Below are 53879 nucleotides of genomic sequence, written 5' to 3'. Positions count from 1 at the left end.
AGCGCACGGCTTCGTGATCGAAGCCATAGCGGCAGGGCAGCACTTCCACGCCGGCATCGAGGGCCTGACGGAAAAGCTCCCCGTAGCGCGGGTCGGCGCTGTCGCCGGGGGCGAAGCGGCTCACATCGGCGCGGCTCAGGCAGGGCACCAGCACGGCGCGGGCCTCCGGCAGCACGCCCATCAGCTCCTCGAGGTGTTTCTGGCCTCGCTCGGTCACGGTGTCTGGGAAGAGCGCCAGATCGCCGTCGGTCCAGGTGGTGTTCTTCACCTCCACATAGATCGGGCGCGGGTCGGCAGCGCCTTCGGCGGGGGTGAGCAGCAAATCGATGCGGCTGCGGCGGTTGGCGCCGTAGGCCACCTCAGCGCGGATGCTGGCGATCGGCCCCAGCCAGGGCTCCAGGCAGCCGGCCGCGATCGTGGCGCGCACCAGCCGGTTGGGCAGGGCCGTGTTGATCCCCACCCACACCGGCTCGCCAGCCGTGCCGGGCACCTGCGCCTGCTCCCAGGTCCAGGCCAGCTTGCGGGTGGGCGAGGGGGCATGGCGCAGCCGCACGCGCCCGCCCACGTGCAGCACCCCGGTCATCGGGCCGGTGTTGGCGCAGTGGGCGGTGACCACGTCGCCGGAATCGAGCTCCACATCCGCGAGAAAACGCTTGTAGCGCTTGAGCAGCACGCCCTCCTGCAGGGGCTCCAGCGTCAACACTGGCTGGGCTTCGGGTGCGGCGGCAACCGGCATCACGACAAGGCTTCTTCTGCAGGCAAGAATCGCTCGAGTTGGGCCCAAAGCCGCACCGGATGAGCGAACCGCCCAGCCCCGCCCCTGCCGCCGCCCGCTCCCTGCGGCGCATTGCCCTGATCGTGGCGGTGGCCACGGCCCTGAGCAAGCTGGCGGGCCTGGTGCGGCAACAGGCGATTGCGGCAGCGTTCGGGGTGGGGGCCGCCTACGACGCCTACAACTATGCCTATGTGTTGCCGGGCTTTCTGCTGATCCTCCTGGGCGGCATCAATGGCCCCTTCCACAGCGCCATGGTGAGCGCCCTCTCGCGCCGGCCCCGGGAGGAGGGCGCCCACGTGCTCGCCGCCATCAACACCCTGGTGGGGGCAGCCCTGATTGTGGTGACGCTGCTGTTGTTCGTGGCGGCCGATCCGCTGATCGATCTGGTTGGCCCAGGCCTGGATGCGGAGCGCCACGCCATTGCGGTGCTGGAGCTGCGCTGGATGGCGCCGATGGCGCTCTTCGCCGGGCTGATCGGCCTGGGTTTCGGCGCCCTCAATGCGGCGGATGAGTTTTGGTTGCCCTCGGTGAGCCCGCTCCTCTCCAGCGTGGCGGTGATCGCCGGCCTGGGGATCCTCTGGTTGCACCTGGGTTCCGCGATTGCGCTGCCGCAATACGCCTTCCTTGGTGGCGCCGTGCTGGCGGGCACCACGCTGCTGGGCGCGGTGTTTCAGTGGCTGATCCAGCTGCCAGCCCTGGCGCGCCAGGGGCTGCACAAATTCCAGCTGGTGTGGGACTGGAAGCACCCCGGCGTGCAGGAGGTGTTGCGGGTGATGGGCCCGGCCACCCTCTCCTCGGGCATGTTGCAGATCAACGTGTTCACCGATCTGTTCTTTGCCTCCGGCATCGTGGGGGCGGCAGCGGGTTTGGGCTACGCCAACCTGCTGGTGCAGACGCCCCTGGGCCTGCTATCCAATGCCCTGCTCGTGCCGCTGCTGCCGGTGTTTGCGCGGCTCACGGCCCCGGCGGATCGCCCTGAACTGATCGGCCGCATCCGCCAAGGCCTGATGCTCTCCAATGCATCCATGCTTCCGCTGGGGGCGTTGATGGTGGCCCTGGCGGGGCCGATCGTGGCGCTGATCTACGAGCGAGGTGCGTTCAATGCCAGCGCCGCTGCCCTCGTGGGCGGGCTGCTGATGGCCTACGGCGTGGGCATGCCCGCTTATCTGGGCCGCGATGTGTTGGTGCGCGTGTTTTATGCCCTTGGCGATGGCACCACCCCCTTCCGCTTCTCGATGGCGGGCATCGGCCTCAACGCCCTCTTCGACTGGCTGCTGGTGGGTGGCCCCACCCCCTGGGGTTTGCAGCTGCCGGCCCTGAATTTCGGTGCCCCGGGTTTGGTGCTGGCCACCGTGGGCGTGAATTTGATCACCTGCCTGGGGCTGCTGCTGGCTCTGCAGCGCCGGCTGGGTGGCTTGCCTCTGGCCGCCTGGGCCCGCGACAGCCTGTTGCTGCTGGTGGCGGCGTTGCTGGCCGGCGGGCTCAGCTTCGGCCTCTCGGTGCTGATCGCCTGGCCCACCGATCTGATCGGCTTGGTGCTGCAGTGCGGCCTCTGTGCGGCGGCTGGGTTGCTGGTCTATGGGCTGATCGCGAGCTGGGCTGGTGTGCCGGAGGCCACTCAGATCAGCCGTCAGCTCACAGGGCAACTCACACGCCGGCTGCCCTTGAAGCGTTGAAACAAGTGCTGCCCGTGCCTCAGAGCTCCACCACGCGCTCTTCGCGCACGTGGATCGGCACTTCCAAGTGGCTGCGCCCCACCATGGCAGGACCATCTACGGAATAGATGCGGGCCTCGATGCCGAAGTCGCGGAAGGCGGTCTCCATCTCCTGCATCAGTGCCTTCTCCACCTGCGCCTCGGCGTCCACTACTTTCCCGATCAGGCGGCTGCCCAGCGGGCCAATGCGCTGGCGCACAACCTCTCGAGCGTTGGTGACCTCGATGACCAGCACAGGGCCGCAGCGGGATGCGCAACCCTAACCGCGATTGGCGAGCAGATCCTCGAGATCCTGCAGCTGGCCGGCCGGCACGAGCCGTGCCAGAGGCAGTTTGCTGCTGCCGCCCCCGATGGGTACCTGCACCGCTTCGAGGGCCTGGCGTGCGCACACGCCGGCGCCTTGTTCCAGCCGCGCGGCACATTCGATCGCCAGGGCTTCCGCAACGCCGGCATCGCCCAGGTAGAGATGCCATCCGCCGATCTGGATGTAGAGCCGATCGGCAATCTCCAGTTGCAGATCCCGGATCTCGCTGGCGGAAAGGGTCATCGCGGCCTGGTGCGGGGTGCCCTCAGGATGGCGTCTGCGGCCGCTGGGCGACCACGCTGATCAGCTGCACCACCAGCACAAGCGCCCAAGCCTCGGTGAGCCAGGCCAGGTGGTTGAAGGGGTGGCGCATGTTCTGCACGAACCACAGACCGCTGTTGAGCGCGGCAAACACCATGGTGTGCAGCACCAGATTCACGATCCGGTTGAAGTGCCGGTAGGTGGGGTCTTCGGGGTTGGCGGGTCCGTACCAGCGGATCGGCATCGGGGTTTGGAAGCGGGGGTTTGTTGACGGGTGGGCCCTCGGTATGGGCACAATGTCAGGGCAGGCGAAGGCGCTTGTAGCTCAGCGGATTAGAGCATCTGACTACGGATCAGAGGGTCGGGAGTTCGAATCTCTCCAGGCGCGCCTTTCAAGTTCAAACCGCTCCTCCGGGAGCGGTTTTTTTGTGCCCGCTTCGGTTGCTGGCCATGGTCGGCTGGTGGTGGGCGCTGAGTGCTGCGGTTTCTTACGATCAGGGCCACTCACACCCCTTGATCTGCCATGGCGGAGTCCACCGGAGCAGCCGTGAACCAGTCGCTGGCGGCCGGTGATCCCGCGATCGCAGCCCTGATCGGCAAGGAACTGCACCGGCAGCAGACGCACCTGGAGCTGATCGCTTCGGAGAACTTCGCCTCCCGCGCCGTGATGGAGGCCCAGGGCTCGGTGCTCACCAACAAGTACGCCGAGGGTCTGCCCTCCAAGCGCTACTACGGCGGCTGTGAGCACGTGGATGCGATCGAGGAGCTGGCGATTGAGCGCGCCAAGGAGCTCTTCGGTGCCGCTTGGGCCAACGTGCAGCCCCACAGTGGTGCGCAAGCGAATTTCGCCGTGTTCCTGGCGCTGCTCCAGCCCGGGGACACGATCCTGGGCATGGATCTGAGCCACGGCGGCCACCTCACCCACGGCTCGCCTGTGAACGTGAGCGGCAAGTGGTTCAAGGCGGTGCACTACGGGGTGGATGAGGCCACCCAGCAGCTCAATTTCGACACGATCCGCCAGCTGGCGCTCGAGCACAAGCCCAAGCTGATCGTGTGCGGCTACTCCGCCTACCCCCGCACCATCAACTTCGAGGCCTTCCGCTCCATCGCCGATGAAGTGGGCGCCTACCTGCTGGCCGACATGGCCCACATCGCCGGCCTGGTGGCTGCTGGCGTGCACCCCAGCCCCGTGCCCGTGTGCGATGTGGTGACCACCACCACCCACAAGACCCTGCGCGGCCCCCGCGGCGGCCTGATCCTCTGCCGCGACGCTGAGTTCGCCAAGCAGTTCGATAAGGCTGTGTTCCCCGGTAGCCAGGGCGGCCCGCTCGAGCACGTGATCGCCGCCAAGGCTGTCGCCTTCGGTGAAGCGCTGCAGCCCTCCTTCAAGGCCTACGCCCAGCAGGTGGTGGCCAACGCCCAGGCTCTCGCCGCCCGCATCCAGGAGCGCGGCATCGACGTGGTGAGCGGCGGCACCGATAACCACATCGTGCTGCTCGATCTGCGCGGCATCGGCATGACCGGCAAGGTGGCCGATCTGCTGGTGAGCGATGTGCACATCACCGCCAACAAGAACACCGTGCCTTTCGATCCCCAGTCGCCGTTCGTGACCAGCGGCCTGCGCCTGGGCACCGCCGCCTGCACCACCCGCGGCTTCGATGAGGCGGCCTTCCGCGAGGTGGCCGATGTGATCGCCGATCGCCTGCTCAACCCCGAGGATGCTGCGATCGAGCAGCGCTGCCGCGGGCGCGTGGCGGCCCTGTGTGAGCGTTTCCCGCTCTACGCCGAAACACGCGAGCTGCAGCCTGCCTGAACGGCGCTTAAGCTCCGCTCGGCAGGCCTTTTCCCGGCCCCCCATCTGACCGCGCACCGCCCTCGATGATCTCCAGCCGGCCGGATCTCGCCGCTGTTCTGGCGTTCGGCATGGCGGCGGTGTGCACCGCACTGCTGGTGCCCATCGTGCGCGCCGCTGGCTTGCGCTGGGGCCTGATTGATCCGCCCGATTCCCGCAAGCAGCACACCACCCCGATGGTGCGCTTGGGCGGGGTGGGCATTGTTGGCGGGTTTGTGATCGCCCTGGCCTTGATCTGGCTGATGGGTGGCTTCGTGGAGCTGCCGCCCCAGCGCGATAGCCAGATTTGGACCACCCTTGCCGGGGCGCTCTGCTTTTTTGTGATCGGCCTGGCCGACGACCTCTTTGCTTTGCCCCCGCTGCCCCGCCTCGGCGGTCAGGTGCTGGTGGCGATGGTGGTGTGGAGCCAAGGGGTGCAGATCGGCGCGATCGATCTGCCCTTTCATCTCTTTGGCGGGCCGCCAGGCGCCATCCCGCTGCCCGATGGGCTCAGCTTGCTGGCCACGGTGATCTGGCTGGTGGGCATCACCAATGCGATCAACTGGCTTGATGGCCTCGATGGCCTGGCCGCCGGTGTGAGTGGGATCGCCGCGGTGGGCCTGCTGTCGGTGAGCTACAGCCTCAATCAGCCTGCCCCAGGGCTGCTTGCCGCAGCGTTGGCCGGAAGCTGCCTGGGCTTTCTGCGCCACAACTTCAACCCCGCTCGCATCTTCATGGGCGATGGCGGTTCCTACTTCCTTGGTTTTGCCCTGGCGGCGATCAGCATCGTGGGGCCGGCCAAAGGGCTCACCAGCGTGAGCCTGCTGCTGCCGCTGTTGATCCTGTCGCTGCCGCTGGCGGATATGTCGGCCGTGATCATGGGGCGCCTCAGCCAGGGCCATTCCCCCTTCTATCCGGATCGGCGCCATCTGCATCACCGCCTGCTGCGCGCTGGTTTCAGCCACCGCCGCACCGTGGTGCTGATCTACGCCTTCACCCAATGGCTGGCCGCCCTGGCCTTGGTGTTGGCCAATGCAGAACTGCGCTTTCTCTGGCTGGGACTGGCCACCGCCGTGCTGATCGTGGTGGTGATCGCCGCCCGCCGCAGCCTCAACCGCGAGCTGGCCGGGGATGAGCGCTGAAATCCTCTGCATCGGCACCGAGCTACTCCTGGGCAACATCACCAACGGCAACGCCCGCTGGATGGCCGAGCAGCTCGCCGCCCTGGGCATTCCCCATCACCGCCAGCTCGTGGTGGGCGACAACCGCGAGCGCCTGATCAGTGAGCTGCAGGCCGCGGCGGGGCGTTGCCGCGTGTTGCTCACCACCGGCGGCCTCGGCCCCACCCCCGACGACCTCACCACCGAGGCGATAGCCGCCGCCTTCGGGGCGCCCCTGGTGGAGCATCCCCAGGTGTGGGCCGAGATTCAGGCCCGTCTGGCTGCCCGCGGCCGCCCCTGCGCCGCCAGCAACCGCCGCCAGGCCTTCCTGCCGGAGGGGGCCACGCTGCTGCCCAATCCCACCGGCACGGCTCCCGGCATGATCTGGAGCCCGCGCCCGGATTTCACGATCCTCACCTTCCCGGGGGTGCCCAGCGAGATGCGGGCGATGTGGCAGGCCACCGCTGCTCCCTGGCTGGCGGCCGCCGGGCTCGCCGACGGCGTCTTCGCCAGCCGGATGCTGCGCTTCTGGGGGGTGGGCGAATCGAACCTGGCCGAGCAGATGGCGGATCTGCTGGAGGGCTCCAACCCCACCGTGGCGCCCTATGCCGGTGCCGGTGAGGTGAAGCTGCGGATCACGGCGCGGGCTGCCTCCACCGCGGAAGCGGAGGCCTTGCTGGCGCCGCTGGAAGCGGAGATTCGCTCCCGGGCGGGGGCGGCCTGTTTCGGTGCGGACGACGCGAGCCTGGCTTTGGTGGTGCTTGAGCTGCTGCGTCAGCGAGGCCAGACCCTGGCGGTGGCCGAGAGTTGCACAGGCGGAGGCCTGGGGGCTGCTCTGGCGGCGGTGCCTGGCGCTTCGGATGTGTTTCTAGGGGGCGTGATCGCCTACGCCAACGCCGTGAAGGAGGGGCTTCTGGGGGTTGGACCGGGTCTGTTGGAGGCCCATGGCGCTGTGAGTGATCCGGTGGCCCAGGCCATGGCGGAAGGGGCTCGGCGCGCCACCGGGGCCGATTGGGCGCTGGCGATCACGGGCGTGGCTGGCCCAGGGGGCGGCAGCGATGCCAAACCCGTGGGCTTGGTGCATCTGGCGGTCGCTGGCCCGAATGGCTGCAGCAGCGAGGGAGTGCGCTTCGGCACGAGCCGCGGCCGGGCCTGGATTCAAACCCTCAGCGCCGGCGAAGCCCTCAACCGGTTGCGCCTGCGGTTGCTCGCGGGCTGAGCAGGCCGGTATCGCTCTCCGCCCTAGGCTCGCGGGCTGCGTTGGTGGATGCGCCGTGAGCTCCGGCACCCTTTACGACAAGGTTTGGGATCTGCATCAGGTGGCCCAGCTGCCCGGCGGCTCCACCCAGCTGTTCATTGGTCTGCACCTCATCCATGAGGTGACCAGCCCGCAGGCTTTCGCCGGCCTCAAGGATCTGGGCCTGAGCGTGCGCCACCCCGAGCGCACCGTGGCCACGGTGGATCACATCGTGCCCACCACCTCCCAAGCACGCCCCTTCGCCGACCCGTTGGCTGAGGAGATGCTCGCCACGCTCGAGGCCAACTGCGCCGAGCACGGCATCACCTTGCACGGCATCGGCAGCGGCCGCCAGGGGATCGTGCACGTGATCGCTCCCGAACTGGGCCTCACCCAGCCAGGCATGACCGTCGCCTGCGGCGACTCCCACACCTCCACTCACGGCGCCTTCGGCGCGATTGCCTTCGGCATCGGCACCAGCCAGGTGCGCGATGTGCTGGCCAGCCAGAGCCTGGCGATGGGCAAGCTCAAAGTTCGCCGTATCTGGGTGGACGGCCAGCTGCAGAACGGCGTGTACGCCAAGGATCTGGTGCTGCACGTGATCCGCACGCTCGGCGTGAAGGGCGGCGTGGGCTTTGCCTATGAATTCGCTGGCCCGGCCATTGAGGCGCTCTCGATGGAGGAACGCATGACCCTCTGCAACATGGCGATCGAGGGCGGCGCCCGCTGCGGCTACGTGAACCCCGATCAGGTCACGTTCGACTATCTGAAAGGCCGGCCCTTTGCCCCCAGCGGTGAGGCCTGGGAGCAGGCGGTGGCCTGGTGGAGCAGCCTGGCCAGCGGTGAAGAGGCCGTCTTCGACGACGAGGTGCGCTTCGACGCCGCGTCCATCGCCCCCACCATCACCTGGGGCATCACGCCAGGCCAGGGCATCGGTGTGGATGAAACCGTGCCCACCCTGGAGCAAACCGCGCCCGACGAGCGTCCCCTGGCGGAGGAGGCCTACCGCTACATGGATCTGCAGCCCGGCACCCCGATCGCCGGTACGCCGGTGGATGTGTGCTTCATCGGCAGCTGCACCAACGGGCGCCTGAGTGATCTGCAGGCGGCGGCGGCGGTGGCCAAAGGCCGTCAGGTGGCGCCTGGGATCAAGGCGTTTGTGGTGCCGGGCAGCGAGCAGGTGGCTGCAGCGGCTGAGGCCGAAGGCCTCGATCAGGTGTTCCGCGCGGCTGGTTTCGAGTGGCGTGAACCCGGCTGCTCGATGTGTCTGGCGATGAACCCCGACCGCCTCGAAGGCCGGCAGATCAGCGCCAGCTCCAGCAACCGCAACTTCAAGGGCCGCCAGGGTTCCGCCAGCGGCCGCACCCTGCTGATGAGTCCGGCGATGGTGGCCGCCGCTGCCATCAACGGCCGCGTGAGCGACGTTCGCACTCTCCTCAACGCCTGATCCGGATGACCAGTTCCACGCTCTTCCCCGCCGGTCCGATCGGCCGTGTCAGCGGCACCACCGTGGTGGTGCGCGGCGATGACATCGATACCGATCGGATCATCCCGGCCCGCTTCCTCAAGTGCGTCACCTTTGATGAGCTCGGTCCCGCCGCCTTCGCCGACGACCGCGCCGAATTAGCCGGCAGCGCCACTGGGCCCCACCCCTTCGATCGCCCGGAGCATCAGGGCGCCTCGATCCTGCTGGTGAACCGCAACTTCGGCTGCGGCTCCAGCCGTGAGCATGCCCCCCAGGCGCTGATGCGCTGGGGGATCCGCGCCGTGGTGGGCGAGAGCTTCGCCGAGATCTTCTACGGCAACTGCCTCGCCCTCGGCATCCCCTGCCTGGTGGCTGATCACGACACGATGCTGGCGATTCAGGCCGCTGCTGAAGCCGATCCAGCGGCTTCCTTCCAGGTGGATGTGGCGCAAGCCCGCTTGAGCAGCGGCAACCAGAGCTGGCCCCTGGAGTTGGCTGCGGGGCCGCAGCAGATGCTGGCGACTGGCCAGTGGGATGCCACCGGTCAGTTGCTGGCCAACGCCGATGCCCTGGCTGCGACGGCGGCGCGCCTCCCGTATCTGAGCGGCTTCAGCGCCGCTTGATCACGGCTGTGGCCGCTCGCGTGGCGGCCACTCGCGCAAGTGTCTATCAAGGAGAGAGGACCGTTCGTGGCCGATGCGACTCCCCTCCTCACTCCAGCCGGTTGTAGCGGCCCTGTTGCTGGCGCCAGCCGCCGCCGCTGCAGCCCAGCCCTTGGCAGTTGAGCCCTATCGGGCCCCAGCCCCGCAGGTCTCAGTTTCACCGCCGTGGTCGCAGTGCCGCGGCTGCGATCTACGTGGAGCTGATCTGAGTGGGCTGCTGCTCAATGGCATCGATCTGCGGGATGCCGATTTGCGGGGAGCCGATCTGCGCGGCAGCAATCTGGAGGGCGCTGATCTCAGCGGCGCCGATCTGCGCGGCGCCTTGCTGCAGGAGAGCTGGCTGAGCAATGCGGATCTCAGTGATGTGGATCTGCGTCAGGCGAACCTGCGCGATGCCGTCTTAATTCAGGCCCTCACCCCTGGGCTGCAACTGGAGGGCGCCGTGTTGATCGGGGCCGACTTCACCGGCAGTGATCTGATGATTGGTGGCGATGAGGCGGGGCCAGAGCCATTGCCGCTGTTGCCGGGGCGCTAGGCCTAGAACCCTCGGCGTTGAATCGCCTGGTCTTGCGACATCGAGGGTGGCATGTAGGGAACAAACGGTAGGCCAGTGCCTCTGAAATTGAAGTCGTTCAGCTTTATCCTTACGCCACCAAGTCCTTGATACGGGCTGTAGTAGATGGCCAACTCGTAAGCGCGTCGTTGCCAGCGAAGCTCTACATATGAGTCAACGATGTCGCCGTAGAATTCAGAGTTCCCATCCACATTGAAGCCAATTCCTCCGCTGAAAATAAGAGGGCCAGCGAGTTGTTGGGTCAGGCCAACGCCTAATGTGCTTAAGTCAACAATGCGGTCAAAGCTGAAGGGGCTGACCCCCTGGCGGAGAGTGCCACCGCCAGCAATTGTCAATTGTGTGTAGTCGAAAAAGTTTTTCTGTAAGCGACCTAGTGTTAATGTTGGTCCTCCGCTAATTCCAAATGCCTGTTGGCTTGTGCCATCTCCAAAATATGACAAGTTCAAATTGAGATTCGTGTTAATTGCAAGGCCCGGTACTACTGGTGTTGGGCTGTAGCGTGTGCCGATTTCCGTTCCTGCATTGCGTGGTTTGCCGGTCCACAGTGGCAGGCGGCTGTTGATAGAGCCATAGATGCTGGCTCTCCAGAGGTCGGCAAGATTGGTGCTCTTAAACTCTGAGCCTTGGAAATTTCCTACCCCTGCACGCCAGAACATCTGGTTGGTGATGCTTCCCAGATTAGGTAAATCTTTTCTCTGCTCAAGCGACACGCCTAGGGCCGAGTAAACGTCTTGCTCGCCCAGTGATCCGTTCCAGACTCTAAAGCGATAAGCAGCAAAGCCCCGTGCCGTTGTTTTGCCGATCACGGGGAGATTGAATGACCGGCTGATGTCAGCTGAGCTGCGTGTTCCATTGGCAAAGTTGCTGGGGTCAAAAGTTGAAAAATTACCCTCCACGTCAATGTTCAGTCCTAAGACGCGTGTGTCAAATCGGGCAAGAAGACCGAATAAGTCGCCGATGCGAGTGGGTTGCGCTTGGGGTTCGCTGTCAACGGATGTGCCCGGCAACACGTAGCTGCTCGTCTTGCCGTCAAGTGCTCGCCTAACCATGAACTGGGGCTGGAGGTTGAGTGTGCCGCGCTTCCCTATTTCGATTGGTTTTAGGTTGTAGCCAAGGTAGAAGCCATCTCGGTCTTCAGAGTCAACGGCCAGCACCCAGCGATTTTCGACCTGCCGATCTTTCTCAAAACGTTGATTCCGTTGTAAAGGCAACGGCAGTCGGTCTTCAAGGATTAATTGGTTGCTTTTGGACTGGATGACTAGGTCGCCATTGGTTTCCTGATAGGCCACCACCCCACGTGCGTCAACCCAGGATTGAGCTGGGGTGAATGGGTCGTTGGTTAAAGCTGCGCGATCAGCTTCCCAGCCTCTTGGGGTTACTGTCAGCCTGTTGGCCTGAAGACGCCAGCGGCTGATTGTGCCTGTCACAAATTTCCTGTTCGCCGCGTTTGAAAGTGGCTGAAGCTGAATGGGCCTAACGAAGCCATATGTCAACTCACGGGTCGTGAACTCATTGTCTCCCTGGATGTTGTTGCCTCCCTGTCTTCTTACGGTCAGGCTTTGTTGAAATTGCAACCCTGAAATCCGCTGATCGACAAGTGCTGCAATCTTTTTGCGCCGTAGGGACTCTTGTTGTCCGGGCGTGAGCTTTTTGGGGCTTGATGTCTCGCTAGCGTTTCCCGCTGTTGTGCCGATGGCTTGCTGGGCTGATCCCAGCGCCACATTGTTCAACTGTTCGTCTAGCGCTTTGGGTTGGGGTTGTCCACCTCCATCGCAACCATCTGGAGCTGACATGGCTTCCACATAGCCTTTCGGCGCACTGCGTCCAAATCGGTATCGCATGCCAACCAGATAGGCATTGCTCCCCTCGCTAACGCCGCTATAGGTCCCATAGGCGCCTGAGCGGTGGTGGATCCGACCTACGAGCGACCATTCAGGTTTGATGAGTGCTTCTACCTCGAAGCCAAGATAGTTAAGGAAAGTGGTGAAGTTCTCTCGGAATGTTTTTTCGTAGTTGCTGACACTCGTGTTTAAACTCACTCCTTCAAAGAAAGCTAGGCTCAACCATGGTTGAAGCCACGCCCGAACGCCGAAGCTCCAGGTGAACTCACCAAAAGTCTGGGCGGGAGTGTTCGAGAACGGTACGTTTTGGTTGAAGCCTCCTCCGGGCTGTTCAGCAGCTCGGTGCAATAGGGCGTTTGTGTCAAATTCCAGTGCTAGCGGCCCAGCACGAAGCAGTCTTTTGTTGAGTCCTAGGCCTAGAAGGTATTCCGGTCGCAACTGCCCGTTGAAAATAAAGGTGTCCCCGAAATTGGCATCGATCATCTGGCCGCCCCAGAGGGTCGCTGCCCAGGGGTAGGGGCGCCAATCGGGTACCGGTGGCAGTGGCGGCGGGCAGGCCATTGTCTGCGCCTGCGGTGAGAGGGCCACCGGTGGCATCTCCCAGTCGTCGTCAGGGAGGAGCTCCGGTGTGCCGGCGGGTACGCCGACCTCTGCACTGCCGCCGCTCAGGGGTTGAGCCTGCAGGGTGTCGGCTGGGAGCTCGACAACGGCGAAGCTCACGTCGCCGTTGAAAGGTGCCACTGGCGCTGTCCAGTAGCTCAGCGGCAGCAGCGGGGCGGATGGTGGCTGGCTGGGGTTGAGGTCGAGGGCGGCGCTGTCGAGATCGAGAACGCCATACACCTCATCGATGTCGCCGCTGTTCTCGATCAGGCTGTAGCGGAGCTTGCTGGCCTGGAGGTATTGGTTGCCCCGTTGAAAGCGAATCCGGCCGCTGGCGTAGATGGTGCGGGTCGCGCTTTCGTATTCGAGGCGATCGGCCAGCAGGCGGCCACCCGCCAGGATCACCTTCACGTTGCCTGTGGCCACGAAGCGATTGGCCAGGAGATCAAACCCCTGGTGGTCGGCGCTCAGCTCAATCTCAATCGGTGGTCGCTGAGCCGGTGTGGCCTCAATCAGTCCTGATGGGGCGTCGTCTGATGACGCCGCAGCCAGTGGAGAAGGGCCTGGGTCTCGCGCTGATGATTCCGCGGCAACCGCGTGACCACCCATCACGATCGATGCCGATCCCAGCACCGCAATCAGACGGCGGACGCGTTGCGGGACTGGCACCGAAGGGAATTAAGAGGGCGTGATCCTGACACGCCTGCGGCAGAAACGCCGATCAGGCTTCAGGCAGAGGATCACTCCTCCAGGTCTTTGCGGCTGGGGGTACGGCTGGGATCGCTGGCCAGGAAGCCGAACACGAAGATCCCGATGAAGAAGAAGACGACGGAGTAAACCGAGATCTTGAGGGCGAGCATTGGTTCTGTCCGGCGGTGACAGGGAGTAACGGGCGCCAGGTGGGCCCTGAATGACCCTGCGGCAGCGGCATCATCCTATGGGTCGTGATCGCGTTGACCGATGCCGGAGGGCCCAGACGGCGCCGTTCGCTCCTGGATTGAAACGTTTCAGGGGCAATCGCGGCTGGATCTCAGGCCCCTTTGGCATCGCGCGACCCCTGCTGGCGCTGGCGATCTGGCCTTGCTGGATCCCTGGGGAGCCCGCCACCGGCCCGATTGGCATGCCCGCGGCCTGTTGATCTGGCCGCGCGGTGGGCGGTGGCTGGAGCTGGAGCTGGAGCTGATCTGCCCGTTGCTCTGGCAGCAGCGGCAGCAGGGAGATCGTCTGGCGCGGCTGGTGCTGCGTTGGTGGGCCGATGCGGTGGAGCTGCGGGTCAACGGGGAGCGAGTGCACCAGGGGGATCTTTTTGATACCGCTTGCCGCTGGCCCCTTCCGCCGGTCTGGTGGAGCGGCGAGCCCCTGCAGCTGGCGCTGCGCCTGCGCTCTCCCCTCCACGACGACGGTGCCCTGATCACCAGCGCCGTGGAGCAGGAGCCCCTGGATCCAGCCGATCCCAGCAGCGTGCTGGCAGCGCCACGGTTGGCGCTGGCGGCGCAGCGCTTGCCGGTTGAGGCGCAACCGGCCTTGCTCGAGCAGTTGGATGCCCTGGATCCGGCTGATCCCGCCAGCGCAGCGGCGCTGGAGCCTTGGCTGCAGCGGCAGGAGCAATGTCAGCCGCCTGGGCCCGTGCAGGTGCTGGGTCATGCCCACCTGGATCTGGCCTGGCTCTGGCCGGTGGCCGACACCTGGCAGGCCGCTGTGCGCACCTTTGAATCGGCGCTCACCTTGATGGAGCGCTTCCCCGACCTTCACTTCGCCCATTCCACCCCGGCGCTCTACGCCTGGATTGAGCAGCACCGCCCGGCTCTGTTCGCGCGGCTGCGGGTGGCGATGCAAGCCGGGCGCTTCGAGCCGATCAATGGCCCCTGGGTGGAGAGCGATTGCGTGCTGGTTGGCACTGCCTCACTGCTGCAGCAGTTCGCCCTGGGGCAGGCCTACAGCCGCTCCCGTTTTCCCGAGTGGCACCACAACCTCTGCTGGCTGCCCGACAGCTTTGGCTTCAGCGCTGGGCTGCCGGCTGTGGCCCGCAGCACCGGGGTGGAGTGGTTCTGCACCCACAAGCTCGCCTGGAACAGCGGCCAACCCTTCCCTCACCGCCTCTTCCGTTGGCGCAGCCGCTGCGGCAGTGAACTGCTGGCTTTGGCCACGGCCCCGATCGGCACCGATGGCGACCCCTTGGCGATTGATGCCTACAGCCGCGCTTGGCAGGGCGCCACGGGTGTGGAGCAGGCTCTGTGGCTGCCAGGTGTGGGGGACCACGGCGGCGGTCCGACCGCCGAAATGCTCGAGCAGCTGCAGCTGTGGCAGCAGCAACCGCTGGCTTGCCCGCAGACCCACGGCAGCTTGCGCCACTACCTGGCCGGGCTGGAGCCGCTGGCGCCGCAGCTGCCGGTGTGGCGCGATGAGCTCTATCTGGAGTTGCACCGCGGCTGTGCCACCAGCCGGCCGGATCAGAAGCGCCACAACCGCACGCTGGAGCGGTTGCTGCGGGAGGCCGACCTGGCCCAGGCCCTCCAGCACCTGCTGGCTCCCCCAGCGATGGCTCCCGCGCCGGCCGATTGGAAGCCGCTGCTGTTTCAGCAGTTTCACGACATCCTCCCGGGCACCTCGATTCCGGAGGTGTTTGAGCAGGCCGAGTCCCAGTGGCGCGCTGCGCGCCGCCAGGCCCGCCGCGCGCGTGATGCGGCCTGGCAGGCCCTGTTGCCAGCCCACCCCAACGGCTGGTGGTTGGTGCAGGGGCAGCTGCACGGCGGCGGGCCATGCACCCTGCGGCTACCGGCAGGCTCCTGGCGACACGTGCCTGGCCAGGTTGTTCTGCCCCAACAGCCGGCACCAGGCGGCGGCACCTGGGTGCAGCTCAACCTGTCCGCCGGTGTGGCGGCGGTCCCACTGGCGCGTGGGCCGCTGAATGCGGAGACAGCAGAGGTTGCAGCGCCCCAGCATCCTGTGGTGCTGCAGACGGAGGGCCAGAGCCTCCAGCTCAGTAATGGCCTGGTGCGGGCGGCGTTTGCCCCGCTCGGGCTCGAGCAGTTGTGGGGGGGCGATGGCGTGGCTCAGCTGGCGGGCCCGCTGGCCTGGTGCCGCTGGCGGGATCACGGGGAGTTCTGGGATGCCTGGGATCTGGCGGCCAACTACCGCGAGCACCCCTTGCCGTTGCATTGGCACAGCGGCCCTGAGGTGGCGGAGCAGGGTCCGCTGTGCGCGCGGCTGGTTTGGCGGGGCCGCTGCGGCAGCAGCCGCCTGCGCCTGGACGTACAGCTGCGGGCGGCTTCGCCCTGGTTGGAGCTCAGTCTCCAGGTGGAGTGGTGTCAGCGCCACGAACTGCTGCGGCTGGAGCTGCCCTTGGCCCACGCCGCCTGCCGCTACGCGGCCGATACCCCAGGCGGTGTGATCGAACGTCCCGCCGCGGCGGTGCATGGTCGTGAGCAGGCCCGTTGGGAGGTGCCCGCCATCAGTTGGTTGGTCTCCCAGAGCGCGGCAGGTGGCGGTTTGGCGGTGCTGCTGGATGGGCCCCAGGGGGTGTCGGCGGATCCAGAGCGCCTCGGTGTGTCGCTGCTGCGCGCACCCACCTGGCCGGATCCCTCCGCCGATCAGGGCTTGCAGCGGTTGCGGGTTGCGCTGATGCCCTGCGCCCAGGGCTGGCGGCAACAGGCGGTGCCGCTTCAGGCGCAGCGCTTCCGCGAGCCCTTGTGGATCCGCCCCGCAGCCGGTGACGCTCTCCCACAGAGCTGGCCGGCCCTGGACCTGGGCTCAACGGCTCTGCAGTTGGTGCAGCTTCAGCGGCTGGAGCAGCCCGGCACGGCACGGCTCACCCTGCAAAACCTGAGCCCCCAGCGCGTGCAGCTGCGATGGCCCGCGGGCTGGTGCGGTCGCCGCGAGCCAGGGGAGCCCACCGCCGATCTCCATGCAGATGACCTGCTGCTGCCTTGGCAGCTCGGTCATTGGCAGATCTGGCGTGGTTGAGGCGAGGCTCAGTCGTCGTGATCGTCGAAGGGATCGGTGAGCCCCTTCGACGGTGGCCCAAAGGCCTGATAGATCCCGAAGCCGGTGAGGCCCAGCAGCACAGCCAACACGGCCAGCGCCACGGACATGGCTGGGGACGACGTTTCCATCACAACTCTCGACAGGCACAGTCGCGGCGGCTGCCGCGGCCCTTACAGTAACGAGACTGACCCTTGCCAGAGAGCAAAGCCCGTCATGGCTCAACGCACCCGCCTGGGAGATCTGCTGCGTCCCCTCAACTCCGAGTACGGCAAGGTTGTTCCCGGCTGGGGCACCACCCCCGTGATGGGCGTGTTCATGGCCCTGTTTCTGGTGTTTCTGCTGGTGATCCTGCAGCTGTACAACAAGTCGCTGCTGCTCGACGGCATCACCGTCAACTGGAACGGCGTCGGCTGATCCGATGAACGTCTTCGGAGTCGGACTGCCAGAGCTGGCGGTGATTGCGGCCATCGGCCTGCTGGTGTTCGGCCCGAAGCGTCTGCCCGAGTTGGGCAAAACCCTGGGACGCACCCTGAAGGGTTTTCAGAGTGCGTCCAGCGAATTTGAGAAGGAATTCCGCAAAGCGGTCGACACGGTGGATGCAGAAGTGAGCGCCACCAACACGTTGTCCGCTGAAAAGCCGAAGGTTGCCGAAGCTGCTCCTGAGCCTTCGTCAGAGGCCTGAGCTGATCCGTTGAGCGTGCATGGCTGGATCTAGCGGCGCCGCCCCCTTGCAGTTGCTGGTGGGCCTCGGCAACCCGGGCGACAAATACGCCGGCACCCGCCACAACGTGGGCTTCATGGCGCTCGAGCGTCTCGCCGCCGAAGCCGGCGGCAGCTTCAAGCACCAGAGCAAGCTGCATGGGTTGCTGGCCGAGGTGGGCGTTGGCGCGCAGCGGTTGCGCCTGCTCATGCCCCAGACCTTCATGAACGACAGCGGCCGCGCGATCCGTGCCGCTCTCGATTGGTTTGGTCTGGATCCGCTGCAGATGCTGGTGTTGGTCGACGACATGGATCTGCCCCTGGGTCGCCTGCGGTTGCGCACCAGCGGTGGTGCAGGCGGCCACAACGGCCTGCGCAGCACCATCGCCCATCTGGGCGGGCAGGAGTTCCCGCGGCTGCGTATCGGCATCGGTGCGCCGGCCCTCAATCCCGTTGAGCGCAAACAGCGCACGGTGGGCCATGTGCTCGGCCGCTTTGCAGCCGCTGAGCAGCCGGTGCTGGATGAGGTGCTCGCGGAGGTGCTGGCCGGTGTGGATCTGATCCAGAGGCTGGGTTTTGAGCGCGCTGGTAACCGATTGAACGGGTTTGTGGCGCCGGCTGCCGCCAAGCTGGCGGAAGCCCCGCTTGGCTGAGGAGCGTTGCTGTGAGTCGTTTGCCCACCACCACAGCACAGCTGCGGGTGCTGCAGCAGAGCTTCAGCCAGCGCCTGCTGGAAGGCGAGGTGAGCGCAGGCGGCTTTCAGTGGACGTTCAGTTGGTTTTTTGATCGCGGTGAGTTGCTGGTGGAACCCTCGCTGGGCCGCGCTCTGATCCACGATGCGCTGCTGCGCTTTCTCCTGAAGGCCGACTATCAGCTGGAGCCCGGTGGGGATTACGCCTTCACCGTGCGCGCGAAGTTTTAAGCGCGGCCTCAGCGGCCGAGGAGCTCCAGGTCTGGACTGCGGCTGAGCGCCTGGCCCAGGTGGCGCTCGAGCAGCAACTGGGCCACCACATCATCCACATCCCTTGGAGGCACGCGCAGACCGCGGGGCAGCCATCGCCGCCAGCCGCGGGCGGGCTCTAGTTGCCAGAAGCGATCCCTGGCGGCGAGGGTGGTGCCCGCCTCAGGGATCAGCTGCATGTGCAGCTGCTGCGCGCGGAGCCACTGCTGCCAGGGCCGGCTACCGGTGCCATCCCCCAGCAGCACCGCTGCATAGCCCGGGCTTTGCGCCCACTCCAGCAGCAGCACCCGGCAGCGCTCCGGTGGCAGCACGCCGGCGGCCAGCACTTGCAGCTGCTCCAGATCGGCCAGCACCAGGCCGCATTTGCTCCGGCCCGGATCGATGGCGGCGAGGTGGCTCACCGCGGGAGCGCCCGCAGTTCCACGGCCACCGGATCCACCAGGTCGCTGTTGCGCAGTGAGATCGCCTGCAGTTGCACCACCTGGCCGGTAGGGCGGTTGATGAGGGTCTGGCTCAGCTGGTTCACGCTCGCGGCATCGAACTGAAGGCCGCTGGCCAGGCTGCCGGCCCGCTGCACGGTGTTGTACGCCGAGGCGAGCAGCAGATTGAGGCGGCTGCGCACCTGCTCCGGGCTGCGTTCATCGCCTTCCAGCACGGTGGTGGCCAACTGTTCGCCCGCTTTCACCACCTGCTTGTTGCGGCGCACATCGGGGAAGGCCACCACCTGGCGTTCGCCCTTCAGCACGTTGGCGGCTGAGATCAGGCTCACCACCCAATCGCCCCGTTTGCTCAGGATGCCTTCGAGCTTGGTGATGTCGCTGCGGGGAACCAACAGGATCTGGCGGTTGGGGGGCTGCCCCGGCAGCACCCGCTGGAACACGTTGATGTTGGTTTGGCGGAGCAGGGCTTCGATCACCACCTTGGCCTGCTCAGGGCTTTGGATCCGCACCTTGGCAATCTCCAGCGGTTGGCCGCTGCTGATCACCACATCGCCGCGCCTGAGGGCGATCAGGTTGGTTTCCAGCTGCTGCAGCTCTTTGGCCGAGGCGCTGATGCGCGTGTTCAGCCGCGTCAGCTCTTCGCGGTTGCGGCGGATGTCGGCATCCTTGGCGCCGATCTCGCGGCTGAGCTGGTCGCGTTCCTGTTCCAGTTGGCGGCGCTGTTGCAGCAGCGGTGCCAGCTCCTTGCGTAGGGAAGCGGCCTGGGCTTCCACCATGCCCAGTTGGCTGCGGGCCTCCTGGCGCCCCTGCTCTGCGGCATTCAGATCGCTTTGGCTGCGCTCGAGGGCATCCCGGCCTTCGCGCAGGCGCCGCTCCAGTTGGTCGAGCTCAAACAGGCCGGTGCGCAGCCGATCGCTCACCAGCAGCATCAGGCCGAGCGAGATGGCACTGATCAGGCTGCCGGTGAGCACCGTGATCACCACGGCCGTGCGACGCGGCCGCATCCCCAGCAAGCTGAGGCGCGCTTTGCCCACCTTGGAGCCCAGCCGATCGCCGAGGGTGGAGAGCACTCCACCCAGCAGCAGCAGCGCCAGGATTAGCAGCCAGCCCGACACAAGCTTGCGCGACGACGCTCAGTATCGGTGGACAGCGCTCAGCTGAAGCGCTTGGCCAGGGCCAACGGATCAAACACCGTGATCTTTTTGCGGTCGATCTGCACCAGACCCGCGTTGCGTAGATCCCCCAGCAGGCGAGTGATCGTGACGCGCGTGGAGCCAATGGCTTCGGCGATCGCCTGGTGCGAGAGACGCAGATCAATCGTGATTCCTTCGCTGGTGGGGACGCCGAAATCGCGGCAGAGCACCAGCAGAAAGCTCACCAGCCGCGATGACATGTCGCGGTGGGTGAGGGTTTCGATCATGGTTTCCGTTTGCAGGATGCGTGAGGAGAGGCCTTGCAGCATCAGCAGACCCACGCTGGCGTCCTGCTCGATCGCCTTGCGCACCGAGGCGGCTGGGGCCGTGACCATCTCCACCCGGGTGAAGGCGACAGCGTGATAGAAGCGGTCGGATCGCTGGCCCGTGAGCAGCGAGAGCACCCCAAACAGGCTGTTTTCCCGCAGCAGCGCCACGGTGATCTCTTCGCCCGATTCATACACGCGCGAGAGCCGAACAGCGCCGCGCCGCAACAGATACACCTTCTCGGCCGGATCGCCCGGGAAGAAAATGGTTTTGCCGCGCTCCACTGTTTCGGTGGTGCTGCCACTGAGGCCACGGATCACATCCAGCAGGGTGGCGTTGGAGGCCACGGGAGATCCGGCCACCGGTGAGAGCCCTGCGGCGCCGGTGGTGGGGCTTGGGGAGTAGCGGCTGAAGCCTGGCTGGGCGCCGACCATAACGGCGGGGCAATTTGAGGCGGACCCTACGGATCACCCCTGCGGACTCTTGTAGTGATTGACACTATTTCGGGGCTTGCTCCAGCGCCTGCAGCTGACTATGCCGAAGCCGCTGCAGCCCGTCGTCCGCCAGATCCAGGAGTTGGTTGAGCTGGTGCCGCGAGAAGGGAGCCCCCTCGGCGGTGCCCTGCACCTCCAGCAGTTGCCCCTGGCTGTTCATCACCACATTGAGATCCACCTCGGCGCGGCTGTCTTCGCTGTAGTCGAGGTCGAGCAGGCCATGGCCATCCACCAGCCCCACCGACACCGCTGCCACCTGCTCCAGGAGGGGTGAGCGGTTGAGAACGCCGCGAGCCTCCAGGCGCTGCAGTCCCAGGGCCAGCGCCGCCCAGGCACCGGTGATTGAGGCGGTGCGGGTGCCGGCATCGGCCTGCAGGACATCGCAGTCGATGTGGAGGCTGCGTTCGCCCAGGGCTTCGAGATCCAGGCAGGCCCGCAGGCTGCGGGCGATCAACCGCTGGATTTCCTGGGTGCGGCCCGACAGTTTCATCAGCTCTCGCGGCTGGCGGCTCGGGGTGCTGGCGGGGAGCAGGCGGTAGTCCGCGCTGAGCCAGCCCTTGCCGGAGCCCTTCCGCCATTTCGGCACACCCTCCTCCAGGCAGACGCTGCAGATCACCGCGGTGCGGCCGGTGTGCACGGTGACCGAGCTCAGGGCAAAACCCATTGGATCCCAGTCGAAGCGGGTTGGGCGCAGTTCGCTCGGGCTGCGTCCATCGCTGCGGGAGGGGGCTGCGGGCATCGTTGGGGCCTGGATCTGCGTTGGCCCGATGGTACGGGTGTTTGCACTACAGGTAGTGGCTGATGCTTGCCCATCGGTTCACCACCGCTACATTCAGGATTCAGCGCGGCGGCCAAGCGGAGATGACGGCGAGCATTGCAGCCCTTCCCGGCAATGGCTCCAGCGGCCCATTCCGGCCTGGTCATCGAGCCGGCGGTGGCGGGCGAGCCGTGAGCTCGGTGTCTGCGCCTGGGCGCAGCCTGCGCCTGGTGGCGCAGCAGGAAGGTTTGCTGCAGGTGCACACCGCTTCGTTTCGCGGCAGTTTCAGCGGCGTGTTCAGTCAGGCCCTGCGCAGTGCCGGTCTCGGTAGCCGGGTGTTGATCAGCCAGTTCCTGAAAGGCGGGGTCGACCAGGGGCTGGAGCGCAGCGTCTGGCTGTGCGGCCGGCTGCAGTGGTTGCGCCCTGCCGTGGCTGGTTGCCTGGCGGAACCAGCGGCGGCCGATGCGGCTGGGGCCGCGGAGCGGGAGGCTGTGCGTGAGGTGTGGGCGTTCACCCGCGAGCAGATGCTGGCGGGTCAGCTGGATCAGCTGGTGCTCGATGAGCTGGGCCTGGCGGTGGAGCTCGGATACCTCGAGGAAGCGGAGGTGCTGGCGGCTCTCGAGCAGCGGCCCTCCAACCTGGATGTGATTCTGACGGGACCTTCCATGCCCAGCGCCCTGCTGGCGATGGCGGATCAGGTCACGCAGCTGCGCCGAGGTTTCTGATGCTCAAAAACGACCGCTGGATTAACGAGCAAGCCGCAGCCGGCATGCTCGAGCCCTTCCAGCCCAAGCTGGTGCGCCATCTCGATCCCGACAACGGTGCCCAGCCGGTGCTCAGCTTCGGCTGCTCCTCCTACGGCTACGACCTGCGCCTGTCGCCTCAGGAATTCCTGATCTTCAAGCACGTGCCGGGCACGGTGATGAACCCCAAGCGGTTCAACCCGGCCAACCTCGAGCCCGCCCCCCTGCACCGCGATGAGGACGGCGACTACTTCATCCTTCCGGCCCACTCCTACGGCCTCGGCGTAGCGCTCGAGAAGATGAAGGTGCCCGCCAACATCACCGTGATCTGCCTCGGCAAGAGCACCTACGCCCGCCTGGGGATCATCGTGAACACCACCCCGGCGGAAGCCAGCTGGGAGGGCCACCTCACCCTGGAGTTCAGCAACTCCTCGGGGGCCGATTGCCGCATCTACGCCAACGAGGGCATTTGCCAGCTGCTCTTCTTTGAAGGCGATCCCTGCGAAACCACCTACAAAGACCGCGCCGGCAAGTACCAGCACCAGCCGGAGCGCGTCACCCTCGCCAAGGTGTAACGCTCAGGGAGCGAGCCGCGCCTTGTGTAGCCGGCTCTTCTCGTACCAGGCGGCGATTTCCGGAGCCCAGGTCTGCATGTGGGGCCACATCAGATCGCACAGCACGCGGATTTCCTCCTGGGCATCGAGCTTGGCGCGCAGGTCCATGAAATGCAGGAAGGCGCGCAGCGAGAAGCTCACGACGAAGTGCTGGCGGTAATCGAAGGGGAGGATGCCGCGGGCATGCTCTTCGGCGAAGCCGGCGGCGAGCATGTCGCGGTAGCGCTCGGCGGCCAGGCGGCAGAGCTCGAGATCTTTGCTGCGCTCCTCGGCGGTGTAGGCGTATTTCTTGCCCTGGCGGTCGCTGTAGTGCCCTTCGGGGCGTAGGTAGAACACCTCTTCGAGCTCGAGTTCGCCATTGGCGGCCCGGCAGATGCGATCGCCCGTATAGCGCATCGACTGCACATCGAAGCTCACCCCCACCCGGTGGGTGCGGGCCTGCTGCATCACCGAATGGGGAAACCAGCCCACATTCAGCACGATCTGGGCGTGCTCCAGCGGGCCGTAATGGCCGCGCTCACCCGCTAGCAGTCGCTTCACGCAGATCTCGCCGGCCTTGGTTTCGTCGGGCCACTCAGCGCGATCGGCGGCCACAAAGCCCTCGCTGTAGTCCTGGTGCATCGCCGCGTAGATGCACTGCTGCGGGTTGGGGGTGGCGGCGATCAGCTCAACCCGGAAGCGGTTCATGGGGCGTGGCGCCTGGCGGCTGCAGGGTAGGCGGGGTTGGCGGGATCAGCTGTGGCTGCGGGGGCCTGCCATCGGCGTTGCCGCCAGGGTGGGTTGCAGGGCGCTCTGGGTGGCCAGGCCCGCCAGCTGCGGCAGCGGCGTGTCGGCGATCAGGGCCGTGGTGAGCGCTTCGAGCTCGGGTTTGCTGCGGGCGCCGAGGGCGCGGCCGATGGCGCTGCCGGAAGCATTGAACAGCTCCAGCTGGGGAATGCCGTTCACCTCGTAGCGGTCGATCTCTGGTTGCCACCGCGGGTTGTCGACATTGAGGAGCACCACGTCGAGTTGGCCGTGGTGTTGCTGCTCAATCGTTTCCATCGCCGGCGCCATGGCTTGGCAGGCCTCACACCAGTCGGCGTAGAACTCCACCAGGGTGGGGCGGCCGTCGCCCAGAGCCACCGAGAGGTCGAGCGATTGGCGGGCCAGTTTCTCCAGCGGTGCGGCCGGTTGCAGGCCGCCCCGCAGGGCAAAGAGGGCCAGCGCCAGCACGGCGCCAAGGGCGGCCAGCAGCATGCGGGCGCGGCGTCCCAGCAACGGTTGGGCCGGGGAGTCGGGCGTGGGTGCGCTCACGGTGGGGCGGCGGTAGGGAGCCTGATGGCGTTCCACAATCTGCCAGTTTTCTGGCTCTGGTTAGCCTGTGTGCCGGTGGGCCAGACCGCGTGAAGCGCCGCATCACCCTCCATTTCCCCCGCGAGGCCGTCCACCAGCCGATTGCCTATCGCTTGGCGGTGGAATTCGATATCGCCGCGAAGATCCTGCGGGCCCAGATCGCTCCGAATCAGAGCGGCACCATGGTGGTGGAGCTCTCCGGTGATATCGATGATCTGGCGGCGGCTGAGCACTGGCTGGAAAGCCAGGGGCTCGGCCTCAATCGCGCTTCCGGTCAGATCCGGGTGGATGCTGAGCGCTGCGTGGATTGCGGCATCTGCACCAGCGTTTGCCCCAGCGGTGCCCTGAGCTGTCATGCCCCCTCTTGGCAGCTCCAGTTCGACGCGCAACGCTGCCTGGTGTGCGAACAATGCATACCCACGTGCCCGTTTGAGGCCATTGCTTTGGTGCTGGAGCCATCCCCTTGAGAGCTGTGTTTGGTCTGCTGTTGCTGCCTGTGCGGGCACCGATGTTGTTGGTGCTGCTGTTGGTGAGTGGCTACATGGGGCTGCATTGGGCGGAGGTGGCCCCGCTGATGCTCAACCGCGCCGAGACCCCTCTGCAGCTGGAATTGGCGGGGCCGCTGTTCTGGCCTCTGCAATGCCTGCAGGCCCTGGTGGTGGTGCTGTTCTGCGCGATGCCGGATCTGCTGCTGCGGGAGTTGTCGCAGCTGATGGCTGCCAGCAAAGCGCTCACCTTGGTGGTGACCCTGCTGATCGTGATCACCGGGGGCTTGTACCTGCTGCACCTGGCCGTGTTGGCGGAGGTGCTGGTGTTGGCTTCCTCCGTGCTGCTGGCCCGCCTTGATCTCAGTCGGCTCCGCGTGGCGCCGGCCCCGTGGCTGGGGGCCATCGGCTTGAGTGTGTGGGTGCTGCTGGGCATCAATTTGGGGGCGCTTGTGCATGAGCGCCTCGTGCCTGCGCTCGCTTAAAACGCCTCGCAGATGGCGCTGGGATTGCGCTGCAGCACCTGATAGCTCCAGCGGTTGCCCAGCACCTTTTTCACGTAGAGGCGGGTTTCGGGATAGGGGATCGCTTCGCTCCAGAGCTCGGGCTCCAGCTCGGGGTCTGGCAGGGCAGGGCTGAGCCAGCTGGCCACCGCGCCAGGGCCGGCGTTGTAGCTGGCGACCGCGAGGAACGGCTGCTGCTTCCACTGCACCAGCAAGCGATGCAGATAGCGGGCCCCCAGCTGGGCGTTGAGAGCAGGCGTTTGCAGCTCGGCAGCACTCACGGGTCTTCCGGCCAGTTCGGCGGCGGTCTCAGGCATCAGTTGCAAGAGGCCGATCGCCCCCACTGGAGAGCTCACCCCAGGGCTGAACCTGGATTCCTGCCGCGCCACGCCCCAGAGCAGGTTGAGGTCAACCCCCTCCTGCTGGGCGGCCTGTCCTAGCTCCGCCTGGAAGCGCCGCGGGTGTTGTTGCTGGGCTCGCTGCCATTGCGCGCGGCAGCCCGGCTGCGGTAACCGCAGGTTGGCGAAGTCCAGTTGCCCCAGGCCGGTCCAGTCGTCGCCGATGGCGGTGCGCAGACGCCCTTCCAGCAGCAGTTGCCTGGCGCCCTGGGGCCGGCGACCGCCTTGCTGATGGCGCCAGCTCTCCCACGCCTCGAGGGCCTGGCCGGTGCGCCACAGCTCATCGAGCCGATCGTTGCCACTGGCCAGGGGCTGCCAGCTCAGTTCGGTGCTGGGGCCGGCTGGCGTGGGTGCGGAGGCCGGCAGCGGTTGCTGCAGCCGCACCCTGGCCCGCCAGCTGTAGTAACCCACCGGTTGGGTGCGCAGCAGCGTTTGCCAGAGCCGTTGGGCCTGCTCCGTCTGCCCTGCTCGCTGGGCGAGATAGCCCTGCCAGAACAGCTGCCGAGCCGCCAGCACCGCCGGCAGCTGGCGGCTGGGGATGGCCCCCAAGATCTGGCCGGCTTCCGTCCAGCGCTGCTGGAGCAGGGCCTTGCGGGCCAGTTGCCACTGCAGCTCCCAGCTGCTGGGTTCCTGGGGCCAGCGCTGCAGCACCGGTTGCCAGGGGATGCGTTCGTCGAGGGCCAGCCGCGCCTGCACCGCCGGCTCCTGCTTCAGAGTGGCAGGCAGCTCCTCCAGCCGCGCCAGCGCTGCAGCGCCGGGTTCATCGGCCAGCAGTGCTGCGGCCTCGCGGGCCAGGGGGCTACTGGGCTGTTCTTGGGCGAGCCGCAGCAGCAGCTCCTGGCCCCGCTCCTGCTCGGCGCTGCCACCCCGCAGCAGGCCGCGGCCCAGGTTGAGGGCCAGCTCGGGTGAGGGCTGCTGCTGCCCCAAGCAGCGCTCGGCCGCCTCCAGTTGGCCCACTTCCAGCAAGCCGCTGCTCAGCAGCTGGCGCTGCTCGCTGCTGAGCAGCGGTTTGGGGTTCTCGCAGGCCCGCAGGAGCTGTGCCTCAGCCCCTGGCCAGCGGGCACCCCAGCGGGCCAGATGCAGGCTGTCGCCCGCGTCCAGTGCAGCCGCGAGGGCGGCTGGGTGGGCGGGAAAGCGTTGTCGCAACGCCGCGCTTTGCCCAAGGGCATACAGCGCATCGGCACTGGCTGGTTCCTCGGGGAAGCGGCGCAACAGGCTGCTCCAGAGTGCCTGGGCCTGCTGCGGCCTGCCGCGTGCTGCTGCGTTCTGGGCTGCTTGTTTCAGCGCCACCGCCGCCAGCGGGCCCTTGCCCCAGCCTTGTCCCTGCAGCCATTGCTGGCGCTCGATGGCTGTGCGCTCGGGCTGGGCGCTGAGCAGCAACGCGGCATCGCGGCGGCGTAGGGGATCGACGCTGCCGAAGCGTGCGGCCTTCAGCTCCGCCGTGCTGCTGGTGGGGTTGAGGGGAGGCGCCAGCTGCAGCAGTGCCTGCCGGGTTGCGGCCAGGGCGATGCCGCTGCCGAGGCAGGTGGCGCCGATCAGCAGGGCGGCGGAGGGGCGCAGCTGGGGCAACGCGGTGCAACAGGTGTTGGCATTCTTGGGGAGATCTCACCCCCAGGCCATGGGCCGGCTGCATCTGCCTTCGCTTCCGCCAAGCCTCACGGTGTTGCCGGGGTGGCGGCAACGGCGGCGGGTGCTGCAGGTGTGGGCCCTGGCCGGCTTCCTCCTACTGCTGCGCCCCCTCTGGCCGCTGCAGCTTCTGCCCGGCTGGCTGGTGGGCGGCGTGCTCCTCTGGGCCGTCACGGAGCTGCTGCTCTGGGCCTGGTGGCCGCGGCGTTGGCGCTGAGGTCTCCGCCTAGCCTGCAGGCCGCTTCAGGTGTGGTGGTGTGATGGCCGATTCGGCTGCGTTCTCCCTGGCGGCGTTTCCTCTGGGAACGCCTTTGCCTCAGGGCACCGCCGCCTTCGGCACCGATGGCATCCGCGGCCGGGTGGGCACGCAGATCACCCCTGCCCTGGCGTTGCAGCTCGGCTACTGGTGCGGCCAGGTGCTGCCGCCGGGCGGGCCGATCCTGCTGGGCAGTGATTCGCGCAGCAGCGGCCCGATGCTGGTGGCGGCTTTGGCGGCTGGGCTCACGGCGGCTGGCCGCGATGTGCTCGACCTGGGCCTCTGCCCCACCCCGGCGGTGCCCGGGGCGATCCGCCAGCTAGGCGGCAGCGGCGGATTGATGGTGAGTGCCAGCCACAACCCCCCGCACGACAACGGCATCAAGGTGTTCGGCGCCTGCGGCGCCAAGCTCGGCAAGGAGCAACAAGCGGCGATCGAGGCGGGCCTCCATGGCGGCAGCGAGCTGGGCGGCGGCTTCCGTGCCAGTGGCACCTGGCAGCAGCGCCCCGATCTGCTGGAGGCTTATCAGGAGCGGCTCCTGGCGAGCGTGGCTGGTGCGCGCCTGGAGGGCTGCCGCATCGTGCTGGATCTGTGCTGGGGCTCGGCCACCAGCTGCGGCGAGGCGCTGTTCCGTGCCCTTGGCGCGGATCTCACCGTGTTGCATAGCCAGCCCGATGGCAGCCGCATCAATCAGGGCTGCGGCAGCACCCATCTCGAGCCCCTGCGCACGGCGGTGCTGGAGCGGGGCGCGGCGATGGGCTTTGCCTTCGACGGCGATGCCGACCGCATGCTCGCGGTGGACGGCCGCGGCCGGGTGGTGGATGGCGATCAGATCCTCTACCTCTGGGGCCAGGCCCTGATGGCCGATGGCGTGCTGCCGGACAACCGAATCGTGGCCACGGTGATGAGCAACCTGGGCTTCGAACGGGCCTGGCAGGCGTCGGGGGGGGGTGCTGGAGCGCACAGCTGTGGGCGATCAATACGTGCACGCCGCCATGGAGGAGCTAGGGGCTGCCCTGGGCGGTGAGCAATCGGGGCACATCCTCTCGGCCCGCCACGGCATGAGCGGTGATGGCTTGCTCACCGCGTTGCAGGTGGCCAGCTTGATCCAGGCGCGCGGCGGCTCCTTGGCTGATTGGATGGACAGCAGCTTCCAGCCTTATCCCCAGAAGCTGGTGAACGTGACCGTGCCCGACCAAGGGCGCCGCACCGGTTGGCAGAGCTGCACGCCCCTCAGCGATGCGGTGCAGCAGGCGGAGGCGGCGATGCACGGCTCCGGTCGTGTGCTGGTGCGGGCGAGCGGCACCGAGCCACTGTTGCGGGTGATGGTGGAAGCGGCCGAGCAGGCTGATGTGGATCATTGGAGCCAGCATCTGGCGGCCTTGGCCGACCAACACCTCAACGCTGCATGAGCGCTGCCGCCGCGAGGCTGAGGGCACCGCTGCAGGCATCGCCGGCGGGGTCTTGAAGCCTCGCCTGAGGTAGCCGCTGCCGCAGGGCAGTGCAAAAGGCTTGCTGGAGCGCCTGGAGGTGCAGCAACGCTCCTCCAACCCCGCACACAGCGGGGGCGCTCAGCTGCAGCTGCCGGGCCACGCTCTCCGCCATCACAGCCAGGGCCTCGGCGGAGCGTGCGATCACCGCCTGGGCATGGCGCTCGCCTCCCAGCGCCAGCTGATCCAGCACCGGTGCCAGGCGGGCGAAGCCAGCTGCTCCAAAGTCCGGCGCCACCACAGCGGCCTTCACCGCTTGGGCGGAGTCAGCACCGAGGGCCTGCCACAGCGCAGTCCGCAGCGGCGTGTCGGCCATGCGTCCATCGGCCATCTGCACGCTTAGGGCTAGGCCGTCGCGGCCGAGATCCATGGCGGAGCCCGCTCCATCCAGCAGCCAGCCCCAGCCCCCGCAGCGCTGGATCTTCCCCTGGCCATCGCTGCCCGCGGCGATGCAGCCCGTGCCGCTGATCACCAGGATGCCGGCGCCGCCGCTGAAGGCACCGGCCAGGGCCGTGCGCTCGTCGCCCACCACCACGGCTCGCTCGGGCGAGAGCTGCAGGGATTGGGCTGCCAGCGCGGTGCCTTGCTGTTGCAAAGCGCTGCGGGCATCGATGCCGCTGGCGCCGATGCCCGCAGCCGCCAGAGGTGTGTTGGCGTCGAGTGGGGCTGCTGCCAGAGCGGCCCTGAGGCTGCTCTGCAGTGCCGCTGCAAAACGGCTGTCGCCGCCGGCGGCCGCCAGATGGGAGACCCCACTGCCTTGGCCTTCGCTGAGCACACGCCAGGTACCGGTGGCGTCCAGCACCGCCAGCCGGCAGGTGGTGTGGGTTTGGCCGGCATCGAAGCCGGCGAGGAGCCGTGGTGGGGCCTCAGGCATCAGCGCGGCTCGCGCTGCTACGGCTCACGCTCAAGGTGGCCAGGCAGAACCAGCCGGTGAGCTGAACCTCGGGGCGGAAAAAGATCGTGTCGGTGGCGCCCTGCACGCACAGGCCCGCGATCGCGGCCAAGGCGGCCAGGGCCGGTAGGGCCCAGCTCGACTCGCCCTTGAGCTGAGCCCAGCCGGCGCGGATGCTGGCCGCCAGCAGGCCGAGGCCCGCCATCAGGTTGGGGATGCCGCCTTCCACCAGCAGCTCCAGGGGAACGGAATAGGCGCTGAGGGCGTTGAACTTGGGCTGCTGGTAAAGCGGATAGATCAGGTTGAAGGCGCTGTTGCCAGGCCCGATGCCCAGCCAGGGCCGGTCTTGGATCATCTCGATGGCGGCCAGCCACACGTTGATGCGGAAGTTGTTGGAGCTGTCCTGGCGGCCCGCCACCAGGCTCATCACGCGGATGCGCAGCGGTTCGATCTGGGTGACGGCCACCACCAGCACCGCCACGGCAGCGCTGATCAACAGCAGCGGAAACAGGCGGCGCCAGAGGGTGGGCCAGTGGCGGGTCTGCCGCAAGACCAGCAGCAGCACCACCGCCCCCAGGGCGCCAAGCATGCCCAGCCAGCCCCCGCGGCTGTAGCTGAGGAAGAGCGCAGCAGCTCCAACCAACAGCGAGGCGGCGGCAAACAGGCGCTGCGGCCACGAGCGCCAGCGCAGCAGCGCGACCAGGGCAATCGGCAGGATCGGGATCAGATAGCCCGCCAGCAGATTGGGGTTCTCGAGGGGGCCGTACACGCGGATCGTGCCGTCGGCCACAGAGTTGGGATCGGCCCAGCGGGCCAGCTCGCTGGTGTCGCCATAGAGCTGGCGGATCGCCAGCACGGCGCTCACGAGTTCCCCCGCCAGCAGGGCGGCCACGATGCGATTCCACCACTGCGGCGCACAGGCCAGCAGCTCACGCATCAGGGCGTACACCCCCAGATAGCTGGTGAGCTTGAGCAGCCCTTTGAAGGCCGCCATCGGCACCGGTGAGAAGCCCGTGGCCAGCACCGCCACACCCAGCATCACCAGCAGCCAGCCGCTGATGCCGCCGATCCGTCCTGCAGGCGTGCAAAGGGCCCACAGCACCCACAGCAATCCTGCCGAGAGGATCAAAAGGCTCAATCCACCCCGGGTGACCAGCGGCAGCCCGGCCATCAATGCGCAGAGCACGAGCCCAGCCAGCAGGCTGAGGCGTGAGCTGATCGGGCCCGCGGCAGCTCCGGCCAGCAGGCCTTGCCAGCGCAGTAGCCAGGGGGTGGACGGCGCCGGGGCCAGGCTCATGCCGTGGGGACTGCAGAGTCGAGCGGATTATCGGTGTCTTCCAGCCATTGCTCCAGGTCTGTCAGTTGTGGCAGCGGTGCATCGTTGCGTTCGAAGAGCACCCGGTACACCGGTAGCCCTTGGTTCAGCACATAGGTTTCCCGCTCAGTGGGCACCGGCAGGGGGTTGCTCGCGCGCCAGGGGCGGGCGTCGTCGGCCGGGCGACTGAAGCACCCGCACGCTTCGGTGAGCGCCACCATCGGATCGATCACGGCGGGCACATCGCTCTGGAGGAAGAGGCGTTTGCCCGGGGCCAGGGCCGCGGCAATGGCCAGCAGCAGTTCCGGCTGCAGCACCCGCCGCTTGTGGTGCTTTTTCTTGAACCAGGGATCTGGAAACTGGATCGACACCAGCTCAAGCTGGCCGGCCGGCAGCGCCGCCAACCAGGCCTGCAGGCTCACATTGGCGTTGCAGAACAGGTAGTGGAGGTTGCCCAGGGCGAGGGCTTGGCGGTCGGTTTCAGCGGCCTGCACCAGCGCCCGGCGGATCTCCACCCCGAGGTGATTCACCCCGGGCCGCTCCGGGGCGAGGGCCAGCAGGAAGCGGCCACGGGCGCAGCCGATATCAAGGTGGATCGGCTGGCTGGGATCGGCAAACAGATCCGCCGGGGCGGGCAGCTCCAGCGGCAGTTGAAAGAAACGGCTGAGGGGATTGACGTGCTGGCGCACCATGCGGCTCAGGAGGCAGGGCTGTCGTCGGGTTGATGGTTGGGCACAAGGAAGCCCCAGCTCGCGGTGTAGCCGTGCAGGTGGGTGGCACCCGCCACCGGTCCGATCTCGCCATTGCAGAAGGCGCCGGCCACGGGCACCCGTTCAAATTGCTCCCGACAGGCGCTCACATCGCCATCGGGCTGGCCGTAGAGGCCCTCGCCGCGCCCGAGGCAGGCAAAGAGCAACGCCGCCAGGGGTTCGGGCTGTCGCCGGCGCTGGCTGCTGAGCAGTTGCCGCTGCTCCTGGCGTGACGCGTTGGCATCACGCAGTTGGAACTGCACCCGCTGCCCCACGCGCAACCGTTCACCCACAGCCACCGAGCCCGTGCGGGGATCAACGCCAATCAGGTTGCGCACCAGAAAGGCGGCGTCGTCGGGCGTGTCGCTGCTGCTGAGCTGAAAGCTGCTCTTGGCCACTCCCAGAAATAAGGAGTGGCGCACCAATTCGCGCTCCTCCGGCGTGAGCTCTTCGAGGATCCCCTGCAGGCAGGCCACGGGTGTGCCTTGGTGGTCGCCATCACTGAGGCGTTGCACCACATTGCGCTCCGCCTTCTCCACCTCAAACACCGGCCCAATCGGCCGGCATCCCTGGGCTACCACCGGTTCAAGCCGCCAGGCACCACCGATCAGGCAGCCCACGGCGCCCTCCACCACCTGGTCGTTCAGCAGCAGCGAGCCATGGCTGGCGTTGTGCTGGGCGGCGATGCCGCCCACCTTGGCTGCCTGGGGATAGGCGTAATCGAGGCCGCTGATCAGGTCGTTGATTGCCGGGCAGCCCGGATCGATGAACAGCAGCATCGAATGGGCGTTGTCGGGCTGGGCGCCCACCCAATCCACCCAGTGCTGGCTGGGGCCATCGAGATCCGGCAGGCCGCCGGCCTCAAGATGAAACAGCTGCAGTTCTGAGCCCGGCAGCTGGAACAGGCTCACGCTGATGCCGGGTTGGTGCTCCAGCTCGTGGGGCTGGCCCTCGGCATCGGTGCCCACCACGCCACCGCCGGCGCAGCCGATCCAATGGCGGCTGGGGATGGCGGCGCGCAGCAGTGGCAACAGCCGCTGCAGATCGGTGGCGTAGGCGGTGGAGCAGAACACCAGGGCCAGATCCGCCTCGCCCCGCTGGCCTGCGCTTCGTAGTTGCTGGCTGAGGTCGGCTACGGCCGCTTCCAGGGCGGGCTGATTGCTGAGGGCGGTGCAGCAGCGAGCCTGTTGGCGTGTGCGGCGCCGCAACAGCGGGCCGATCCTGGACTGCAGCGGATTGGGAAGGCGAAACGTCCGAGCCATGGATGGACCCTACCGCTGCTGGCTGCAGCGTCAGGCCCGGGATAATGACGGCTTGCCGCCCAACTCTGCGTGCCAGACCTGCTGCTCTATCGCACTCTTGTCTGGCTGGACTATCGCCTCGCTGCGGTGTTCGCGGTGGGGTTGCCGCTGGTGCTGCTGGTGTGGGCCGCCTGGAAACGTGAGCAGGCTCTGGTGCGCTTGATGGGCATCTATTGGAAGGTGGCGAGCTTGTTGTTGATCACGGTGCTGTTGCTCACCGACAACAAGCCCCTCGGCTATCTGCTGGCGTTTCTCGCCCAGGGCCTGGTGGTGCTGAGTGTGTGGTTCTGGGTGGATCTCAATGAAGAGTTGGCGGATCTACCTCCTTGGCGGCCGTTGCCGTTTGCGGTGCGCGCCTGGCGCTGGGGCTTGAGTGTGTTTGGGGTGCTGGGAGCTCTGCTCAGTGCCCGCGCCCTCGATTGCGTGCGCGGTGGTGTGACTCGACCGGTGTGCCGGGTGTGGCTGGAGGCCCCGGATGATCTGCATGGCGGAGCGGCCAGCTTCTTCAATTTCGTGTTCGGCGGCAGCTGGACCGGCACCATCGCCGCCTTCGTGGGTTACGTGGCCCTGGTGGCCTACGGCGTGGGTGCGCTGCAGTGGTTGTTGGTGAGGCTGCCGAAGCAGGGGCGGGTGGCCGGTGGTTTCTGAGTTGCTGGCGCGGTTCGAGGAACTCAGCCGCAGCCGCCCCGATCGGGTGCTTCGGCTCACCGGAGAGCTGCCCGGCGATGGCGGCGCGATGGAACCGTTTGAGCTGCTGATCTTCCGAGGGTTTTCCAGCAGCGTCAGCCATCCAACGGCGTTTGATCCCGATCAGCCCGCTTTGCCGGAATCGGCCCGCTTGATGAGCGCTGAGCTGTTGCAAGGGCCACTCAATCCCGCTGCGGAACAGCGTGTGGCAGGCCCGCTGGATCCCGAGCTGTTGCTGGAGCCAGATCGCTGGGGTTAAGCCTTCAACGCAGGCTGCAGAACCGCCGCCAGTCGCCGCAGAGCTCAGTGAGCGCGGCATCGTGCGCAGCGAGCTGATCGGGGATGGCCAGCTCGAAATCGGCGAAATCGAAGCCGGGTGCCACGGTGCAGCTCACCAGGCTCCAGGCGCCACCCTTGGCCGGTTCGGCCGCAAACCAGTGGCCGGCGGGCACCACGTGTTGGGGGCGTTCGCCGCGGCTGAGCTCCATCCCCAACCACGTGGTTTGTGCCACACCGCTGGGGCTGAGCTCGTGCACCCAAAGCCCGTCACCGGCGTGGAAATGCCAGGCTTCGTCGGAGTGGAGGCGATGCCAATGGGAGCGCTCGCCGGCTTGCAGCAGAAACAGGATGGCTGTGCTGGCTGGCCTGGGGCCACGCGGTGTGGGCACCGTTTGGCTGGCCCGGTAGGTTTCGCGGAAGTGGCCACCCTCCGGGTGCGGGGAGAGCTGCAGCTGCTCGATCAGGTGCACGCTGGGGTTAGCCGAGCACGGTCACGCATCGGCCGCAGAGGGTGGGGTGGTTGCTGTGCTGGCCGATATCGGTTTCGTAGTGCCAGCAGCGCTCGCACTTCTCACCGGTGGCCTTGGCAATCCGCACCGTGATGCCGGCCTCGCTGGCTTCCGCCAGCACCTCGGCCGGAGCGCTGCCGCCCTGTTGCAGGGCCGACACCAGCAGCCAGTCGGCCAGGTTGTCGACGTTCGGGTGGGCTGAGGCCTGCAACCAGCCCAGCGCTTGGGCGGTGGCTGCCGCACCTTCGGCCAGCTCCAGCTGCACCTGAGCCTCCAGGGAGGCGCCCAGCTGACCGCCGCTGCGGCAGCTCTCGAGCTGACGATTCACCAGAGCGCGCAGGGCAAGGATCTGCTCCATCGGCGTTTCCAGCTCGGCGCGGCGCCATTCCGCCGGCGCGGTGGGCCAGCCCCGCTCGAACACCGAGCGCTCCTGTACCGCATAGGGCAGGTTCTGCCAGATGTCTTCGGCCATGTGGCACAGCACCGGCGCGATCAGGCCCGCCAGGCGCTCCACCACCAGGGCCAGCACCGTCTGACAGCTGCGGCGGCGGAACTCTTGGGCACCGCTCACATACAAACGGTCCTTGGCGATGTCGAGGTAGACGTTGGAGAGATCCACCACGCAGAAGTTCTGCAGCGCCTGGAAGAAGCGGTAGAACTCAAAACGCTCGAAGTCTCCGCTCACGCTGTCGATCAGGGCAGCGGTGCGCTGCAGCATCCACTGATCGAGCAGCGGCAGCTCGGCATAGGGCACGGCATCGCGAGCGGGATCAAAGTCGTGCAGGTTGCCCAGCAGGTAGCGGGCGGTGTTGCGCACCTTGCGGTACACATCCGCCAGCTGCTTCACGATCCCCGGGCCCAGGGGCACATCAGCGGAGTAGTCCACCGAGCTCACCCAGAGGCGCAGCACATCGGCGCCGTAGGGAGGCTCCTGCTTTTCGTTTTTGCCGCCCTCCACCAGCACCGCGGGATCCACCACGTTGCCGAGGGATTTGCTCATCTTGCGGCCCTTCTCATCGAGGGTGAAGCCGTGGGTGAGCACCCGCTTGTAGGGCGCGTGGCCGTTCACGGCCACCGAGGTGAGCAGGCTGCTCTGGAACCAGCCGCGATGCTGATCGCTGCCTTCGAGGTAGAGGTCGGCCGGGTAGTGGAGCTCAGGGGCACGGCTCTCGCTGCCCGCAATACCGCCCAGCACGCCGGCCCAGGAGGAGCCGGAATCGAACCACACGTCCATGGTGTCGGTGCCTTTGCGCCATTGCGCGGCATCGGCGGCATAGGGCTCCGGCAGCAGGCCGGCTTCATCGCGCTCCCACCACACATCAGCGCCGTGCTCGGCGATCAGGGCTTGGATGTGATCGAGGGTGGCCTGGTTGAGCAACACCTCACCGGTTTCGCGGTGATAAAAAACCGGGATCGGCACGCCCCAGGTGCGTTGGCGGCTGATGCACCAGTCGCCCCGCTCGCTCACCATCGCCTCGATGCGGTTGCGGCCGCTGGCGGGCAGCCACTCCACCTGGGCGATCGCCTCAAGGGCCGCGGCGCGGAACCCTTCCACCGAGGCGAACCACTGCTCGGTGGCGCGAAAGATCGTGGGCTTTTTGGTGCGCCAGTCGTAGGGGTAGCGGTGTTCGTAGCGCTCTTGCTTGAGCAGCAGCCCCGTGCCCTCAAGGGCTTCCAGGATCGTGGGGTTGGCGTCTTTGAGCACGTTGGTGCCGGCGAAGGGGCCGGCTTCGGCGGTGAGATTGCCGGCTTCATCCACCGGGCAGAGCACCGGCAGGCCGTACTTCTTGCCGGTGTTGAAGTCGTCCACGCCGTGGCCCGGCGCGGTGTGCACCAAGCCGGTGCCGGCTTCGGTGGTGATGTAGTCGCCACCGATCACCACCTTGCTGGTGCGCTCCAGCAGCGGATGGCGATACACGATCCCTTCGAGATCGGCTCCTTTCACGCTCAGCAGGGGCGTGAGCGCGAGTCCCAAGCTGGTTTCCAGGCTTTCGCGCAGCTCAGCGGCTACCACCAGATGGCGCACGGCTGGGGCGGCGTTGTCGCCCTGGGGTGCCACGGCGCAGATGGCGTAGTCGAGGCGTTCGTTCACCGACACCGCCAGGTTGGCGGGCAGGGTCCAGGGGGTGGTGGTCCAGATGGCTACGGCGAGGCCGCCGGCAGCGGTGGCGGCCTCAGCGCTGAGGCCGGCGGCGATCAGCTGGGCGGCCAGGGCCTCCGGCAGCTCCACCGCCGGGAAGGCGGCATACACGCTCGGGGAGGTGTGGCCATCGGGATATTCGAGTTCGGCCTCCGCTAGGGCGGTGCGGGAGCTGGGGCTCCAGTGCACGGGTTTGAGACCCCGGTAGATGTGGCCGGCCAGCACCATGGCGCCGAACACGCCGATCTGGGCCGCCTCGTAGCTCTTTTGGAGGGTGAGGTAGGGCTGATCCCAGTCAGCCCAGATGCCCCAGCGGCGGAAGCCGGCTTTCTGGCCTTCCACCTGCTCAAGGGCATAGGTATGCGCCTTCTGGCGCAGGCTCACAGGGGTGAGTTCGGCCCGTTCGCTGCTCTTGAGGCCCTGCAGCACCTTCAGCTCGATCGGCAGGCCGTGGCAGTCCCAGCCCGGGATGAACCGGGCCCGCTTGCCCTGCAATAGGGCCGTTTTATTGATGATGTCTTTGAGGATCTTGTTGAGGGCGTGCCCCACGTGTAGGGCCCCGTTGGCATAGGGGGGGCCGTCGTGCAGGGTGAAGCTTTCGCCGGGGTTCTGCTGGCTCAGGCGCTCATAGAGCTGCAGCTCCGCCCAAAACGCCTGGATCTCCGGTTCCCGCACCTTGGCGTTCGCCCGCATGGAGAAGGGCGTCTGCAGCAGATTGAGGGTGTCTTTGTAGGAGGTCGCGGGCGCAGAGCTGGCGGTCACGGCGCCTGGAGCAGCAAGGGCCGATTATCCCGCTTGGCTGACGGCGGCTTGGAGCAGCTGATCGATTTCGGCAAAGGAGCTCACCACCGCCGTGGCTTCAGGCGTGGTGGGCTGGGCTGCAGGCGCGGAGGCGGAGGCCTCTTCAGCGCGCACCCAGCGCTTGCCGCTGCTTCCCTTGCTGCCGCCACCGCGCTTGAGCGCCGCCAGCACGGTGGCCGATGCGGCACTCACTGCCGCGATGCCCTTGGCCACACTCACCAGCAGCTCGTTCAGGCTGGTTTGCCAGCGTTCGATCGAGAGCAGGCGCTGTTGCTCCTCGGGGGTGAGGGCGCGCCAACGCAGTTGCAGCACCTCCACACCGAGGCGGCCGATCAACAGCCCACCACAGAGCACGGCGAGCATCGGAGAGCCGGTGAGGCGATCGGCGCTGGTGACCAGCGTGAGCCCCAGCAGCAGCACCACCGCACCCCACATGGCATCGCGGGGCCGCGACAGCTCTGTGGCCAGCAAGGGCAGGAGCAGCACGGCCAGGCCCACCACCAGGGCAAGCGATCCGCTGAGGCTGGCCACCATGACTGCATCGAGATTGACCGCATTCTCGGTGCATCCGTACAGTCGCGCCATGCCCACCTGGCGGAATTGGTAGACGCGCTGGGTTTAGGTTCCAGTGGCTTCGGCTGTGGGGGTTCAAGTCCCCCGGTGGGCATCGGGGGGACGGCCCCAACTTCCTAAGGTGGCCTCAATGTTGGCCGGTGCAGCCAGGGAATGACGCAAGCTCTGGTTCAGTCACCGGAGATGGACGGCGCCTCGCGGGAGCTGCGGGCATCGGTGAGCGCTGTGCCGCGCGAGTACCTCGATCCGCCGGCCGCCTGGAACCCCACGGTGGGGCTCTTCCTGGGTGGTTATGGGCTGGCGGCCCTCACGATCGCAGGTTGGTTTGTGTGGGAGTGGCCGCTGCTGCCGCTGCTGGCCACAGGTTTTCTGGCCCTGCACCTCGAAGGCACGGTGATTCACGACGCGTGCCACAACGCGGCCCATCCGAATCGGTTCTGGAATGCCTTCATGGGGCACGGCGCGGCCCTGTTGCTGGGCTTCAGCTTTCCGGTGTTTACGCGCGTGCATCTGCAGCACCACGCCCATGTGAACGATCCGAAGAATGATCCGGATCACATCGTGAGCACCTTTGGCCCGCTGTGGTTAATTGCGCCCCGTTTCTTCTATCACGAATATTTCTTCTTCCAGCGCCGCCTCTGGCGCCGCTATGAGCTGCTGGAGTGGGGCCTTGGCCGCGGTGTGTTTTTCGCCATCGTGCTGGCTGGCATCAAATATGGCTTCATTGATTTCATCTTCAACTGCTGGTTCGCGCCCGCTTTGATGGTGGGTGTGACCCTGGGCCTGTTCTTCGATTACCTGCCTCACCGGCCGTTCCTGTCACGCAACCGCTGGCACAACGCCCGGATTTACCCCGGCAGGCTGATGAACTGGCTGATCATGGGCCAGAACTACCACCTGGTGCATCATCTCTGGCCTTCGATTCCTTGGTTTGAGTACAAACCGGCCTATGAGGCCACCAAACCGATCTTGGATGCGAAGGGCTCACCCCAGCGCCTCGGCTTGTTCGAAAGCAAGGGTGACTTCACCAACTTCATTTACGACATCCTGCTGGGCGTGCGCAGCCACAAGCGCCGCCGCAGCAAGTTGCGCCCCATCGCCGGACTGCTGCCCAGCTTCAAGGCTCGCCGCCATGTGGTGGCGCTGCTCCACCGCACGGCGGTGTCGCCGAAACGCTGATCAGTCCGCGAGGATCTTCGGCACGCGGAAGAAGTCGCCCTCGCGCTGGGGGGCTTCATCGAGCAGCTGTTCGCGCACTTCGGTGGGCACCACCACGTCGTCGCGGGTTACGTTCACCACTTCCACGGCGCGGGTGGTGGGAGGCACGCCTTCGGTGTCCACCGCCTGCAGGTGATCTACGTAGTCGAGGATCCGCTCGAGTTGGGTGGTGTAGGTGGCCACCTTCTCCTCGGGTAGTTCAAGGCGGGCCAGCTTGGCCACCTTGCGAACGTCGTCGGCGCTGATGTTGCTCATGGGCAGAACCTAGCTGGAGGGCTCCTCCAGGAAGCGTTGCAGATCGGCGCTGAGGGCAGTGGCCGCCACCTCCAGGAAGCGATGGCCGTGTTCGGCCTTGGCCAGTGATGGGTCGGAGCCCATGCGGCCATCGGGATGGCGGCGGCGGAAATCGTCGGGTCCATGGATCGGGCCAGCGGGCGCCGGCTCGGGCAGGGGCCGCTGCTTGCTCTGCAGGGTGGGCTCCAGCGCCAGGGTGATCGCGATCTCGCTCGGCGTGGCGTGGTGGCCTTCTTTGTCGCCGTAGAGCTCCCGCGCCAGCCCCATCGCTTCCGGTGCCATGAACCAGTTGGCGAGCTTGCAGCGCAGGTTGGGGGCCGCGGCCAGGCCCCGGCTGGCCGCGGTGCCATAGGCCTGGGCGAAGGCGGCCTTGGTGGTGGCGATGTTGCCGCCGTGGCCATTGATCACATAGATGCGCTCAAAGCCGTGGCGGGCCAGGGAGAGCACCAGGTCGTGCATCACCGCCAGCAGGGTGGAGGGCTGCAGGCTCATGGTGCCGGCAAAGCCCAAGTGGTGTTCGGCCATGCCGAAGGCCTGGGCTGGCGTGACGAGCACACCGCTGCGGCGCCCCACCTCCAGAGCAACCGCTTCGGCGGTGAGGGCATCGGTGCCGATGGCGCCGGTGGGGCCGTGCTGCTCGGTGGAGCCCAGCGGCACGATCACCCCCTTGCAGCGCTGCAGATAGGCCTCCACCTCCGGCCAGCTGCGCAGCTGCAGCCGGATCTCTTCAGCACTGGTGGCAACCACGACGGCGGATCAGCTCAGGTCAGCTCAGTATCCCTAGGATTGAGAACAGGTGGTTCCTGAGGGCACCCCATGCTGCAGCGCAAGCTCTACCGCTTTCAGTGCGAGCAACGGCCGATCTGGGTGTTTCTGCGCGATCAACAGCGCTGGATTGAAGAGGCGCTGGTGGTTGAGCTGGAGGGCGACCTGGTGACCCTCCGCTACGACGCTGAAGACGACGACGAGTCGCACAGCTGGGAGGAATGCGTGCGGCTCGATTCGATCGGCGCGGTCAGTACCCGCCTGGCTTACTTCAGTCGCAGCGCCCAAGCGGACGACATCGAGGTGACCGGCGACTGCCCGGAATCCGAGCAGCTGCCGAGCCAGGGCTGAGCCATTAGCCCAGCTGCAGGGCAATCCAGAAAAAGAAGATCACCAGCAGCACCAAGCCATCCAGACGGGTCACCCGGCCGCTGGTGGGCCTCACCAGGAACAGGGTGAGCCCGAGCAGCACCATCTCCAGGGGGTCGAGGCCGAGGATCACATCGGTGTGGATCAATGCTCCGATGAGCAACACGGCCGGCACCGTGAGGCAGAGGGTGGAGAGGACGGAGCCATAGAGGGTGTTGAGTGAGCGCTGCACCTCGCCGCGGGAGGCGGCCTGGAAGGCATTGAGGGCTTCAGGGGCCAGCACCAGCAGACCCACCAGCACGCCTCCCATCGAATTAGGTAGCCCCAGATCGGTAATGCTCGTTTCGATCAGCTGACCCATCGATTCGGTGATCAGCACCAGGAGCAGCAGGCCGGCGCCCAGCAGGCTGATTGATGGCAGAAGTGCAATGGTGCGATCCGATTCAGCCGCAGCGCCCTCCAGCCACTTGGCCTGGGCGGCACTTTCGGTGAACAGGGTTCGGTAGGTGCCGGTTTGGTAGGTGAGAAACACGCTGTAGAGCCCAACCGCTGCCACGCTCAACACCACATTCACCGGCGTGGTGAAGTTGGCCGCATCGGTGGACTGGGAAAAGTTGGGGGTGATCAGGGCCATCACGCTGATGGCGGAAATCAAGCTGAGATAGGTGGAGGATCCACTCAGATTCATGCTCGCCAGCTCGCTGGCGGAGCTGAGTGGGGCGTCGAGCTGCCGCACTTGCTCCTGGGCCGCCAGAAAAATCGAGATCCCTTTCACGCCCGTGAGGGCGATCATCAATACGGCGAACATCGAATCCCGCGCCAGGGTTGGGTTCTGCTCGCCGGTGGTCATGGTGCTGGCGATCAGAGCCAGTTCCACCACGATCGCTGAGGCAGTGAGGATCAAGGTGCCGTAAGGCTCCCCGAGCTTCAGGGCCAGCTCATCAGCGTGATGGGCCACGCGGGTGGCGAGCACTAGTACCACTGCGCTCAGGAGCAGCAGCCCCAGCAACACGGCTGTTCCCGTTTGCTCCAGCAGCCAGGGGAGCGTTTCGGTGAACGTCAGGCATGCCAAGACGGCGCTGCCGAGCAGGAGGCTCAGCAGGGTGGAGCGCATGGGGATGGTGAATGGGTGCTGGGGCTGGGTCGGGGTGCTGGGCCGGCTTCAGTGGGCGGTGCCGTTGCCGTCGTAGTCGTCGGTGTCGTAGTAGCCGCCCTTGGTGCCGAAGAACAGGGTGGCCAGTACGAACAGGCCGCTGCCGCCGATCAGCACGGTGGCGAGGGTGAAGCCGGAGCTGTGGTCCATCGATCCGTTGCTGTGATCAGCCCAGTCTGCTGGAGTTGATCCCTGCTGGGCAGTGGTTGTGTCGGGCTGTGATCCAGAGCGCAAAGCATGGCTGCCGTCGCACCTACCCCCATCCTTCTTCGCCCGCCCAGCGGAGGTCGTCGCTCCCGAGCTCATCGGCTGCCTGCTGGTGAAGCGCCAAGCGGACGGCGAGTTTCTGTGGGGCTTGATTGTGGAAACGGAGGCGTATTCCCAAGACGACCCCGCCTGCCACGGCTACCGCCGCCGCTCCCCGAGCAACGAAACGCTCTTTGGTGAGCCAGGGCGTTTCTATGTGTATGTCAGCTATGGCATCCACCACTGCGTGAATGTGGTGACCGATCGGGCGGAGTGGGCCAACGGTGTGTTGCTCAGGGCTGTGGCTCTGCCCGATGAGCCGGAGCGGGTGGCAGCAGGTCCGGCATTGTTGGCACGGCGCTTTGGCATCGATGGCCGCCGCGATGCTCAGCCTGTGGATCCAGAGGCAGGCCTGTGGCTGGCCGCCAGATCTCCGGGCTGGGCGGCGATCGGCCCCGGCGATTTGGTGCAGACCACCCGCATCGGCATCAGCCAGGGGCAAGAGCTGCCCTGGCGCTGGTATCTGCGCGCCAGCCGCAGTGTGAGCAAGCGGGCTCGGGGAGATCGCACACCAGCCCGGGCGGACGCCCTCAGCGTGGCCGCGTTGCCGGCGGGCTTCTAGCCTGAAGATGTCTCTCGCAGCCCACCTTGAGCGACTGGACCCACCGCCACGTGCTGGATCTGGCGGCCTTCTCGCTCGATGACTACGCCACGGTGTTGGAGTTGGCCCAGCGCTTTCGGGTGATGCCGAGCTCTGGCGCCCGCAAACTGCCGGCGCTGCAGGGCCGCCTGGTCACCACGCTGTTTTTTGAGCCCAGCACCCGCACCCGCAGCAGCTTTGAGCTGGCGGCCAAGCGTTTGTCGGCCGATGTGCAGAGCTTCTCGCCGTCGTCGAGCTCGCTGAGCAAAGGCGAAAGCCTGCTCGATACGGTGCGCACCTACGTGGCCATGGGCGCCGATCTGTTGGTGGTGCGGCACCGCTGCACAGCCGTGCCGGCCTGTTTGGCCCGCGATCTGGATGTCAGCGGCGAGCGCGTGGCGGTGCTCAACGGCGGTGATGGTCTGCACAGCCACCCCAGCCAGGGCTTGCTCGATTTGTTCACCCTGGCGCGTCAGTTCAATCCAGAGGCCCCAACACCGGAGGCTCTGCGCGGCCGGCGCATTGTGATCGTGGGCGACATCCTTCATTCCCGCGTGGCGCGCTCCAATCTCTGGGCACTCACGGCTTGCGGTGCGGAGGTGGTGCTGTGCGGGCCCCCCACGTTGCTTCCGGATGCCTTTGGCCAGTTTGTTGCAGCGCCGCCGCCCGGGCAGGCCAGCGATCCGGTGGCCCAGCGATCAGCCATCCGGGTGGAGCGGGATCTTGATCGTGCTCTGCAGGGCGCCGATGCGGTGATGACCCTGCGCCTCCAGCAGGAGCGCATGAACCAAAACCTGCTCACCAGCTTGGAGAGCTATCACCGCGCCTATGGCCTCACCCATGCACGCCTGGAAGCCTGCGGCTCCACGGTTCCCGTGCTGCATCCAGGCCCTGTGAACCGCGGGGTGGAGATGAGTGGCGCCCTGCTCGACGACCTGCAGCGCTCGCTCGTGGAGCAACAGGTGACCAATGGCATCGCCGTGCGAATGGCACTCCTCTATCTCATGGCCGCGAGCTAGTGGCGATCAGAGCAGCTTGAAGCCTTCGAGCAGCAGGCCGTAGCAAAAGCCGATCCGGCTCATATCAAGCAATTCCAGCCCCAGCCGGTCGCCGCCGCGGCGGAGCAGGGGTTTGCGGGCGCGGATTGCCAGCTCCATCAGCACCACACAGATCAGCGCGGCTGGGGGATCCAGGAAAGCCCGTGCACCAATGATGGTACTCACGGCATTGCCGAGGAAAAACGTGCTCAGCAGCACGATCAACAGCACGGAGAGCCGCCGCCAGGGGTTGCGGGCCCACTGCTCCAGCCGGGGCCCGGCACCACCGAGGCTCTGCTGAAGCCTGGTGCGCTGCAGTGGGCGGGAGCTGCTCAATCAGCGCTCAGCTGTCGGCATCTTTCTTACGGGAGCCTTTGCCTTCCAGCAACTCCAGCAGTGCTTCCATCTGCGCCATCACACCGCGCACCTCACCGGCTTCCGGCAGCAGGCCGTCGTCCATCACGCCCTGGTGCATCTCGCGCAGTTCCTGGCGGATGTAGCGCAGGTGGCTCACCACCTGCTCGCGCTTCGACTGCGACATGCGTTCGACCGGGGACGGACTGATCTGTCCCTTTTACCGCATCGCCCTCTAGCAGAGACCGGGCCATGGTCAGCCCTGCGAATCCCACAGCCCTCAGGAAAGGGGCCGTGTGGGCTCACTTTTGGCCGAACTGGGCTTTGGCCTCTTCATAAAAGGCTAGGTCGATCCCATCGCGACCGGCCTCGCTGGCGAGGGCTTCAATCCGCTTGCGCACCGCCGGCCGCACGAAAAACGGAATCTCCTTGAGCTTGGCTTCGGCGTCTGGGCTCCAGTTCATCGCTGCCGCTGCCAGGCCTCGTGAGGTGGATGGAGAATAGGGGACTCGAACCCCTGACCTCTGCGGTGCGATCGCAGCGCTCTACCAGCTGAGCTAATTCCCCTGGCGGCCCCTGTCTGGGGCTGTTGCGAGAACTTATCAGCCTTTGCTGGTGGCGTTGCAGCCCGGTGTCTCTCCCCCCATGACCCAGTCCGCCGCGATCACGCCTGAGCTGCTGGCCTCCCTCGATGAGGAGGCGGTGGCGGTGTTGGCTCGGCGTCTCGAGGAGGACGACTACCCCAGTCCCTTCGCCGGGCTGCAGGACTGGCACTTGCTGCGCGCGGTGGCCATCCACCGCCCTGAGCTGGCGCGGCCCTACGTGCACCTGGTGGATCAAGAACCCTTCGATGAAGACTGAGCCGCCGCCGCCGGCCTTGCGCTTGGATCCGCTGGCGGGCCGGCGCATCCTGGTGGGCATCAGCGGCAGCATCGCCGCGGTGAAGCTCCCTCTGGTGGTGAGTGCGCTGGCCAAGCGCGGCGCCCAGGTGCGTTGTGTGATCACCCCCAGTGCGGCCCAGCTGGTAAGCCCCGTGGCCTTAGCCAGCCTCAGCCGTGAGCGCTGCTATCTCGACGCCGACCAGTGGAGCCATACCGCCCCGCGCCCGCTCCATGTGGAGCTGGCGGAATGGGCGGAGTTGGTGCTGTTGGCGCCGCTCAGTGCCACCACCCTGGGGCGCTGGGTGCATGGTCTGGGCGACACCCTCCTGGCGTCCACCCTGTTGGCCACGGAGGCGCCGGTGCTGGCTGCCGCGGCGATGAATACGGCGATGTGGAGTGCGCCGGGGGTGCGCGCCAACTGGGAGCAGGTGCAGCGGTTCGAGCGGGTGTTGCCGTTGGGTCCTGCGGAGGGGCTGCTGGCCTGTGATCGCCAGGGCTCGGGCCGGATGGCGGAGCCGGAGCTGTTGCTGTTGGCGCTCGAGAGCCTGGCCAGCTGGGGCTGGCAGCGCGATTGGCAGGGCCGCCGCCTGCTGGTGAGCGCTGGCCCCACCCGTGAGTGGCTCGATCCAGCCCGTTGCATCAGCAATCCCAGCACGGGGCGTATGGGTGTGCTGCTGGCCCAGGCCGCCCGCTTGCGCGGAGCTGAGGTGGACCTGGTGCATGGCGCGCTTCAGGTCGCGCCCGCCTGGCTGGAGGGCCTCACGCTCCATCCGATCGACACCGGCGCGGAGTTAAAGCAGGCGTTGGAGCGTCTCCAGCCCCGCGCCCATGCCATCGCGATGGCGGCGGCGGTTGCCGACCACCGGCCGGCACGCACCCTCAGCCACAAGCCCAGCAAAGCGGAGCTGGAAGCGGTGATGGCTGGCCCTTGGGCCCCTGTGCCCGACCTGCTGATGGAGCTGGTGAGCCGGCGTTCAGCGGGGCAGCGCATCCTCGGCTTTGCCGCTCAAAGCGGGGATGTGCTGCCACAGGCCCAGGCCAAGTTCGCCCGCAAAGGCTGCGATTTGTTGTTCGCCAACCCGATCGATCAGACCGGTGCCGGTTTCGGCAGCTTCACCAACCAGGGTTGGCTGTTGGGGCCCGGTGCTGCGGTGGAGCGGTTGGAGTCGATGGGCAAATTGACCCTGGCCCACCGGTTGATCACAGCTTTAGGGGCTTCCTCTTAGGCCGCAAGGGCGGCGCCTGAGTCGCCGTTCTGCAGCAGATCCATGAAGGTGCGCAGTTGCAACCGAGGGATGTAGGGCCAGCCACCGCTCTTCTCCATGCCCTGGAGCAGGTTGAACAGGGCGCCGCGGTCCGCCGGCAGGCTGGCGCGGAAGGGGCCGTCCTGAATGGAGCGGTGCAGTTCCTCGAGGCGGCGCAGCAGCAACAGCAGCGCCTCAGGCTCGCCATCCACTTCATCCGCCAGGGCCTGGAGGCTCATCAGTTCGGCGCTGAGGCGCGCTTCCCAGTCGCCTGCCGCAAGGCTGCGGGTGGAATCAGTGGAGATGCCTTCGTTCATTCGGTCTGGATCTGCGGCTCTCGCATACAGGTTGTTGAGAGCCGCGACATGGTACGCGGAATGGGCTTTTTGCACCGGTAGTATCCGCAGCGGGCGCACCCCATCCAGAGGTTTTCCCCTGTCAGACCGGCTTCTCCCCATGCGTTTCCGTCCTCTGCTGGCCCTTGTGCTGGCGCTCTGCCTCACCCTTGTGACCGCCTGCAGCGGTGGCGCCAAGGCTGTTGATCGGGCCAACCTCACCTACGACGACATCCACAACACCGGTCTGGCCAACGACTGCCCGACCCTGCCGGATTCGGCGCGCGGTTCGATCAGCCTGGATGCGGGTGCCAAGTACCAGCTGCGCGAAATCTGCATGCACCCCTCTGAGGTGTATGTGAAGGGCGAGCCCGCCAACAAGCGCGTGGAGGCTGAGTTCCAGCCCACCAAGATCCTCACCCGCTTCACCACCAGCCTGGATCAGGTGTATGGCGACCTGGCGGTGGTGGGCAACGGCATCAATTTCAAAGAGCAGGGCGGCATCGACTTCCAGATCGTGACCGTGTTGCTGCCAGGCGGTGAAGAGGTGCCCTTCACCTTCTCCAGCAAGGAGCTCGACGCCACCGCTGACGGTGCTGCGATCACTACCAGCACCGATCTCAACGGCAGCTACCGCGTTCCCAGCTACCGCACCTCCAACTTCCTGGATCCCAAGGGCCGTGCCCTCACCACCGGTGTGCAGTACGCCCAGGGTCTGGTGGCTCTCAACGGTCAAGACGACGAGCTCGCCCGTGAGAACAGCAAGCGCTACATCGACGGCACCGGTGAGATGAATCTCTCCATCACCAAGGTGGATGCCTCCACCGGTGAATTCGCCGGTGTGTTCACGGCGGTTCAGCCCTCCGACACCGATATGGGCAGCCACGATCCTCTCGACGTGAAGATCACCGGTCAGCTCTACGGCCGTCTGGAGAAGGCCTGATTCGCTTCAGGCACTGTCTGATCACAAGGGGCCCTCGGGCCCCTTTTTTGTGCCTTTTTGTGCTCTCGACCGGCGGATATCCATGGATATCCGCCGGTCGAGAGTCTTCGGGGCGAACCCGACTGCGCACTCTGGGAGAATCGCCGCCAACACCCGTAGCGATCTCCCGCCGCCATGACCAGCACCGTTGCTTCGCCCAAGGGCCTGATCGCACCCCACGGCGGCAGCCTGGTGGATCTGCGTGTGCCGGCGGACCAGCACGAGTCGGTGAAGGCCGGTGTGGATCACGTGGTGGAGTGCTCCGATCGCAACGCCTGCGACGTGGAGCTGCTGATGGTGGGCGGCTTCTCGCCCCTGCGCGGCTTCATGCATCAGGAGGACTACCAGTCGGTGGTGGAGAACCACCGCACCACCAGCGGCCTGCTGTTTGGCCTGCCGATCGTGATGGACACCCAGCGCGATGACATCGCCGTGGGCCAGAAGCTGCTGCTCACCTACCGCGGCCAGGAGCTGGCGGTGATGACCGTGGAGAGCAAGTGGGAACCCGACAAAGCCCGCGAGGCGGTGGGTTGCTACGGCACCTCTTCGCTGGAGCACCCCGCTGTGAAGATGATCGCCACCGAGCGCGGTCGTTACTACCTCGGCGGTGCCATCCAGGGCCTGGAGCTGCCCAAGCGGGTGTTCCCTTGCAAAACGCCGGCTGAAGTGCGCGCAACTCTGCCTGAGGGGCAGGACGTGGTGGCCTTCCAGTGCCGCAATCCCATCCACCGTGCCCACTACGAACTGTTCACCCGCGCCCTCGACGCCAGCAATGTGAGCGATCAGGGCGTGGTGCTGGTGCACCCCACCTGCGGCCCCACCCAGGACGACGACATTTCCGGTGAGGTGCGCTTCCAGACCTACGAGCGTCTGGCCGCTGAGGTGAATAACCCCCGCATCCGCTGGGCGTATCTGCCCTACTCGATGCACATGGCTGGCCCGCGCGAGGCGCTGCAGCACATGATCATCCGCAAGAACTACGGCTGCACCCACTTCATCATTGGCCGCGACATGGCGGGCTGTAAGTCGTCGATCAGTGGCGACGACTTCTACGGCCCTTACCAGGCCCAGGATTTCGCCCGCGACAACGCCCCCGAGCTCGGCATGGAAACCGTGCCCTCGCTCAACCTCGTGTACACCGAAGAGGAGGGTTACGTGACAGCCGAGCACGCCGATGCCCGTGGCCTGCACGTGAAGAAGCTCAGCGGCACCCAGTTCCGCAAGATGCTGCGCAGCGGCGAGGAGATCCCCGAGTGGTTCGCCTTCCGTAGCGTGGTCGAGGTTCTGCGGGCCGCCGCCTGAGAGCGGTTAACATTCCTTAATCACAGCGGAGATCCAAGTGAAGAAGCGCTGGCGCAATGCAGGCCTCTACGTGCTCCTAGCCGTGGTGGTGATCGCCGTGGGTACGGCCTTCCTCGACCGTCCTGATCCGGCGAATGCGCCGCGCACCCTCCGCTACAGCGACTTTGTGGAGGCCGTGGAGGGTAATGAAGTGTCGCGGGTGCTGATCGCCCCCGATCGCGGCACCGCCCAGGTGGTGGAGAACAACGGCCAGCGCGCCGTGGTGAACCTTGCCCCCGACAAGGATCTCCTCAAGCTGCTGGAAGACCACAAGGTCGACATCGCCGTGGAGCCCTCCCGCCAGGCCCAGCCCTGGCAGCAGGCGATCGGCTCGCTGATCTTCCCGCTGCTGTTGCTCGGTGGCCTGTTCTTCCTGCTGCGCCGCGCCCAGGGCGGCGGCGGCAACCCCGCGATGAACTTCGGCAAGAGCAAGGCTCGGGTCCAGATGGAGCCCCAAACCCAGGTCACCTTTGGTGATGTGGCCGGTATTGAGGGCGCCAAGCTTGAGCTCACCGAAGTCGTCGACTTCCTCAAGAACCCCGATCGCTTCACTGCCGTCGGCGCCAAGATCCCCAAGGGAGTGCTGCTGGTGGGCCCTCCGGGCACCGGTAAAACCCTGCTGGCCAAGGCAGTGGCCGGCGAAGCGGGTGTGCCCTTCTTCTCGATCTCCGGTTCGGAATTCGTGGAGATGTTCGTGGGTGTGGGCGCCAGCCGCGTGCGCGATCTGTTCGAGCAAGCCAAGAAGAACGCTCCCTGCATCGTTTTCATCGATGAGATCGACGCGGTGGGTCGTCAGCGCGGCGCTGGTCTCGGCGGCGGCAACGACGAGCGCGAGCAGACCCTCAACCAGCTCCTCACGGAGATGGACGGCTTCGAGGGCAACACCGGCATCATCATCGTGGCTGCCACCAACCGCCCCGACGTGCTGGATGCGGCACTGATGCGTCCAGGCCGTTTCGATCGCCAGGTGGTGGTGGATCGCCCGGATTACGCCGGTCGTCTCCAGATCCTCGGCGTGCATGCCCGCGGCAAGACCCTCTCTAAGGACGTCGACCTCGACAAGATCGCCCGCCGCACCCCCGGTTACACCGGCGCCGACCTCGCCAACCTGCTCAACGAAGCCGCGATCCTGGCCGCGCGCCGTGAGCTCACCGAAATCTCCATGGATGAGGTGAACGATGCGATCGAGCGCGTGATGGCTGGCCCCGAGAAGAAAGACCGTGTGATGAGCGAGAAGCGCAAGCGTCTCGTGGCGTATCACGAAGCTGGCCACGCCCTGGTGGGTGCGCTGATGCCCGATTACGACCCGGTGCAGAAGATCTCGATCATTCCCCGTGGCAACGCCGGTGGCCTCACCTTCTTCACCCCCAGTGAGGAGCGGATGGAATCGGGCCTCTATTCCCGTGCCTATCTCCAGAACCAGATGGCGGTTGCCCTCGGCGGCCGCGTCGCCGAGGAGATCGTTTACGGCGAAGACGAAGTCACCACCGGTGCTTCCAACGACCTCCAGCAGGTGGCCCGGGTGGCCCGCCAAATGGTCACCCGTTTCGGCATGAGCGATCGTCTTGGTCCGGTGGCCCTGGGCCGCAGCCAGGGCGGCATGTTCCTCGGCCGCGATATCGCCGCTGAGCGCGACTTCTCCGAAGACACCGCCGCTGCCATCGACGAGGAAGTGAGCCAACTGGTGGCCGAGGCCTACAAGCGCGCCACAGCCGTGCTCAATGGCAACCGAGTGGTGCTGGATGAGCTCGCCGAGATGCTGGTGGAGCGTGAGACCGTGGATGCGGAGGACCTGCAGGAGCTGCTGATCCGCAGCGACGTGCGGGTGGCTGAGTACGTCTGACCCCTCCGGCTTGATCAATGGCCTCCGCCGCCAGCCTTTGCTGGCGGTGCTGAGGCCGCAATCTCTAAACCAGGCTCGCCTGCAGCTTGAGCAGCTGCACCAGGCGGGCCTTTGTCATGCCGAATTGGCTGTGACCCCATCGCCGGACTGGGTGGCGATGGCGCGCGAGTTGGTGATCGATTTCCCGGAGCTTCGCCTCGGTGCGGCCTCGGTGCGTTGCTCGGCTGGTTTGCAGGCAGCCCTTCAAGCGGGGCTTGGCTACGTCGTGTCGCCGATCCTCGATCGCGCCCTGCTGGAGCAGGCGGCAGCAGCGGCGATCACGCTGGTGCCAGGGGTGTTCAGCCCCACCGAAATCACTGCGGCGGTGCGGTGGGGGGCCCCGGCTGTGAAGCTCTATCCGGCCGCGAGCCTTGGCCCCGGTTATTGGCGCGCCCTGGCGGGGCCCCTGCGGCCGTTGCCGTTTTGTATTGCCGCCGGAGGCCTTGCCCCAGGCGATGCCAACGCTTGGTATGCCGCTGGCGTCGATGCCCTGGCCCTGGGGAGTTGCCTGTTTGATGACGACCAGCTCGATCCAGCCCTGAGTCAGCTTGTTGTCACTTTGAGATCCAAGTGCTACCCCTGAGATAGACGATGTTGTCTGTATGTCTCAGCTCACGATCAAGCTCAGCGACAAGGCCGATGCCCTGATCGCTCAGCTTCAGAAGGAGATTTTCAATCGCCGCCGCAAGAAGGTATCGGCCTCCGGCGTGGTGGAGACCCTGGTGGAGAGCGGCGCCAAATCCCAATCCGACAAGCGCTTCGCGACCTCCTGGAAGAACCTGATCAGCGACATCGAAAAGGCGGCCAAGCTTGCCAACGCCCACGGCAGCAAGCCCGCCAATCTCAGCGATGCGGAATGGGCCATGGTGCTCAGTCACCGCGCCCGCTCCGGCGGCTCCAAAGCTGCAGCGAAGCCGGCTTCACCATCAGCCAAGACCAGCCGCCGTCCTGCCGCGGCGAAGACCACCACGGCCAAGCCTGCGACGGCGCGCAAAACAGCAGCCAAGGCTGCCGCTAAACCCGCCGCGAAGGCCAAGCCCAAGCCGGCTAAGGCTGCCCGCAATCCGGTGAAGAAAGCCGCCGTGAAAGCCGCGCCTAAAGCCAAGGCTGCGGGTGGTTCCTCGGTGGCGCGCCGCATGGCGAAGGCCGTGAGTCGTTTGAGTGCTGCAGCACCCGTGGCGCCCAGCAGCAACGGAGCCGCTCAGCTCACCAGCGTGAGCTGAGCGGCCTTGCGCTCAGGGTGGATCACCACAGGCTGCACTGCCCCTGTTGGCGCAGCAGGTGATCCGCCAGCACCAAGGCCACCATCGCCTCCACCATCGGCACGGCCCGCGGCAACACACACGGGTCGTGGCGCCCCTTGGCTTCCAGGGTGGTGGCTTCGCCGCGGGCGTTGATCGTTTGCTGGGCCTTGCGGATCGTGGCGGTGGGCTTGAATGCCACCCGGATCACGATCGGTTCGCCATTGCTGATCCCGCCCTGAATGCCGCCTGAATTGTTGGTGGCGGTGTGCAGGGAGCCATCGCCGGTGGGCAGGAAGGCGTCGTTGTGTTCGCTTCCTTTCTGCAGGGTGCCCTCAAAGCCGGAGCCGATCTCGAATCCCTTGGTGGCCGGCAGCGACATCACCGCCTTGGCCAGATCCGCTTCCAGCTTGTCGAACACCGGCATGCCGAGCCCCACGGGCGCCTGACGCACAACGCACTCGATCACGCCGCCGCAGGAATCGCCATCGCGGCCGATCGCCTCAATCCGCTCGATCATTTGCCCTGCCATCGCAGCATCCGGGCAGCGCACGATGTTGGCCTCTACATCCTCCAGCTGCACTGTGCACGGATCGATCGTGGCTTCCAGGGTGTGAATCCGCTTCACCCAGGCGATCACTTCGGTGCCGTGGGCTTTGGCCAGTAGCTGTTTGGCAATGGCTCCCGCGGCCACCCGGCCGATGGTTTCCCGGGCTGAGGCACGGCCGCCACCACTGCGGGCCTGGATGCCGTATTTCGCCTGATAGGTGGCATCGGCGTGGGAGGGCCGGAAGGCCACCTCCACCTCCTTGTAATCCTGGGGGCGCTGATCCTTGTTGCGCACCACCATCGCGATCGGCGTGCCGAGGGTCACGCCATCGAGCAGACCGCTGAGAATCTCCACGCGATCATCTTCCTTGCGCGGCGTGGTGATCTTGCTCTGGCCGGGTTTACGCCGGTCGAGTTCCGCCTGAATCGCTTCAAGATCGAGCTCCAGCCTTGGCGGGCAGCCATCCACGATCACCCCAACCCCGCCACCGTGGGACTCGCCGAAGGTGCTGATGCGGAAAAGGTCGCCGAAGCTGCTGCCCATGGGCCGAATGCGCTGCAGCGAGCCTACAAACTGGGCCTTGCGTGAAGCCTGTCGTACCGGTGAGGAAAGAGGAGCGGGCCGCCCTGATCCTGCAGCGTTTGGAGGAGCACTACCCCACCACACCGGTGCCACTGGATCACAGCGATGCCTTCACCTTGTTGATCGCGGTGCTGCTCAGCGCCCAGTGCACCGATAAGAAGGTGAATGAGGTCACGCCCGCTTTGTTTGCAGCCGGGCCGACTCCGCAGTCGATGGCTGCACTACCCGAAGCCACGATCCTGGGTCACATTCGTCAGCTGGGGTTGGCCAAAACCAAAGCCCGCAATGTGAAACGGCTGGCGGAGTTGCTGCTCGAGCGGCACAACGGTGAGGTGCCGGCCAGTTTCCAAGCCCTGGAGGCGCTGCCTGGTGTGGGCCACAAGACGGCCTCGGTTGTGATGGCGCAGGCCTTTGGCGTGCCCGCTTTCCCGGTGGATACGCATATCCATCGCCTGGCGCAGCGCTGGGGCCTCAGCAGCGGCGTGAGTGTGACCCGCACGGAAACCGATCTCAAGCGCCTGTTCCCGAAGCACGCCTGGAACAAGTTGCACCTACAGATCATTTTTTATGGCCGCGAATTCTGCACGGCCCGCGGCTGCGACGGAACGGTTTGCCCGCTGTGCAGGGAGCTGTATCCCAAGCGCCGCAAGCCGGTGGCTTGGATCAAGGCTTGAAGCACTGAGCAGGATTCCGCATCCACCAGCCGTAGCCCACAACAAAAAGCCCCCGCTTGCGCAGGGGCCTTCCGATCCAACCGAGGTTGAACCATGTTGAGAGTCAACCTCAGCCGATGGCGGGGGCAGTCAGAGCCACGGGGGTGGCTTCGGCTGCTGCCAGGTCGAGGGGGAAGTT

Annotated in this window: 61 protein-coding genes, 3 tRNA genes and 1 pseudogene (1 of these 65 running past the window's edge); 34 read left to right on the top strand and 31 right to left on the bottom strand. The window is 66.4% G+C overall.

What is annotated here, in order from left to right:
• Window positions 1–736: the 5' portion of a DNA/RNA nuclease SfsA gene (sfsA, locus tag KUL97_RS09755; RefSeq protein WP_217796809.1), read on the bottom strand. It extends 35 nt beyond the left edge of the window; 736 of the gene's 771 nt are visible here — the first part of the coding sequence; the start codon lies at window positions 734–736; the stop codon falls past the left edge of the window.
• 59 nt (window positions 737–795) lie between these two features.
• On the opposite strand from sfsA, the gene murJ reads away from it, so the two are divergent.
• Window positions 796–2451 carry a murein biosynthesis integral membrane protein MurJ gene (gene murJ / locus KUL97_RS09750; protein ID WP_217796808.1) on the top strand — a complete coding sequence of 552 codons (1656 nt, stop codon included), beginning with the start codon at window positions 796–798 and terminating at the stop codon, window positions 2449–2451.
• Window positions 2452–2470: 19 nt separating this feature from the next.
• On the opposite strand, the gene KUL97_RS09745 is transcribed toward murJ, so the two are convergent.
• From KUL97_RS09745 to KUL97_RS09735, 3 genes are read right to left on the bottom strand one after another with little or no spacing between them, the layout of a single operon-like run.
• A complete protein-coding gene (locus KUL97_RS09745) occupies window positions 2471–2725 on the bottom strand; it encodes a cytochrome-c oxidase (protein WP_214338542.1) in 255 nt (84 codons plus the stop codon).
• Between the two features lie 24 nt (window positions 2726–2749).
• Window positions 2750–3037, bottom strand: a complete 288-nt coding sequence (locus KUL97_RS09740) for a DUF3181 family protein (RefSeq protein WP_217796807.1) — start codon at window positions 3035–3037, stop codon at window positions 2750–2752.
• Window positions 3038–3059: 22 nt separating this feature from the next.
• Window positions 3060–3299, bottom strand: coding sequence for a hypothetical protein (locus tag KUL97_RS09735; protein ID WP_217796806.1), 240 nt, complete (start codon window positions 3297–3299; stop codon window positions 3060–3062).
• 70 nt (window positions 3300–3369) lie between these two features.
• Here KUL97_RS09735 and KUL97_RS09730 point away from each other — a divergent pair.
• From KUL97_RS09730 to KUL97_RS09700, 7 genes are all read left to right on the top strand, one after another.
• A tRNA-Arg gene (locus tag KUL97_RS09730) sits at window positions 3370–3443 on the top strand.
• Between the two features lie 135 nt (window positions 3444–3578).
• Window positions 3579–4868 carry a serine hydroxymethyltransferase gene (gene glyA, locus KUL97_RS09725; protein WP_254896405.1) on the top strand — a complete coding sequence of 430 codons (1290 nt, stop codon included), beginning with the start codon at window positions 3579–3581 and terminating at the stop codon, window positions 4866–4868.
• 65 nt (window positions 4869–4933) lie between these two features.
• Window positions 4934–6028 (top strand): glycosyltransferase family 4 protein, encoded by a 1095-nt coding sequence (locus tag KUL97_RS09720; protein WP_217796805.1) that lies wholly within the window; start codon window positions 4934–4936, stop codon window positions 6026–6028.
• Window positions 6018–7265, top strand: a complete 1248-nt coding sequence (locus KUL97_RS09715; RefSeq protein WP_217796804.1) for a competence/damage-inducible protein A — start codon at window positions 6018–6020, stop codon at window positions 7263–7265. Before KUL97_RS09720 ends, KUL97_RS09715 begins: the two co-directional genes overlap by 11 nt.
• Window positions 7266–7320: 55 nt before the next feature.
• Window positions 7321–8730: a 3-isopropylmalate dehydratase large subunit gene (gene leuC / locus KUL97_RS09710; protein WP_217796803.1), complete on the top strand. Its 1410-nt coding sequence runs from the start codon at window positions 7321–7323 to the stop codon at window positions 8728–8730.
• A 5-nt stretch (window positions 8731–8735) separates the two neighbouring features.
• Complete coding sequence (locus tag KUL97_RS09705; RefSeq protein WP_217796802.1) at window positions 8736–9371, top strand: 3-isopropylmalate dehydratase small subunit; 636 nt, start codon at window positions 8736–8738, stop codon at window positions 9369–9371.
• Window positions 9372–9444: 73 nt separating this feature from the next.
• On the top strand, window positions 9445–9945 hold the full coding sequence (locus KUL97_RS09700; RefSeq protein WP_217796801.1) for a pentapeptide repeat-containing protein: 501 nt from the start codon (window positions 9445–9447) through the stop codon (window positions 9943–9945).
• 2 nt (window positions 9946–9947) lie between these two features.
• Here the strand turns inward: KUL97_RS09700 and KUL97_RS09695 are convergent, their stop codons facing one another.
• A complete protein-coding gene (locus KUL97_RS09695; RefSeq protein ID WP_368656134.1) occupies window positions 9948–13094 on the bottom strand; it encodes a DUF3769 domain-containing protein in 3147 nt (1048 codons plus the stop codon).
• A gap of 71 nt (window positions 13095–13165) precedes the next feature.
• Entirely contained in the window at window positions 13166–13285 is a 120-nt protein-coding gene (locus KUL97_RS09690; RefSeq protein ID WP_010312075.1) for a photosystem II reaction center protein I, read from the bottom strand.
• 100 nt (window positions 13286–13385) lie between these two features.
• Here KUL97_RS09690 and KUL97_RS09685 point away from each other — a divergent pair, with 100 nt between their 5' ends.
• A complete protein-coding gene (locus KUL97_RS09685; RefSeq protein ID WP_217796800.1) occupies window positions 13386–16388 on the top strand; it encodes an alpha-mannosidase in 3003 nt (1000 codons plus the stop codon).
• 8 nt (window positions 16389–16396) lie between these two features.
• Here the strand turns inward: KUL97_RS09685 and psbN are convergent, their stop codons facing one another.
• On the bottom strand, window positions 16397–16537 hold the full coding sequence (psbN, locus tag KUL97_RS09680) for a photosystem II reaction center protein PsbN (RefSeq protein ID WP_029553161.1): 141 nt from the start codon (window positions 16535–16537) through the stop codon (window positions 16397–16399).
• 85 nt (window positions 16538–16622) lie between these two features.
• Here psbN and psbH point away from each other — a divergent pair, with 85 nt between their 5' ends.
• From psbH to KUL97_RS09660, 4 genes are read left to right on the top strand one after another with little or no spacing between them, the layout of a single operon-like run.
• The gene (gene psbH / locus KUL97_RS09675) at window positions 16623–16823 is read left to right on the top strand and encodes a photosystem II reaction center phosphoprotein PsbH (protein WP_010312068.1); all 201 of its coding nucleotides are present in this window, start codon (window positions 16623–16625) and stop codon (window positions 16821–16823) included.
• A gap of 4 nt (window positions 16824–16827) precedes the next feature.
• A complete protein-coding gene (locus KUL97_RS09670) occupies window positions 16828–17091 on the top strand; it encodes a TatA/E family twin arginine-targeting protein translocase (protein ID WP_217796799.1) in 264 nt (87 codons plus the stop codon).
• Between the two features lie 19 nt (window positions 17092–17110).
• On the top strand, window positions 17111–17761 hold the full coding sequence (pth, locus tag KUL97_RS09665) for an aminoacyl-tRNA hydrolase (protein WP_217796798.1): 651 nt from the start codon (window positions 17111–17113) through the stop codon (window positions 17759–17761).
• An 11-nt stretch (window positions 17762–17772) separates the two neighbouring features.
• Window positions 17773–18030, top strand: a complete 258-nt coding sequence (locus tag KUL97_RS09660) for a DUF3146 family protein (RefSeq protein WP_010312062.1) — start codon at window positions 17773–17775, stop codon at window positions 18028–18030.
• 8 nt (window positions 18031–18038) lie between these two features.
• Here the strand turns inward: KUL97_RS09660 and KUL97_RS09655 are convergent, their stop codons facing one another.
• The 4 genes from KUL97_RS09655 to rph form a co-directional block, all read right to left on the bottom strand.
• Complete coding sequence (locus tag KUL97_RS09655) at window positions 18039–18470, bottom strand: resolvase (RefSeq protein WP_217796797.1); 432 nt, start codon at window positions 18468–18470, stop codon at window positions 18039–18041.
• Window positions 18467–19624 (bottom strand): DUF3084 domain-containing protein, encoded by a 1158-nt coding sequence (locus KUL97_RS09650; RefSeq protein WP_217796796.1) that lies wholly within the window; start codon window positions 19622–19624, stop codon window positions 18467–18469. Before KUL97_RS09650 ends, KUL97_RS09655 begins: the two co-directional genes overlap by 4 nt.
• 38 nt (window positions 19625–19662) lie before the next feature.
• Window positions 19663–20403, bottom strand: a complete 741-nt coding sequence (gene ntcA, locus KUL97_RS09645; RefSeq protein WP_217796795.1) for a global nitrogen regulator NtcA — start codon at window positions 20401–20403, stop codon at window positions 19663–19665.
• A gap of 64 nt (window positions 20404–20467) precedes the next feature.
• Complete coding sequence (rph, locus tag KUL97_RS09640; RefSeq protein ID WP_217796794.1) at window positions 20468–21202, bottom strand: ribonuclease PH; 735 nt, start codon at window positions 21200–21202, stop codon at window positions 20468–20470.
• A 122-nt stretch (window positions 21203–21324) separates the two neighbouring features.
• Here rph and KUL97_RS09635 point away from each other — a divergent pair, with 122 nt between their 5' ends.
• Window positions 21325–21945 (top strand): cob(I)yrinic acid a,c-diamide adenosyltransferase, encoded by a 621-nt coding sequence (locus KUL97_RS09635; protein ID WP_217796793.1) that lies wholly within the window; start codon window positions 21325–21327, stop codon window positions 21943–21945.
• Complete coding sequence (gene dcd, locus KUL97_RS09630; RefSeq protein WP_217796792.1) at window positions 21945–22538, top strand: dCTP deaminase; 594 nt, start codon at window positions 21945–21947, stop codon at window positions 22536–22538. Before KUL97_RS09635 ends, dcd begins: the two co-directional genes overlap by 1 nt.
• Window positions 22539–22541: 3 nt before the next feature.
• Here dcd and thyX read toward each other — a convergent pair whose 3' ends face one another.
• Both thyX and KUL97_RS09620 read right to left on the bottom strand, forming a co-directional pair.
• Window positions 22542–23264 (bottom strand): FAD-dependent thymidylate synthase, encoded by a 723-nt coding sequence (gene thyX / locus KUL97_RS09625; protein WP_217796791.1) that lies wholly within the window; start codon window positions 23262–23264, stop codon window positions 22542–22544.
• A gap of 45 nt (window positions 23265–23309) precedes the next feature.
• Window positions 23310–23813, bottom strand: coding sequence for a thioredoxin domain-containing protein (locus KUL97_RS09620; RefSeq protein ID WP_217797284.1), 504 nt, complete (start codon window positions 23811–23813; stop codon window positions 23310–23312).
• 146 nt (window positions 23814–23959) lie between these two features.
• Here KUL97_RS09620 and KUL97_RS09615 point away from each other — a divergent pair, with 146 nt between their 5' ends.
• Complete coding sequence (locus tag KUL97_RS09615) at window positions 23960–24376, top strand: NIL domain-containing protein (protein ID WP_217796790.1); 417 nt, start codon at window positions 23960–23962, stop codon at window positions 24374–24376.
• The gene (locus KUL97_RS09610; protein WP_217796789.1) at window positions 24373–24879 is read left to right on the top strand and encodes a hypothetical protein; all 507 of its coding nucleotides are present in this window, start codon (window positions 24373–24375) and stop codon (window positions 24877–24879) included. The genes KUL97_RS09615 and KUL97_RS09610 overlap by 4 nt, the downstream gene beginning before the upstream one ends.
• On the opposite strand, the gene KUL97_RS09605 is transcribed toward KUL97_RS09610, so the two are convergent.
• A complete protein-coding gene (locus KUL97_RS09605) occupies window positions 24876–26864 on the bottom strand; it encodes a transglycosylase SLT domain-containing protein (protein ID WP_217796788.1) in 1989 nt (662 codons plus the stop codon). The genes KUL97_RS09610 and KUL97_RS09605 overlap by 4 nt on opposite strands.
• Window positions 26865–26913: 49 nt before the next feature.
• Between KUL97_RS09605 and KUL97_RS09600 the strand changes: the two genes are divergently transcribed.
• Window positions 26914–27138, top strand: a complete 225-nt coding sequence (locus KUL97_RS09600; RefSeq protein ID WP_217796787.1) for a hypothetical protein — start codon at window positions 26914–26916, stop codon at window positions 27136–27138.
• 43 nt (window positions 27139–27181) lie between these two features.
• Window positions 27182–28589 (top strand): annotated as a pseudogene (glmM, locus tag KUL97_RS09595) (phosphoglucosamine mutase).
• Here glmM and KUL97_RS09590 read toward each other — a convergent pair.
• From KUL97_RS09590 to KUL97_RS09575, 4 genes are read right to left on the bottom strand one after another with little or no spacing between them, the layout of a single operon-like run.
• Entirely contained in the window at window positions 28576–29541 is a 966-nt protein-coding gene (locus KUL97_RS09590; RefSeq protein WP_217796786.1) for a BadF/BadG/BcrA/BcrD ATPase family protein, read from the bottom strand. The pseudogene glmM and the gene KUL97_RS09590 sit on opposite strands and share 14 nt — an antisense overlap.
• Window positions 29534–30856: an IctB family putative bicarbonate transporter gene (locus KUL97_RS09585; protein ID WP_217796785.1), complete on the bottom strand. Its 1323-nt coding sequence runs from the start codon at window positions 30854–30856 to the stop codon at window positions 29534–29536. The genes KUL97_RS09590 and KUL97_RS09585 overlap by 8 nt, the downstream gene beginning before the upstream one ends.
• Window positions 30853–31563: a tRNA (guanosine(46)-N7)-methyltransferase TrmB gene (trmB, locus tag KUL97_RS09580; protein ID WP_217797283.1), complete on the bottom strand. Its 711-nt coding sequence runs from the start codon at window positions 31561–31563 to the stop codon at window positions 30853–30855. The genes KUL97_RS09585 and trmB overlap by 4 nt, the downstream gene beginning before the upstream one ends.
• An 8-nt stretch (window positions 31564–31571) precedes the next feature.
• A complete protein-coding gene (locus KUL97_RS09575) occupies window positions 31572–32885 on the bottom strand; it encodes an FIST N-terminal domain-containing protein (protein ID WP_217796784.1) in 1314 nt (437 codons plus the stop codon).
• Window positions 32886–32954: 69 nt separating this feature from the next.
• On the opposite strand from KUL97_RS09575, the gene KUL97_RS09570 reads away from it, so the two are divergent.
• Together KUL97_RS09570 and KUL97_RS09565 are read left to right on the top strand one after the other, a co-directional pair.
• On the top strand, window positions 32955–33572 hold the full coding sequence (locus KUL97_RS09570) for a DUF3177 family protein (protein WP_217796783.1): 618 nt from the start codon (window positions 32955–32957) through the stop codon (window positions 33570–33572).
• The gene (locus KUL97_RS09565) at window positions 33562–33870 is read left to right on the top strand and encodes a hypothetical protein (RefSeq protein WP_217796782.1); all 309 of its coding nucleotides are present in this window, start codon (window positions 33562–33564) and stop codon (window positions 33868–33870) included. The genes KUL97_RS09570 and KUL97_RS09565 overlap by 11 nt, the downstream gene beginning before the upstream one ends.
• Before the next feature lie 4 nt (window positions 33871–33874).
• Here the strand turns inward: KUL97_RS09565 and KUL97_RS09560 are convergent, their stop codons facing one another.
• Genes KUL97_RS09560 through KUL97_RS09550 form a run of 3 tightly spaced genes read right to left on the bottom strand, consistent with a single transcriptional unit; the run spans window position 33875 to window position 37874 of the window.
• Window positions 33875–34360, bottom strand: a complete 486-nt coding sequence (locus KUL97_RS09560) for a cupin domain-containing protein (RefSeq protein WP_217796781.1) — start codon at window positions 34358–34360, stop codon at window positions 33875–33877.
• 7 nt (window positions 34361–34367) lie between these two features.
• A complete protein-coding gene (ileS, locus tag KUL97_RS09555) occupies window positions 34368–37301 on the bottom strand; it encodes an isoleucine--tRNA ligase (RefSeq protein WP_368656133.1) in 2934 nt (977 codons plus the stop codon).
• 24 nt (window positions 37302–37325) lie between these two features.
• Window positions 37326–37874, bottom strand: coding sequence for a Ycf66 family protein (locus KUL97_RS09550; protein WP_217796780.1), 549 nt, complete (start codon window positions 37872–37874; stop codon window positions 37326–37328).
• 51 nt (window positions 37875–37925) lie between these two features.
• Here KUL97_RS09550 and KUL97_RS09545 point away from each other — a divergent pair.
• Together KUL97_RS09545 and crtR are read left to right on the top strand one after the other, a co-directional pair.
• Window positions 37926–38007, top strand: a tRNA-Leu gene (locus tag KUL97_RS09545).
• A 59-nt stretch (window positions 38008–38066) separates the two neighbouring features.
• Window positions 38067–39092 (top strand): beta-carotene hydroxylase, encoded by a 1026-nt coding sequence (gene crtR / locus KUL97_RS09540; protein ID WP_217796779.1) that lies wholly within the window; start codon window positions 38067–38069, stop codon window positions 39090–39092.
• Here the strand turns inward: crtR and gatC are convergent, their stop codons facing one another.
• Window positions 39093–39386 carry an Asp-tRNA(Asn)/Glu-tRNA(Gln) amidotransferase subunit GatC gene (gatC, locus tag KUL97_RS09535; RefSeq protein WP_217796778.1) on the bottom strand — a complete coding sequence of 98 codons (294 nt, stop codon included), beginning with the start codon at window positions 39384–39386 and terminating at the stop codon, window positions 39093–39095. It lies immediately after the preceding gene.
• 9 nt (window positions 39387–39395) lie between these two features.
• Window positions 39396–40172 carry a creatininase family protein gene (locus KUL97_RS09530; protein ID WP_217796777.1) on the bottom strand — a complete coding sequence of 259 codons (777 nt, stop codon included), beginning with the start codon at window positions 40170–40172 and terminating at the stop codon, window positions 39396–39398.
• Window positions 40173–40241: 69 nt separating this feature from the next.
• Between KUL97_RS09530 and KUL97_RS09525 the strand changes: the two genes are divergently transcribed.
• On the top strand, window positions 40242–40541 hold the full coding sequence (locus KUL97_RS09525) for a DUF6679 family protein (RefSeq protein WP_217796776.1): 300 nt from the start codon (window positions 40242–40244) through the stop codon (window positions 40539–40541).
• 4 nt (window positions 40542–40545) lie between these two features.
• Here the strand turns inward: KUL97_RS09525 and KUL97_RS09520 are convergent, their stop codons facing one another.
• The gene (locus KUL97_RS09520; RefSeq protein ID WP_217796775.1) at window positions 40546–41673 is read right to left on the bottom strand and encodes a calcium:proton antiporter; all 1128 of its coding nucleotides are present in this window, start codon (window positions 41671–41673) and stop codon (window positions 40546–40548) included.
• Between the two features lie 48 nt (window positions 41674–41721).
• Window positions 41722–41862, bottom strand: coding sequence for a hypothetical protein (locus KUL97_RS09515; protein WP_217796774.1), 141 nt, complete (start codon window positions 41860–41862; stop codon window positions 41722–41724).
• 91 nt (window positions 41863–41953) lie between these two features.
• On the opposite strand from KUL97_RS09515, the gene KUL97_RS09510 reads away from it, so the two are divergent.
• Together KUL97_RS09510 and KUL97_RS09505 are read left to right on the top strand one after the other, a co-directional pair.
• On the top strand, window positions 41954–42580 hold the full coding sequence (locus tag KUL97_RS09510; protein WP_217797281.1) for a DNA-3-methyladenine glycosylase: 627 nt from the start codon (window positions 41954–41956) through the stop codon (window positions 42578–42580).
• Window positions 42581–42606: 26 nt separating this feature from the next.
• A complete protein-coding gene (locus tag KUL97_RS09505) occupies window positions 42607–43617 on the top strand; it encodes an aspartate carbamoyltransferase catalytic subunit (RefSeq protein WP_217796773.1) in 1011 nt (336 codons plus the stop codon).
• Between the two features lie 6 nt (window positions 43618–43623).
• On the opposite strand, the gene KUL97_RS09500 is transcribed toward KUL97_RS09505, so the two are convergent.
• The 4 genes from KUL97_RS09500 to KUL97_RS09485 form a co-directional block, all read right to left on the bottom strand.
• On the bottom strand, window positions 43624–43971 hold the full coding sequence (locus KUL97_RS09500) for a DUF565 domain-containing protein (RefSeq protein WP_217796772.1): 348 nt from the start codon (window positions 43969–43971) through the stop codon (window positions 43624–43626).
• A gap of 7 nt (window positions 43972–43978) precedes the next feature.
• A complete protein-coding gene (locus KUL97_RS09495; protein ID WP_010311955.1) occupies window positions 43979–44176 on the bottom strand; it encodes a hypothetical protein in 198 nt (65 codons plus the stop codon).
• A 115-nt stretch (window positions 44177–44291) separates the two neighbouring features.
• Window positions 44292–44453: a PCP reductase family protein gene (locus KUL97_RS09490; protein WP_217796771.1), complete on the bottom strand. Its 162-nt coding sequence runs from the start codon at window positions 44451–44453 to the stop codon at window positions 44292–44294.
• A 30-nt stretch (window positions 44454–44483) separates the two neighbouring features.
• Window positions 44484–44556 (bottom strand) — tRNA-Ala (locus KUL97_RS09485).
• A 78-nt stretch (window positions 44557–44634) separates the two neighbouring features.
• Between KUL97_RS09485 and KUL97_RS09480 the strand changes: the two genes are divergently transcribed.
• The gene (locus KUL97_RS09480) at window positions 44635–44850 is read left to right on the top strand and encodes a DUF2555 domain-containing protein (protein WP_217796770.1); all 216 of its coding nucleotides are present in this window, start codon (window positions 44635–44637) and stop codon (window positions 44848–44850) included.
• Window positions 44851–44866: 16 nt separating this feature from the next.
• Complete coding sequence (gene coaBC, locus KUL97_RS09475) at window positions 44867–46096, top strand: bifunctional phosphopantothenoylcysteine decarboxylase/phosphopantothenate--cysteine ligase CoaBC (protein WP_254896403.1); 1230 nt, start codon at window positions 44867–44869, stop codon at window positions 46094–46096.
• On the opposite strand, the gene KUL97_RS09470 is transcribed toward coaBC, so the two are convergent.
• Window positions 46093–46431 carry a hypothetical protein gene (locus KUL97_RS09470; RefSeq protein ID WP_217796768.1) on the bottom strand — a complete coding sequence of 113 codons (339 nt, stop codon included), beginning with the start codon at window positions 46429–46431 and terminating at the stop codon, window positions 46093–46095. The genes coaBC and KUL97_RS09470 overlap by 4 nt on opposite strands.
• 139 nt (window positions 46432–46570) lie before the next feature.
• Between KUL97_RS09470 and KUL97_RS09465 the strand changes: the two genes are divergently transcribed.
• From KUL97_RS09465 to KUL97_RS09445, 5 genes are all read left to right on the top strand, one after another.
• Window positions 46571–47392 carry a photosystem II manganese-stabilizing polypeptide gene (locus KUL97_RS09465; protein ID WP_010311944.1) on the top strand — a complete coding sequence of 274 codons (822 nt, stop codon included), beginning with the start codon at window positions 46571–46573 and terminating at the stop codon, window positions 47390–47392.
• Window positions 47393–47566: 174 nt separating this feature from the next.
• Window positions 47567–48733 (top strand): sulfate adenylyltransferase, encoded by a 1167-nt coding sequence (gene sat, locus KUL97_RS09460; protein WP_217796767.1) that lies wholly within the window; start codon window positions 47567–47569, stop codon window positions 48731–48733.
• 37 nt (window positions 48734–48770) lie between these two features.
• Window positions 48771–50615: an ATP-dependent zinc metalloprotease FtsH3 gene (gene ftsH3 / locus KUL97_RS09455; protein ID WP_217796766.1), complete on the top strand. Its 1845-nt coding sequence runs from the start codon at window positions 48771–48773 to the stop codon at window positions 50613–50615.
• 10 nt (window positions 50616–50625) lie between these two features.
• The gene (locus tag KUL97_RS09450) at window positions 50626–51237 is read left to right on the top strand and encodes a bifunctional 4-hydroxy-2-oxoglutarate aldolase/2-dehydro-3-deoxy-phosphogluconate aldolase (protein WP_217796765.1); all 612 of its coding nucleotides are present in this window, start codon (window positions 50626–50628) and stop codon (window positions 51235–51237) included.
• Between the two features lie 19 nt (window positions 51238–51256).
• Window positions 51257–51877, top strand: coding sequence for a hypothetical protein (locus tag KUL97_RS09445; protein ID WP_217796764.1), 621 nt, complete (start codon window positions 51257–51259; stop codon window positions 51875–51877).
• Between the two features lie 22 nt (window positions 51878–51899).
• On the opposite strand, the gene aroC is transcribed toward KUL97_RS09445, so the two are convergent.
• Window positions 51900–52988, bottom strand: coding sequence for a chorismate synthase (gene aroC / locus KUL97_RS09440; protein ID WP_217796763.1), 1089 nt, complete (start codon window positions 52986–52988; stop codon window positions 51900–51902).
• Between the two features lie 59 nt (window positions 52989–53047).
• Between aroC and nth the strand changes: the two genes are divergently transcribed.
• On the top strand, window positions 53048–53701 hold the full coding sequence (nth, locus tag KUL97_RS09435) for an endonuclease III (protein ID WP_217796762.1): 654 nt from the start codon (window positions 53048–53050) through the stop codon (window positions 53699–53701).
• Window positions 53702–53879 lie beyond the last annotated feature (178 nt).

This window comes from Synechococcus sp. HK05 (assembly GCF_019104765.1).
Classification (GTDB): Bacteria; Cyanobacteriota; Cyanobacteriia; order PCC-6307; family Cyanobiaceae; genus Vulcanococcus.
Note: the sequence above shows the minus strand (reverse complement) of the source record. Positions and strands in the feature narration are given on the sequence as shown.

Bases quoted from the DNA above. Each gene is read 5' to 3' on its own strand.
- KUL97_RS09700 (WP_217796801.1), top strand. From the start codon at position 9,445: ATGCGACTCCCCTCCTCACTCCAGCCGGTTGTAGCGGCCCTGTTGCTG.
- KUL97_RS09490 (WP_217796771.1), bottom strand. From the start codon at position 44,453: ATGAACTGGAGCCCAGACGCCGAAGCCAAGCTCAAGGAGATTCCGTTT.
- KUL97_RS09550 (WP_217796780.1), bottom strand. From the start codon at position 37,874: ATGGTGGCCAGCCTCAGCGGATCGCTTGCCCTGGTGGTGGGCCTGGCC.
- sat (WP_217796767.1), top strand. From the start codon at position 47,567: ATGACCAGCACCGTTGCTTCGCCCAAGGGCCTGATCGCACCCCACGGC.
- pth (WP_217796798.1), top strand. From the start codon at position 17,111: ATGGCTGGATCTAGCGGCGCCGCCCCCTTGCAGTTGCTGGTGGGCCTC.
- KUL97_RS09600 (WP_217796787.1), top strand. From the start codon at position 26,914: ATGGGCCGGCTGCATCTGCCTTCGCTTCCGCCAAGCCTCACGGTGTTG.
- KUL97_RS09445 (WP_217796764.1), top strand. From the start codon at position 51,257: ATGTCTCAGCTCACGATCAAGCTCAGCGACAAGGCCGATGCCCTGATC.
- KUL97_RS09715 (WP_217796804.1), top strand. From the start codon at position 6,018: ATGAGCGCTGAAATCCTCTGCATCGGCACCGAGCTACTCCTGGGCAAC.
- KUL97_RS09705 (WP_217796802.1), top strand. From the start codon at position 8,736: ATGACCAGTTCCACGCTCTTCCCCGCCGGTCCGATCGGCCGTGTCAGC.
- crtR (WP_217796779.1), top strand. From the start codon at position 38,067: ATGACGCAAGCTCTGGTTCAGTCACCGGAGATGGACGGCGCCTCGCGG.
- KUL97_RS09735 (WP_217796806.1), bottom strand. From the start codon at position 3,299: ATGCCGATCCGCTGGTACGGACCCGCCAACCCCGAAGACCCCACCTAC.
- KUL97_RS09465 (WP_010311944.1), top strand. From the start codon at position 46,571: ATGCGTTTCCGTCCTCTGCTGGCCCTTGTGCTGGCGCTCTGCCTCACC.
- KUL97_RS09590 (WP_217796786.1), bottom strand. From the start codon at position 29,541: ATGCCTGAGGCCCCACCACGGCTCCTCGCCGGCTTCGATGCCGGCCAA.
- gatC (WP_217796778.1), bottom strand. From the start codon at position 39,386: ATGAGCAACATCAGCGCCGACGACGTTCGCAAGGTGGCCAAGCTGGCC.
- KUL97_RS09740 (WP_217796807.1), bottom strand. From the start codon at position 3,037: ATGACCCTTTCCGCCAGCGAGATCCGGGATCTGCAACTGGAGATTGCC.
- aroC (WP_217796763.1), bottom strand. From the start codon at position 52,988: ATGGGCAGCAGCTTCGGCGACCTTTTCCGCATCAGCACCTTCGGCGAG.
- psbN (WP_029553161.1), bottom strand. From the start codon at position 16,537: ATGGAAACGTCGTCCCCAGCCATGTCCGTGGCGCTGGCCGTGTTGGCT.
- KUL97_RS09525 (WP_217796776.1), top strand. From the start codon at position 40,242: ATGCTGCAGCGCAAGCTCTACCGCTTTCAGTGCGAGCAACGGCCGATC.
- psbH (WP_010312068.1), top strand. From the start codon at position 16,623: ATGGCTCAACGCACCCGCCTGGGAGATCTGCTGCGTCCCCTCAACTCC.
- KUL97_RS09690 (WP_010312075.1), bottom strand. From the start codon at position 13,285: ATGCTCGCCCTCAAGATCTCGGTTTACTCCGTCGTCTTCTTCTTCATC.
- KUL97_RS09575 (WP_217796784.1), bottom strand. From the start codon at position 32,885: ATGGCTCGGACGTTTCGCCTTCCCAATCCGCTGCAGTCCAGGATCGGC.
- KUL97_RS09470 (WP_217796768.1), bottom strand. From the start codon at position 46,431: ATGAACGAAGGCATCTCCACTGATTCCACCCGCAGCCTTGCGGCAGGC.
- glyA (WP_254896405.1), top strand. From the start codon at position 3,579: ATGGCGGAGTCCACCGGAGCAGCCGTGAACCAGTCGCTGGCGGCCGGT.
- KUL97_RS09585 (WP_217796785.1), bottom strand. From the start codon at position 30,856: ATGAGCCTGGCCCCGGCGCCGTCCACCCCCTGGCTACTGCGCTGGCAA.
- thyX (WP_217796791.1), bottom strand. From the start codon at position 23,264: ATGAACCGCTTCCGGGTTGAGCTGATCGCCGCCACCCCCAACCCGCAG.
- rph (WP_217796794.1), bottom strand. From the start codon at position 21,202: ATGCCCGCAGCCCCCTCCCGCAGCGATGGACGCAGCCCGAGCGAACTG.
- KUL97_RS09480 (WP_217796770.1), top strand. From the start codon at position 44,635: ATGACCCAGTCCGCCGCGATCACGCCTGAGCTGCTGGCCTCCCTCGAT.
- KUL97_RS09685 (WP_217796800.1), top strand. From the start codon at position 13,386: ATGCCGGAGGGCCCAGACGGCGCCGTTCGCTCCTGGATTGAAACGTTT.
- KUL97_RS09520 (WP_217796775.1), bottom strand. From the start codon at position 41,673: ATGCGCTCCACCCTGCTGAGCCTCCTGCTCGGCAGCGCCGTCTTGGCA.
- KUL97_RS09495 (WP_010311955.1), bottom strand. From the start codon at position 44,176: ATGTCGCAGTCGAAGCGCGAGCAGGTGGTGAGCCACCTGCGCTACATC.
- KUL97_RS09515 (WP_217796774.1), bottom strand. From the start codon at position 41,862: ATGGACCACAGCTCCGGCTTCACCCTCGCCACCGTGCTGATCGGCGGC.
- KUL97_RS09635 (WP_217796793.1), top strand. From the start codon at position 21,325: ATGACGGCGAGCATTGCAGCCCTTCCCGGCAATGGCTCCAGCGGCCCA.
- ntcA (WP_217796795.1), bottom strand. From the start codon at position 20,403: ATGGTCGGCGCCCAGCCAGGCTTCAGCCGCTACTCCCCAAGCCCCACC.
- KUL97_RS09670 (WP_217796799.1), top strand. From the start codon at position 16,828: ATGAACGTCTTCGGAGTCGGACTGCCAGAGCTGGCGGTGATTGCGGCC.
- murJ (WP_217796808.1), top strand. From the start codon at position 796: ATGAGCGAACCGCCCAGCCCCGCCCCTGCCGCCGCCCGCTCCCTGCGG.
- KUL97_RS09720 (WP_217796805.1), top strand. From the start codon at position 4,934: ATGATCTCCAGCCGGCCGGATCTCGCCGCTGTTCTGGCGTTCGGCATG.
- dcd (WP_217796792.1), top strand. From the start codon at position 21,945: ATGCTCAAAAACGACCGCTGGATTAACGAGCAAGCCGCAGCCGGCATG.
- KUL97_RS09620 (WP_217797284.1), bottom strand. From the start codon at position 23,813: ATGCTGCTGGCCGCCCTTGGCGCCGTGCTGGCGCTGGCCCTCTTTGCC.